The organism is Pseudomonas trutticola BRTCR10 (assembly GCF_056155105.1).
Window position 1 is genome coordinate 4,359,264 of the sequence record NZ_CM149552.1, and the last position, 56,532, is coordinate 4,415,795.

The 56,532-nt window shown below is 56.9% G+C and carries 56 protein-coding genes and 2 pseudogenes (2 of these 58 running past the window's edge); 24 read left to right on the forward strand and 34 right to left on the reverse strand.

All coding sequences use genetic code 11. The annotated features are described in order from the left end of the window. Positions 1–1,579, forward strand: partial view of a DHA2 family efflux MFS transporter permease subunit gene (locus ACVVH8_RS19735; RefSeq protein ID WP_475225800.1) — the 3' portion only. 14 nt of this gene lie to the left of the window's left edge; 1,579 of the gene's 1,593 nt are visible here — the last part of the coding sequence; its start codon lies off the left edge, out of view; the stop codon is at positions 1,577–1,579. 70 nt (positions 1,580–1,649) lie between these two features. Here the strand turns inward: ACVVH8_RS19735 and ACVVH8_RS19740 are convergent, their stop codons facing one another. After that, positions 1,650–2,090 (reverse strand): carboxymuconolactone decarboxylase family protein, encoded by a 441-nt coding sequence (locus ACVVH8_RS19740; RefSeq protein ID WP_103306317.1) that lies wholly within the window; start codon positions 2,088–2,090, stop codon positions 1,650–1,652. A gap of 178 nt (positions 2,091–2,268) precedes the next feature. Here ACVVH8_RS19740 and ACVVH8_RS19745 point away from each other — a divergent pair, with 178 nt between their 5' ends. After that, the gene (locus ACVVH8_RS19745) at positions 2,269–2,559 is read left to right on the forward strand and encodes a hypothetical protein (RefSeq protein WP_103306318.1); all 291 of its coding nucleotides are present in this window, start codon (positions 2,269–2,271) and stop codon (positions 2,557–2,559) included. Between the two features lie 184 nt (positions 2,560–2,743). Here the strand turns inward: ACVVH8_RS19745 and ACVVH8_RS19750 are convergent, their stop codons facing one another. Next, entirely contained in the window at positions 2,744–4,312 is a 1,569-nt protein-coding gene (locus ACVVH8_RS19750) for a sensor domain-containing diguanylate cyclase (RefSeq protein WP_475225802.1), read from the reverse strand. Positions 4,313–4,365: 53 nt separating this feature from the next. Between ACVVH8_RS19750 and ACVVH8_RS19755 the strand changes: the two genes are divergently transcribed. After that, the gene (locus ACVVH8_RS19755; RefSeq protein ID WP_475225804.1) at positions 4,366–4,884 is read left to right on the forward strand and encodes a hypothetical protein; all 519 of its coding nucleotides are present in this window, start codon (positions 4,366–4,368) and stop codon (positions 4,882–4,884) included. A gap of 96 nt (positions 4,885–4,980) precedes the next feature. Here ACVVH8_RS19755 and ACVVH8_RS19760 read toward each other — a convergent pair whose 3' ends face one another. Next, the gene (locus ACVVH8_RS19760) at positions 4,981–5,646 is read right to left on the reverse strand and encodes a ribonuclease T2 (protein WP_103306320.1); all 666 of its coding nucleotides are present in this window, start codon (positions 5,644–5,646) and stop codon (positions 4,981–4,983) included. Between the two features lie 165 nt (positions 5,647–5,811). Between ACVVH8_RS19760 and ACVVH8_RS19765 the strand changes: the two genes are divergently transcribed. Together ACVVH8_RS19765 and ACVVH8_RS19770 are read left to right on the forward strand one after the other, a co-directional pair. Then, positions 5,812–6,294, forward strand: coding sequence for a hypothetical protein (locus ACVVH8_RS19765; RefSeq protein ID WP_315448613.1), 483 nt, complete (start codon positions 5,812–5,814; stop codon positions 6,292–6,294). 76 nt (positions 6,295–6,370) lie between these two features. Next, on the forward strand, positions 6,371–7,156 hold the full coding sequence (locus ACVVH8_RS19770; protein WP_475225806.1) for a transporter substrate-binding domain-containing protein: 786 nt from the start codon (positions 6,371–6,373) through the stop codon (positions 7,154–7,156). Between the two features lie 203 nt (positions 7,157–7,359). Here ACVVH8_RS19770 and ACVVH8_RS19775 read toward each other — a convergent pair whose 3' ends face one another. Continuing rightward, on the reverse strand, positions 7,360–7,575 hold the full coding sequence (locus ACVVH8_RS19775; RefSeq protein WP_103306323.1) for a hypothetical protein: 216 nt from the start codon (positions 7,573–7,575) through the stop codon (positions 7,360–7,362). A 136-nt stretch (positions 7,576–7,711) separates the two neighbouring features. On the opposite strand from ACVVH8_RS19775, the gene pseH reads away from it, so the two are divergent. Both pseH and ACVVH8_RS19785 read left to right on the forward strand, forming a co-directional pair. Then, complete coding sequence (pseH, locus tag ACVVH8_RS19780) at positions 7,712–8,263, forward strand: UDP-4-amino-4,6-dideoxy-N-acetyl-beta-L-altrosamine N-acetyltransferase (protein WP_103306324.1); 552 nt, start codon at positions 7,712–7,714, stop codon at positions 8,261–8,263. A 3-nt stretch (positions 8,264–8,266) separates the two neighbouring features. Continuing rightward, positions 8,267–8,650, forward strand: coding sequence for a DUF7079 family protein (locus ACVVH8_RS19785; RefSeq protein ID WP_475225809.1), 384 nt, complete (start codon positions 8,267–8,269; stop codon positions 8,648–8,650). Positions 8,651–8,659: 9 nt separating this feature from the next. On the opposite strand, the pseudogene ACVVH8_RS19790 reads toward ACVVH8_RS19785, so the two are convergent. The 4 genes and pseudogenes from ACVVH8_RS19790 to ACVVH8_RS19805 all read right to left on the reverse strand — a co-directional run. Then, positions 8,660–8,917, reverse strand: a pseudogene (locus ACVVH8_RS19790) (EAL domain-containing protein); the annotation flags it as partial. 103 nt (positions 8,918–9,020) lie between these two features. Beyond that, positions 9,021–9,893 carry a methyl-accepting chemotaxis protein gene (locus ACVVH8_RS19795; RefSeq protein WP_371919336.1) on the reverse strand — a complete coding sequence of 291 codons (873 nt, stop codon included), beginning with the start codon at positions 9,891–9,893 and terminating at the stop codon, positions 9,021–9,023. Further along, a pseudogene (locus ACVVH8_RS19800) lies at positions 9,879–11,048 on the reverse strand (methyl-accepting chemotaxis protein); the annotation flags it as partial. The pseudogene ACVVH8_RS19800 and the gene ACVVH8_RS19795, both read right to left, overlap by 15 nt. Before the next feature lie 318 nt (positions 11,049–11,366). Beyond that, the gene (locus ACVVH8_RS19805) at positions 11,367–11,867 is read right to left on the reverse strand and encodes an Lrp/AsnC family transcriptional regulator (protein ID WP_213026099.1); all 501 of its coding nucleotides are present in this window, start codon (positions 11,865–11,867) and stop codon (positions 11,367–11,369) included. A 119-nt stretch (positions 11,868–11,986) separates the two neighbouring features. Here ACVVH8_RS19805 and ACVVH8_RS19810 point away from each other — a divergent pair, with 119 nt between their 5' ends. The 3 genes from ACVVH8_RS19810 (at position 11,987) to ACVVH8_RS19820 (ending at position 15,678) form a co-directional block, all read left to right on the forward strand. Then, positions 11,987–13,021 (forward strand): histone deacetylase family protein, encoded by a 1,035-nt coding sequence (locus ACVVH8_RS19810; protein ID WP_475225811.1) that lies wholly within the window; start codon positions 11,987–11,989, stop codon positions 13,019–13,021. A 50-nt stretch (positions 13,022–13,071) separates the two neighbouring features. Next, positions 13,072–14,124, forward strand: coding sequence for an ornithine cyclodeaminase (locus tag ACVVH8_RS19815; protein ID WP_475225813.1), 1,053 nt, complete (start codon positions 13,072–13,074; stop codon positions 14,122–14,124). Positions 14,125–14,262: 138 nt separating this feature from the next. Beyond that, the gene (locus tag ACVVH8_RS19820) at positions 14,263–15,678 is read left to right on the forward strand and encodes an amino acid permease (protein WP_475225815.1); all 1,416 of its coding nucleotides are present in this window, start codon (positions 14,263–14,265) and stop codon (positions 15,676–15,678) included. Between the two features lie 44 nt (positions 15,679–15,722). On the opposite strand, the gene lepB is transcribed toward ACVVH8_RS19820, so the two are convergent. From lepB to ACVVH8_RS19845, 5 genes are all read right to left on the reverse strand, one after another. After that, a complete protein-coding gene (gene lepB, locus ACVVH8_RS19825) occupies positions 15,723–16,520 on the reverse strand; it encodes a signal peptidase I (RefSeq protein WP_475225818.1) in 798 nt (265 codons plus the stop codon). An 81-nt stretch (positions 16,521–16,601) separates the two neighbouring features. After that, entirely contained in the window at positions 16,602–17,009 is a 408-nt protein-coding gene (locus ACVVH8_RS19830) for a hypothetical protein (protein ID WP_475225820.1), read from the reverse strand. 147 nt (positions 17,010–17,156) lie between these two features. Further along, on the reverse strand, positions 17,157–17,519 hold the full coding sequence (locus tag ACVVH8_RS19835) for a DUF6124 family protein (protein WP_475225822.1): 363 nt from the start codon (positions 17,517–17,519) through the stop codon (positions 17,157–17,159). Between the two features lie 617 nt (positions 17,520–18,136). Next, positions 18,137–18,925, reverse strand: coding sequence for an FRG domain-containing protein (locus tag ACVVH8_RS19840; RefSeq protein ID WP_475225824.1), 789 nt, complete (start codon positions 18,923–18,925; stop codon positions 18,137–18,139). A 388-nt stretch (positions 18,926–19,313) separates the two neighbouring features. Next, the gene (locus ACVVH8_RS19845) at positions 19,314–20,321 is read right to left on the reverse strand and encodes a hypothetical protein (protein ID WP_475225827.1); all 1,008 of its coding nucleotides are present in this window, start codon (positions 20,319–20,321) and stop codon (positions 19,314–19,316) included. A 315-nt stretch (positions 20,322–20,636) separates the two neighbouring features. On the opposite strand from ACVVH8_RS19845, the gene dusA reads away from it, so the two are divergent. Together dusA and ACVVH8_RS19855 are read left to right on the forward strand one after the other, a co-directional pair. Beyond that, entirely contained in the window at positions 20,637–21,623 is a 987-nt protein-coding gene (gene dusA, locus ACVVH8_RS19850; RefSeq protein WP_475225829.1) for a tRNA dihydrouridine(20/20a) synthase DusA, read from the forward strand. Positions 21,624–21,896: 273 nt separating this feature from the next. Further along, positions 21,897–22,079 (forward strand): DUF2388 domain-containing protein, encoded by a 183-nt coding sequence (locus tag ACVVH8_RS19855; protein WP_256583557.1) that lies wholly within the window; start codon positions 21,897–21,899, stop codon positions 22,077–22,079. Here the strand turns inward: ACVVH8_RS19855 and ACVVH8_RS19860 are convergent, their stop codons facing one another. Then, positions 22,080–22,913, reverse strand: coding sequence for an undecaprenyl-diphosphate phosphatase (locus ACVVH8_RS19860; protein WP_213026109.1), 834 nt, complete (start codon positions 22,911–22,913; stop codon positions 22,080–22,082). A gap of 500 nt (positions 22,914–23,413) precedes the next feature. Between ACVVH8_RS19860 and ACVVH8_RS19865 the strand changes: the two genes are divergently transcribed. The 3 genes from ACVVH8_RS19865 (at position 23,414) to ACVVH8_RS19875 (ending at position 26,870) form a co-directional block, all read left to right on the forward strand. Continuing rightward, positions 23,414–24,154: a winged helix-turn-helix domain-containing protein gene (locus tag ACVVH8_RS19865; RefSeq protein ID WP_475225832.1), complete on the forward strand. Its 741-nt coding sequence runs from the start codon at positions 23,414–23,416 to the stop codon at positions 24,152–24,154. A gap of 270 nt (positions 24,155–24,424) precedes the next feature. Further along, entirely contained in the window at positions 24,425–25,084 is a 660-nt protein-coding gene (locus ACVVH8_RS19870) for a winged helix-turn-helix domain-containing protein (protein WP_103305106.1), read from the forward strand. Between the two features lie 391 nt (positions 25,085–25,475). After that, a complete protein-coding gene (locus tag ACVVH8_RS19875; RefSeq protein WP_475225834.1) occupies positions 25,476–26,870 on the forward strand; it encodes an undecaprenyl-phosphate glucose phosphotransferase in 1,395 nt (464 codons plus the stop codon). A 691-nt stretch (positions 26,871–27,561) separates the two neighbouring features. On the opposite strand, the gene ACVVH8_RS19880 is transcribed toward ACVVH8_RS19875, so the two are convergent. The 6 genes from ACVVH8_RS19880 to galE all read right to left on the reverse strand — a co-directional run bounded on the left by ACVVH8_RS19880 (position 27,562) and on the right by galE (position 33,760). Further along, a complete protein-coding gene (locus tag ACVVH8_RS19880; RefSeq protein ID WP_475225837.1) occupies positions 27,562–29,640 on the reverse strand; it encodes a YjbH domain-containing protein in 2,079 nt (692 codons plus the stop codon). After that, complete coding sequence (locus ACVVH8_RS19885; protein ID WP_475225839.1) at positions 29,637–30,398, reverse strand: capsule biosynthesis GfcC family protein; 762 nt, start codon at positions 30,396–30,398, stop codon at positions 29,637–29,639. Before ACVVH8_RS19885 ends, ACVVH8_RS19880 begins: the two co-directional genes overlap by 4 nt. Further along, entirely contained in the window at positions 30,395–31,060 is a 666-nt protein-coding gene (locus ACVVH8_RS19890) for a YjbF family lipoprotein (protein WP_475225842.1), read from the reverse strand. Before ACVVH8_RS19890 ends, ACVVH8_RS19885 begins: the two co-directional genes overlap by 4 nt. 11 nt (positions 31,061–31,071) lie before the next feature. Beyond that, on the reverse strand, positions 31,072–32,187 hold the full coding sequence (locus ACVVH8_RS19895) for a polysaccharide biosynthesis/export family protein (RefSeq protein ID WP_213026113.1): 1,116 nt from the start codon (positions 32,185–32,187) through the stop codon (positions 31,072–31,074). A gap of 88 nt (positions 32,188–32,275) precedes the next feature. Then, positions 32,276–32,512, reverse strand: coding sequence for a hypothetical protein (locus ACVVH8_RS19900; protein ID WP_007910552.1), 237 nt, complete (start codon positions 32,510–32,512; stop codon positions 32,276–32,278). A 231-nt stretch (positions 32,513–32,743) separates the two neighbouring features. After that, positions 32,744–33,760 (reverse strand): UDP-glucose 4-epimerase GalE, encoded by a 1,017-nt coding sequence (gene galE / locus ACVVH8_RS19905; protein WP_475225845.1) that lies wholly within the window; start codon positions 33,758–33,760, stop codon positions 32,744–32,746. Between the two features lie 390 nt (positions 33,761–34,150). Here galE and galU point away from each other — a divergent pair, with 390 nt between their 5' ends. Beyond that, the gene (gene galU / locus ACVVH8_RS19910) at positions 34,151–34,984 is read left to right on the forward strand and encodes a UTP--glucose-1-phosphate uridylyltransferase GalU (RefSeq protein WP_007910549.1); all 834 of its coding nucleotides are present in this window, start codon (positions 34,151–34,153) and stop codon (positions 34,982–34,984) included. Between the two features lie 29 nt (positions 34,985–35,013). Further along, on the forward strand, positions 35,014–35,418 hold the full coding sequence (locus tag ACVVH8_RS19915) for a phosphohexomutase domain-containing protein (RefSeq protein WP_103305099.1): 405 nt from the start codon (positions 35,014–35,016) through the stop codon (positions 35,416–35,418). A 41-nt stretch (positions 35,419–35,459) separates the two neighbouring features. Here the strand turns inward: ACVVH8_RS19915 and ACVVH8_RS19920 are convergent, their stop codons facing one another. The 8 genes from ACVVH8_RS19920 to ACVVH8_RS19955 form a co-directional block, all read right to left on the reverse strand. Beyond that, positions 35,460–36,590, reverse strand: coding sequence for an SGNH/GDSL hydrolase family protein (locus ACVVH8_RS19920; protein ID WP_475225848.1), 1,131 nt, complete (start codon positions 36,588–36,590; stop codon positions 35,460–35,462). Between the two features lie 185 nt (positions 36,591–36,775). Beyond that, entirely contained in the window at positions 36,776–37,825 is a 1,050-nt protein-coding gene (locus tag ACVVH8_RS19925; RefSeq protein WP_475225851.1) for an acyltransferase family protein, read from the reverse strand. A 12-nt stretch (positions 37,826–37,837) separates the two neighbouring features. After that, entirely contained in the window at positions 37,838–38,941 is a 1,104-nt protein-coding gene (locus ACVVH8_RS19930; protein WP_103305096.1) for a hypothetical protein, read from the reverse strand. Further along, positions 38,932–40,164 (reverse strand): MATE family efflux transporter, encoded by a 1,233-nt coding sequence (locus ACVVH8_RS19935; RefSeq protein WP_475225853.1) that lies wholly within the window; start codon positions 40,162–40,164, stop codon positions 38,932–38,934. Before ACVVH8_RS19935 ends, ACVVH8_RS19930 begins: the two co-directional genes overlap by 10 nt. Beyond that, the gene (locus tag ACVVH8_RS19940) at positions 40,161–41,273 is read right to left on the reverse strand and encodes a polysaccharide pyruvyl transferase family protein (protein ID WP_213026118.1); all 1,113 of its coding nucleotides are present in this window, start codon (positions 41,271–41,273) and stop codon (positions 40,161–40,163) included. The genes ACVVH8_RS19935 and ACVVH8_RS19940 overlap by 4 nt, the downstream gene beginning before the upstream one ends. Positions 41,274–41,287: 14 nt before the next feature. Next, positions 41,288–42,370, reverse strand: a complete 1,083-nt coding sequence (locus ACVVH8_RS19945) for a glycosyltransferase (RefSeq protein WP_475225856.1) — start codon at positions 42,368–42,370, stop codon at positions 41,288–41,290. 38 nt (positions 42,371–42,408) lie between these two features. Then, a complete protein-coding gene (locus ACVVH8_RS19950; RefSeq protein ID WP_475225858.1) occupies positions 42,409–44,637 on the reverse strand; it encodes a polysaccharide biosynthesis tyrosine autokinase in 2,229 nt (742 codons plus the stop codon). Between the two features lie 39 nt (positions 44,638–44,676). After that, positions 44,677–45,117 carry a low molecular weight protein-tyrosine-phosphatase gene (locus tag ACVVH8_RS19955; protein WP_475225861.1) on the reverse strand — a complete coding sequence of 147 codons (441 nt, stop codon included), beginning with the start codon at positions 45,115–45,117 and terminating at the stop codon, positions 44,677–44,679. A gap of 291 nt (positions 45,118–45,408) precedes the next feature. On the opposite strand from ACVVH8_RS19955, the gene ACVVH8_RS19960 reads away from it, so the two are divergent. Together ACVVH8_RS19960 and tal are read left to right on the forward strand one after the other, a co-directional pair. Beyond that, the gene (locus ACVVH8_RS19960; RefSeq protein WP_475225865.1) at positions 45,409–46,362 is read left to right on the forward strand and encodes a cellulase family glycosylhydrolase; all 954 of its coding nucleotides are present in this window, start codon (positions 45,409–45,411) and stop codon (positions 46,360–46,362) included. A gap of 203 nt (positions 46,363–46,565) precedes the next feature. Continuing rightward, positions 46,566–47,492, forward strand: a complete 927-nt coding sequence (gene tal, locus ACVVH8_RS19965; protein ID WP_475225867.1) for a transaldolase — start codon at positions 46,566–46,568, stop codon at positions 47,490–47,492. 212 nt (positions 47,493–47,704) lie between these two features. Here tal and rssC read toward each other — a convergent pair whose 3' ends face one another. Beyond that, positions 47,705–48,187 (reverse strand): anti-sigma factor antagonist RssC, encoded by a 483-nt coding sequence (rssC, locus tag ACVVH8_RS19970; protein WP_042560140.1) that lies wholly within the window; start codon positions 48,185–48,187, stop codon positions 47,705–47,707. Beyond that, positions 48,187–49,368, reverse strand: coding sequence for a two-component system response regulator RssB (rssB, locus tag ACVVH8_RS19975; RefSeq protein WP_047302218.1), 1,182 nt, complete (start codon positions 49,366–49,368; stop codon positions 48,187–48,189). Before rssB ends, rssC begins: the two co-directional genes overlap by 1 nt. 275 nt (positions 49,369–49,643) lie before the next feature. Between rssB and ACVVH8_RS19980 the strand changes: the two genes are divergently transcribed. After that, the gene (locus ACVVH8_RS19980; RefSeq protein ID WP_213026124.1) at positions 49,644–49,943 is read left to right on the forward strand and encodes a PilZ domain-containing protein; all 300 of its coding nucleotides are present in this window, start codon (positions 49,644–49,646) and stop codon (positions 49,941–49,943) included. A gap of 54 nt (positions 49,944–49,997) precedes the next feature. On the opposite strand, the gene ACVVH8_RS19985 is transcribed toward ACVVH8_RS19980, so the two are convergent. Next, on the reverse strand, positions 49,998–50,687 hold the full coding sequence (locus ACVVH8_RS19985) for an MlaA family lipoprotein (protein ID WP_103305087.1): 690 nt from the start codon (positions 50,685–50,687) through the stop codon (positions 49,998–50,000). Between the two features lie 195 nt (positions 50,688–50,882). Here ACVVH8_RS19985 and ACVVH8_RS19990 point away from each other — a divergent pair, with 195 nt between their 5' ends. Together ACVVH8_RS19990 and ACVVH8_RS19995 are read left to right on the forward strand one after the other, a co-directional pair. Next, positions 50,883–51,503, forward strand: coding sequence for an HAD family phosphatase (locus ACVVH8_RS19990; protein WP_475225869.1), 621 nt, complete (start codon positions 50,883–50,885; stop codon positions 51,501–51,503). A 108-nt stretch (positions 51,504–51,611) separates the two neighbouring features. Further along, on the forward strand, positions 51,612–51,875 hold the full coding sequence (locus ACVVH8_RS19995; protein WP_103305085.1) for a DUF4404 family protein: 264 nt from the start codon (positions 51,612–51,614) through the stop codon (positions 51,873–51,875). A gap of 172 nt (positions 51,876–52,047) precedes the next feature. On the opposite strand, the gene queF is transcribed toward ACVVH8_RS19995, so the two are convergent. Further along, entirely contained in the window at positions 52,048–52,878 is an 831-nt protein-coding gene (gene queF, locus ACVVH8_RS20000; RefSeq protein WP_213026125.1) for an NADPH-dependent 7-cyano-7-deazaguanine reductase QueF, read from the reverse strand. Positions 52,879–52,939: 61 nt separating this feature from the next. Beyond that, entirely contained in the window at positions 52,940–53,473 is a 534-nt protein-coding gene (gene copI / locus ACVVH8_RS20005; RefSeq protein WP_475225872.1) for a copper-resistant cuproprotein CopI, read from the reverse strand. A 163-nt stretch (positions 53,474–53,636) separates the two neighbouring features. On the opposite strand from copI, the gene ACVVH8_RS20010 reads away from it, so the two are divergent. Both ACVVH8_RS20010 and ACVVH8_RS20015 read left to right on the forward strand, forming a co-directional pair. Further along, on the forward strand, positions 53,637–54,317 hold the full coding sequence (locus ACVVH8_RS20010) for a heavy metal response regulator transcription factor (protein ID WP_475225875.1): 681 nt from the start codon (positions 53,637–53,639) through the stop codon (positions 54,315–54,317). Further along, positions 54,317–55,666, forward strand: a complete 1,350-nt coding sequence (locus tag ACVVH8_RS20015) for a heavy metal sensor histidine kinase (protein WP_475225878.1) — start codon at positions 54,317–54,319, stop codon at positions 55,664–55,666. The genes ACVVH8_RS20010 and ACVVH8_RS20015 overlap by 1 nt, the downstream gene beginning before the upstream one ends. 123 nt (positions 55,667–55,789) lie before the next feature. Here the strand turns inward: ACVVH8_RS20015 and ACVVH8_RS20020 are convergent, their stop codons facing one another. Beyond that, on the reverse strand, positions 55,790–56,532 hold the 3' portion of the coding sequence (locus ACVVH8_RS20020; RefSeq protein ID WP_475225880.1) for a lipoprotein-releasing ABC transporter permease subunit. Its footprint extends 502 nt past the window's final position; the window shows 743 of its 1,245 coding nt (coding positions 503–1,245); its start codon lies off the right edge, out of view; it ends in the stop codon at positions 55,790–55,792.

Below are 56,532 nucleotides of genomic sequence, written 5' to 3' on the forward strand. Positions count from 1 at the left end.
CGCCGCTCCCGCGCAGCCGTTCAACGCGGCGGACATGACCACCGTGACCAAGGTGTTCGCCTTCGCGACGATGTGCATCGGCATGTTCATTGCGCTGCTGGATATCCAGATTGTCTCGGCGTCGTTGCGTGATATCGGCGGCGGCCTCTCCGCCGGCACCGACGAAACCGCGTGGGTGCAGACCAGTTACCTGATCGCCGAAATCATCGTGATTCCGCTGTCGGGCTGGTTGTCACGGGTGTTCTCCACGCGCTGGTTGTTCTGCGCTTCAGCGGTGGGTTTCACCCTCGCCAGCCTGCTCTGCGGCGTGGCCTGGAACATCCAGAGCATGATCGCCTTCCGCGCACTGCAAGGTTTTCTCGGCGGTTCGATGATTCCGCTGGTGTTCACCACGGCATTCTTTTTCTTCACCGGCAAACAACGGGTGATTGCCGCCGCGACCATCGGCGCGGTGGCGTCGTTGGCACCGACACTGGGCCCGGTGATCGGCGGCTGGATCACCGATATTTCCTCGTGGCACTGGCTGTTCTACATCAACATGGTGCCAGGGATTTTCGTCGCCGTGGCGGTGCCGATGCTGGTGAAAATCGATCAGCCGGAACTGTCGCTGCTCAAGGGCGCGGATTACCTGAGCATGGTGTTTCTCGCACTGTTTCTCGGCTGCCTGGAATACACCCTCGAAGAAGGCCCGCGCTGGAACTGGTTCAGTGACCAGACCATCCTGACCACGGCGTGGATCAGCGGCCTGGCGGGATTGGCTTTTATCGGCCGCACCTTGCACGTGGCCAATCCGATCGTCGATCTACGCGCATTGAAGGACCGCAATTTCGCCCTCGGCTGCTTCTTTTCGTTCGTCACCGGGATTGGCCTGTTCGCGACGATTTATCTGACGCCGCTGTTTCTCGGGCGGGTGCGCGGCTACAGCGCGCTGGACATTGGTCTCGCGGTTTTCTCCACCGGGGTGTTCCAGATCATGGCGATTCCGCTGTATGCCTTTCTGGCCAATCGCATGGATTTGCGCTGGATCATGATGATCGGCCTGGGTCTGTTCGCGGTGTCGATGTGGGAGTTCAGCCCGATCACCCATGACTGGGGCGCGGGGCAATTGATGCTGCCGCAAGCCTTGCGCGGGATTGCCCAGCAATTGGCGGTGCCGCCGGCCGTGACGTTGACGTTGGGTGGGTTGGCGCCAGCCCGTCTGAAGCATGCGTCGGGCTTGTTCAACCTGATGCGCAACCTCGGTGGTGCGATCGGGATTGCGGCGTGCGCAACCATTCTCAATGATCGCACCAACCTGCATTTCACTCGGTTGGCCGAACACCTGAACAGCAGCAATGAGGCGCTGAATCAGTGGCTGACGCAGGTCGGCGGCAACCTCGCGGCGCTGGGCCAGAGCGGTGATATTGGCGTCACCGCCAGCCTGCGCCAGTTATGGCTGCTGACCTACCGCGAGGCGCAAACGCAAACCTACGGCGACACCTTTCTGATGATTATGGTGTGCTTCGTCATCGCCACGGCGATGGTGCCCTTGATGCGCAAGGTACAACCACCGGCCGCGCCGAGTGCCGACGCACATTAACTTGAATCGCGAAGCTGCTTGACCCTGTGGGAGCGGGCTTGCTCCCACAGTTTTGTTTTGCGGTTTGGCGTCAGATCTGTGGGGTTTTGCGGAAGCCTACCGCCAGACGGTTCCAGCTGTTGATGGTGCTGATCGCGACGGTCAGGTCGACCATTTCTTTCGGCGTGAACTGCGCGGCGACGACGTCGTAGTCTTCATCCGGGGCGTGGGTCAGGCTCAGTTGGGTCAGCGATTCGGTCCAGAGCAGCGCGGCGCGTTCACGCTCGCTGAAGAACGGCGCTTCACGCCAGGCAGTCACCGCGAACAGACGACGTGGGGTTTCACCGCCCTTGATCGCGTCAGCCGTGTGCATGTCGATGCAGAAGGCGCAGCCATTGATTTGCGAGGCACGCAGTTTGACCAGTTCGATCAGAGTCTTTTCCAGCGGCAGCTTGGAGACGGCGGTTTCCAGGGCAATCATCGCTTTCATGGCGTCCGGGGAAGCGGTGTAGAAATCGGTGCGAGCTTTCATGGCGGGTTTCCGGGGCAAGTGAATGTGTGACTACGTTAGTCCCGGCGAGTGGTTCGGCAAATAGCCAATATTCCAGAAGATCAGGAGGCCACTCGATTGACCGCTCGTCACCCTGTCGGCACCAAGTCCTCGGCGCGTCAGACCAATATCAGGTAAATCCCCTTTTTGGAGACGCACCATGATCACGCGCAAACTTACTTCGTTATTGCTCGCCGGCCTGCTGGCCACGGCCTCCGCCGCTACCTTCGCGGCCAACGACGGCGCTGATGCCACCGGCACCAAATCCGGCGCCACCAGCGGCTCGACCATGCCACCGGACAACACCCCGGGCGCGCCTTCTGGCGGTAACAGTGGAAGCGGCGGCACCGGCACCAATGGCGGCGCCAGCGGTTCGGGCTCGGGTGCAGGTGGTGGCACCGGTTCGGCGGGTGGCGGCACGGGCGGCGCAGGCGGTGGCACGGGCGGCTGAACGAACAAGAGCCATCCGTGGTGAAATCTCCCACAAGTTTCTGAGTTACCAATCCGGACTCAATGAAAACCCCTGTGGGAGCTGGCTTGCCAGCGATGGCGTCGGCTCAGCCAGCCTCTTCTTATTGTGACCCACCGCTATCGCTGGCAAGCCAGCTCCCACAGTGTTTGTGCTGGTTTGTCATTCAGCGGTCAGAGCGCATCAATTCCCCGATGCCGCCATCCAGCGACAGCACCGCAGCCCGATTGCGCCCGGCATTTTTCGCCTGGTACAACGCCGCATCCGCCCGTTGGATAAACACCTCCGGGTTGTCATTGCCATTGGGGATAAACGCATAGCAGCCCAGGCTTACGGTGAGATAACCGGTGGGTGAGCCGCTGTGGGTAATGCGTTTGTCGATCACACTGCGGCGAATCTGCCCGGCAATCGCCAGCGCGCCGTTGATGTCGGTATCGGGCAACAACACCGCAAACTCCTCGCCGCCATAGCGCACTGCCAGATCCGACTTGCGTTGACAGCAATTCCTCAGAACTTGCGCAACCTGAGTCAGGCACTGATCGCCGGCCACATGCCCATAGGCGTCGTTGTAACGCTTGAAAAAATCGATATCGAGCATGATCAGGCTGACCGGGCTGACCTGCCGTGCGCCCCGGGCAAACTCGATCTCCAGCGAGCGTTCGAACAGGCGCCGATTGGCCAGCCCGGTGAGGCTGTCGTGGGTCGCGATCTGTTCCAGCGCCCGTTGCGCCTTGCGTAAATTCTTTTCGATCCGTTCGCCATCGCGCACCTGATGGATGAACACCCAGCCGAACAGCCCGACGCCAAGAATCACCAGCGCCACCAGCACGCAGGACTGGAACGCACGCTCGTACCAACCCTTGAGAATCGTGTCCCGCGAAGTCGCGGCAGACACCACCAGCGGGTACGACGCCAGTTGCCGATAGCCATACAAACGAGTGATGCCATCGACCACCGAATTGATCATCGCCGTACCGGCCGCGGCGTTGGGCAACAGCTTTTTATAGATCTCGCCCTGGCTCAGTGACGTGCCAATCAATGACTCATCAAACGGCCGCCGCGCGAGCAATGTACCGTCAGTCAAACCAAGGAACATGATGCCGTTGTCGTCAAGGCTGAAGCTTTCGAAGAACTGGTCGAAGTACGCCATCTTGATCCCGGCCATCAGCACGCCCTGGAAATTGCCGGCGCGGTCATTGACGCGTTTGGAGATCGGGATGATCCACTCACCGTTCTCGCGGCTGCGAATCGCCGGGCCGATGTGCGCCACCGTCGAGGCATTCTGCTGGTGAAACTTGAAGTACTCGCGATCAGCCACGCCATTGCCACGGGGCAGATCGGCAAATGAGGTAATCACCCACTGACCCTGACGGTCGAACAGAAACATGCCGTGCAACTGATTCAATTGCTGCACGCGACGGGCAAGGGTCTTCTGCAGACGCGGGCGCTGCGCCGCGCCGTAACCGTCGTCCTGAATCCAGTCGACCAGGCTGGTCATCACCAGATCCGCCGCCAGGAACGTGTCCTCGGCCTGCTGCGCCATCGCCCGGGTCAGATTGCTCGAAGCCATTTGCGCCACCGCCAGATCCTGGCGCCGCGACTGCTCCAGTTGCAGATACAGCAAACCGAACAGGCACAGACACACCGCAACGATAAACAGCGCCGCCGCTTTGCGTAGCGGCAGACGTTTAAGCGTGCCGGGAGCCTGATGTGGATCGTGAATGGGGATAGGCAAAACCGTGTCCTGGGCAGGTACGACAAGGGCGTGAGCCCGAAACCCTTATTTTTGTGAGCGTAGTTCACGCGGATGTACACGGCAAACAAGTGGCATCGGCACACGCCCAATTCCATACCTATCGGCGCGGTGAGCATTTGGATGATTGTTTTGAACAACTTTTTTTTGAACGTATGCCGTCAGGCTCGCGAAAACCCGGAGCAAACACTGATAGAGTTTTGGCTTCTTGCCGCGATAACCACTTCAAGGCGCCCCTTGTTCAGCACACTACGGCCGCCCTGCTTATGAGGTCTCTGATATTTTTTGCAGCGCTCGCACTGGCTGCGGCACTGTTCGTAGGTTATTACGAAAAGATGGAAGATGCCGATCCCGAAAAGGTCTTCTTTCTCAAGAAACACCCGACACTGAAAATGCACTTTGTGAACATTTTTGCGTATGAAAGGGACGACAAGCATTTGTCCGAGCTTGACGACGAAGAGAAGCGCCAGGTTATTGATTACTGCAAATATCGGTTAGGCATTGCCACTGACCTGAAAGATCAGCAAGCGCTGGACGCCTGTAAACAGCGTTAAGAGCGGCAAAATACTCCGGTATACCAAAACCCTGTGGCGAGGGAGCTTGCTCCCTCGCCACAGGTTTAGTGCTTGTCTTCTCGACTTTGAGTCAAATCAACGCGACGGCGGCACTCGAATATCCCCCGCCCGGCACTGAGTCTTCACACCCTTGCCGCACGCGCCAAACTGCAAATCCTTGCCCATGCACACGCGCACTTCCGACAACTCCGGACCACTGCAAATGACTGCAATGCCGTCCGCCGGTATCCCCGGATTGGCTTTGCGGAACAGATCGGAAATTTCCTGCGCCTCGAAGTAATACGAAGTGCTGAACGGTTGCAGCTCTTGAGGAATTTTCACCGCGCCCACGGCTTTATCCGCCGCATCCAGATAGCCCATCGCACCGAGGCCGCTGCAAGTGCCGTGCTTCGACCATTCGTGATCGAGCAGCTTCTTGGTCGGGAACAGCGTCAGGCCTTTGCTGCTTTCTGCCGCTGACAGCGTGGTCAGCGGCGGGCAGGATTCCGGCCAGCCACCCTTGGCGTATTGCGGCCACAAACCGTGCAGGACAAAGCCGTAACCCTTGCCGGAACATTGCACATCGTCCTTGTGGGTGAGGCAAAAGGTCGGCGACCAGGACAACGTCAGCAGGTAGTAATCGAACACCCCCGCCACCGATTCCGCCTGCGCTTTGCTCGACTGCGATTGCCGCGCCGAACTCAGGCCGATACTACCGGCCGTCAGCGCAATCACCGCCAAAATTGTAAACAGCTTTTTCATGTACCCGCTCCTTGGGACGCCTGCGTCCGTGGTTTTCGTTGCTGACCAGACGTGGTCAGCGGTGATTTGGACACGCTTGTGTTGCAGGCGCATGACGCAAGGCAACGCCCTACCCCGTTGAAACGTCTACGATTAACAGGCAGACATCAAACACAGGGATCTGAAATGAGTAAAGCAGACGAACTCGCCGCGAAGCTCAAGCAAACCCGGCACACCCACGCGGACGACATCACCTGCGCGGAACTGGAGATCGATTGCTGGCCGGCGCAGGTCTACGACCTGTACCACCGCATCGAAGCATGGCTGCAACCGGTGACCGAAGTCGGCCTGAAGATTCGACGCAATCCTACGCACATATGCGAAACCTCCCCGGATGGCGAATCCCACGACTACGCCATCGACCAACTGGTCATAGATGCGAACAACCAAAGCCTGACATTTGATCCCATCGCCCGCTTTACCGAAGATGGCGCCGGACGCGTGCAAATCACCCTGCCAGACAGAAACACTTACCTGCTGCGCACCGTCGATGAACACGGCGAAAGCCATTGGTGGCTGCAGACCGTTGAAACCGGGCAGGAACTGGATGCGATTGCGCTGACGGAAAACAATCTGCTGCAGGTGGTGCAGGAAGGTTTGGGCTTGTAGGCGCACTTCGCCGATAGGGATCAGCGCCGAGAACGTGGTTAACTTCTCGCTCCGATCCCTTTGAAGCCCGACGGACATGACAAAAACCACACTCTTGCTCGGTACTCTGCTGGCCCTGCCCCTGACCTTCAGCGTTCAGGCAGCAGAACAGACCTCACACCTCGACAGCATCCAGCAACAAGGCCAATTGCGCGTCTGCACCACTGGCGACTACAAGCCCTACACCTTCAAACGCGACGACGGTGATTTCGAAGGTATCGACATCGCCATGGCCCGCTCGCTGGCCGACAGCCTCGGCGTCAAAGTCGAATGGGTGCAGACCACTTGGAAAACCCTGATGCCGGACATGCAGGCCGGCAAGTGCGACATCGGCATGGGCGGGATTTCGGTGACGCTGGAGCGGCAGAAAAAGGCCTACTTCAGCAACACCCTCGACACCGACGGCAAAATCCCGCTGGTACGCTGCGCCGATCAGTCCAAGTACCAGACGATTGAACAAATCAACCAGCCCAACGTGCGCCTGGTCGAACCGGCCGGCGGCACCAACGAAGCCTTCGTCCACGCCTTCCTGCCCAAAGCGCAACTGGCCCTGCACGACAACGTGACGATCTTCCAGCAACTGCTCGACAACAAGGCTGACGTGATGATCACCGACGCCTCGGAAGCGCTGTATCAGCAGAAGCTCAAACCCGGTTTGTGCGCAGTGAATCCGCACCAATACATGCAGTACGGCGAAAAGGCCTATCTGCTGCCACGCGATGACATCAGCTGGAAACTCTACGTCGATCAGTGGCTGCACCTGAGCAAGGTCACCGGGAAATATCAGAAAACCCTGAGCGAATGGATTGCGCTGCCTCAGTGAGCTTTTTCAGCGATTCACTGGCCTCGCTGCCCGGCGATAGAGAAAATGGCAGGTTTCTTCAAACACTGTCTGTAAGAACACTGAACCTGTGGCGAGGGGATTTATCCCCGATGGGTCGCGAAGCGCCCCCCCCTTTTTTTCAGTGAAGCCACCGAAACTGTGGCGAGGGAGCTTGCTCCCTCGCCACAATTCATCCGTCTACTTCAATCGTCATGCAGCATCCCGGAGCTGTACTGATTGAGACTGCTGCCAATACTGTTCCCGCCGAACTTCAGCGTCGTCGCATTACTACGCCCGTCCAGCGACTGACAATCCGCCGAAAAACAACTGGTCGTCGTCAACCCGCCCGCCCCCGAACAAGCACTCAACACCGACACCGCAGCAGCAATCAACAGCACTTTGACGATATTCAGGCGCATGGCACGATTCCCCTCGGGATAAAAAGCGACGATCTTGTGCCAACATCCTAGGCCTGCCCCACACACCGCAACATGAAACTTTCCTGATCGACAGCGCCGGTTCAGAATCGCCAGACCGCCAGACAAGGACATCCCCATGCAATTCCTCCCCCTCACCGACGCCAGCCCCGCCATCCAGGCCCATGTGCGCACACTTCGCAACCAGGAAGACGTGCGCAAGTTCATGTACACCTCCCATGAAATCACCGAACAGGAACATGCGAACTGGCTGACTTCTTTACAGGGCAATCCACGGCAGCAAGTGTTTGTGGTGATCAAGGATGAACAAGCGGTTGGGGTTGTTTCGTTGAACGCGATCAACGAACTGCATAAAACGGCGGACTGGGCATTTTATCTGGACGTTGGGTTGCAGGGTAAGGGGCTGGGCAGTTTGGTCGAGTTCTGGATGCTCGATTACGCGTTTGATGTGGCGGGGTTGGAGAAGCTGAATTGCGAAGTGCTGGCAGTGAATTCGGCGGTGGTCAAGATGCATCAGAAATTCGGGTTTGAAGTGGAAGGTGTTCGGCGGCAGAACGTGGTCAAGGAAGGCGTTCGGATTGACGTAGTTTTGTTGGGGATTACCAAAGCTGAATGGCAGAACAAGCGCCCGGCTCTGGCACCTGTTATCGAACGTCTAAATAACGTTTAGCGCATGGACCGCCCGATTTTGCGACGCGAACTGAGCCCAGCCGAGCTCTACAAAATCCGCGACGCCCTGTCGTGGATCTTTGTCGACACCGCCGTGGATTACCCCTACATCGCCAGACAAGTCGAAGGCTACGACCCGGAACAGATCAAAGACATCCTCTATTCAGAAGTCGCCGTCATCTGCGCCTGGAACCTCGCCGGCCCACTGCCGCCGATCTGGACAGGATTCAAAGCCGATGAGTTGAATCAGGACATCGAGGACATGCTGCTGGCGAAGAAAAACAGCTGGATGCGACGGCAGCTCCATCGACTGCACACCGCTTGGTTGCGGTTTAACTATGGGGACGCGTGGAAAGAGCTTTCGGCCCACCTTAAACAATTGAGCTGAGCCGCCCTAACTCGCAGCCGATGAAATAGCCCGCACACGACACAGTTGATCGAATCGATAACGGTTTTGATCGTCGATCCGCTCCAGAACAGACAATGCGCCTTCGCCATTCACGCCGCGAACCAGCGCTTCATGGGCAAAGGTCGTTTGATCGCGCAAGTCCACAATAGGCTGAAAGGCGAAGGCGAAATCCATATCCGGCATGCCTTTGTTTTTACAGCCCTGACACGCCTCGGGAGCGGAGAATGATTTTGCAAAATAGGTCATGACACCCCCGATAACGGGATATCAACCTTCCTTGGTTATCAATAAAGAAACTGCTGTTACGGCTAAAGCCCAACGGCGCGGGCGCCGCGGGCTCATCCGCTAATCAGGTGCGGAAATGCGCGGTCATGCGTTGCAAGTCCTGCCCCAGCGACGCCAACTCAATCGTCGCTGCCGCACTTTCTTCGCTGGCGACAGCCGACTGGTCGGCCACATCACGCACACTGACGATGCTGCGATTGATTTCGTCGGCCACGGCGCTTTGCTGCTCGGCTGCGGCCGAGATCTGCAGGCTCATTTCCTGGATCGTACCGATGGACTGGTTGATCTCGGTAATTGCCAATTCGGCTTTCTGCGCCAACACCACCGTATCGAGGGTGCGCTCGCGGCTGGAGGTCATCAGCGTAGAGGCTGCTTGCGTGCGTTGTTGCAAGGTGACGATCAGCGCTTCGATTTCCTTGGTCGAGTCTTGCGTGCGCTGAGCCAGCGAACGCACTTCGTCTGCCACCACGGCAAAACCACGCCCCTGCTCACCCGCCCGCGCCGCTTCGATAGCGGCGTTCAACGCGAGCAAATTGGTCTGCTCCGCGACGGCTTTGATCACATCGATCACTTTGCCGATCTGCTCACTGTCCTGCGACAGCACGTTCATCGCGCCGCCTAACTCTTCAATGGCCACAGCGAGCTCACTGATCTGCACCGTCGCCTGTTTCACCACCGTACTGCCGTGGCGCGCCTGTTGATCAGCCAAGGTCGCGGCAGCGGACGCGTCAGTCGTGTTACGCGCAACTTCCTGCACGGTCGAAGCCATTTCATGCATCGCCGTGGCAACTTGATCCACTTCGCTTTTTTGCTGACGTACACCCGCGCTGGTCTGTTCGCTCATAGCTGAGAGCTTTTCCGCAGAGGTGGAAATATGCGTGACGCCATGGCCGATACCTTGCACCAGCGTATTGAGGTTCTGCGCCATGTCCTGCATCGCGTTTTGCAGATCGCCCAACTCATCCTTGCGCGCAGACTTGGCCTGTACCGTCAGATCGCCTTTGGCAATACGTCGAGCCAGTTCAACTGTCAGCGCCAGCGGCGCAGTGATCTGCCGCGAAATGACCACCGAAGCAATCAGCCCGATCACCAGCGCCAACACGGTCAATACGGCGATCTGAACAAAGGCTGAGTGCTGATCTTCAAGCGCCAGACGCTGCTGGGTGTCCATCAGGCCATTCATGATCTTGTCCATGGCCTTGCTTTCCTGGTCGACCTGCTCGCGCATGTTCTGCTTCTGCTCAAACAGCGCGGCCACTTCCACCAATACTTCGCGATAACGCCGCATGCCGGCGTGCGCTTCTTCCAGTTGGCTCGACAGGCCCGTCGGCAGGCTGGTACGCGCCTTGGTGATATCACTCAAGAAGGTATCGATGGTCTCCATCAGCAGGTTTTTGTTCACGTCGTTGGGCACCGCAATGTAACGACGCAGCATCAGGCGAAACAGGGTCATGCCATTGCGCAAGTCGGCCACCGTGCGCAGCTCCCGAACGCGCTCGCCATCGGCAGACGCCAGTGCACTGGTGGTGGTGCCTTCAAGCATGCCGGCAAAGGTCTGTGCGTACTTGTCCGACAGCGCACCCAGCGGTTTCAGGGCATCCGTGGTCGACTGATCGGCAGCGATCAGCCGCTTGACCTTCTGGTCGTAGGCAACAATCGTGGTTTGCAAAGCCTTCAAGGCTTGCTGGTTCTCAGCGCGGGTCAAGGTGTCCAGCGCCTTGCTCACAAGGCCCTGCAAGACGTTCAACTGAGCGTTATAGGATTCAGCGAATGCGGCGTCAGCGGCGGCTTCGTACTGTTTCTCGGACAAACGCATATCTTGCGTAGCGTCATTCAACTTGCCGATAAGGCGCGTCGTACTCAAGCGATCAACCAGCACGCTGTTGCTGTTATAGCCAATAAAGGCAACCGCCAAAACAGCCAGCAAAAGAATGCCGAAACCGGTTCCCAGCTTGCGGGAAACTTTGATGTCACCCAGGAAATTCGATGCTACTGCCATATTCAGCCTCAAACGCCCTGACGTGAAACGCCAGGCACAAAAAATTGATCTCCGGTAACCACAGTCACCGTCCAGACATTCGGGGGTCGTCATCCAAGGCGTAATACGGGACGCTCCAGCTGTCCCGGAAATGCAAAAAGCGATGCTGTTGATGCGTCGAAGAAAAATCCGACGCGAGCATCGGCAGACAAATCCATCACGTCGCAAACGGCGTCTGCACGCGGGATTTATCGATTCAGCAAAGGTGTCTGGAGGGATGCTATAAATTTTACGAAAACTTGTACAACTTTATATTTTTGTATAAGCGTTGAACTTTTTGAGCAGCGTGATGACGCATTGCCATCACGATTTATGGCACATCGCTACTGGCGCGAAACGCAGCTGAAAATGCGGATTCAAAAGCCTGGCGACTCAATCCTTTGCCGGCTTGGGAATCGCGATACGACTACCGGTCTTGACCTCGCGCAATGCCAGGCTGGACTGAATGGAAGCAATCCCCACCTGACGCCGGAGCACCTGCTCGATAAAGTCGCTGTAACTATCAAGATCCTCCGCCAATACCTGCAACACATAATCGGCATCGCCAGTGATCTTGTGACAGGCCACCACCTCCGGCAATTGCGCAATCACCGCCTCGAAGGCGTCAGGCGCGTGATCGGCGTGGGTGGAAAAACGAATGTGCACGAACGCCATGATATCCAGCCCGAGCATTCGCCGATCCAGATTGGCCTGATAGCCCTTGATGACCCCGGCCTCCTCCATGCGCTTGCGCCGCCGCCAGCACGGCGTAAGGCTCAGCGAAAGCCGCTCACTGAGTTCAGCGTTGGAAATACTGGCGTCCTCCTGCAATAACTCAAGAATCGCCAGGTCGGTCTCGTCGAGGCTGATGCGCTTGGATATTTTTTTCTGCATGACGCCATTCCTGAGTAAAAACGCCCGAATAATCGACTGAATAACGAACACAAAGCAAAGAAAGCGCAGCCCGGCCGGAACAGAATATTTGCACTGGCTCACATTAACGGATGCGCAGAATGTTTACAGTTTTCAGTGATTCCCACCGTTTGCACCACGGCACCGAATTGAAAGACGGCGTGCTCAAGCCCTCGTTCGAACAACCGAGTCGCGCCGACACCGTGCACAACCGCGTCAAACAGGTCGGCCTTGGCCAGATCGTCGAACCGCGCGCGTTTGATCGCTCGTGCTACGTCAACGCGCACAGCGAGCGCTACGTCAGTTTTCTGGAAACTGCCTGGAGCGAATGGTGCGCAACCGGTCGCACTCACGACGCCTTGCCACTGGTCTGGCCGGTGCGCGATCTGGCCAACGAGGACGTGCCAACATTCATCGACGGCAAGCTCGGTTTCTATGCCATGGACGCCGGTTCGCCGATCACCGCGACGACCTGGCAAGCGGTGAAAACCAGCGCCGATATCGCCCTCACTGGCCTGGCCCTGCTTGATGAAGGCCACGACAGCGCCTTCGCCCTGTGCCGCCCGCCCGGTCATCACGCCGCGCGCGAATACATGGGCGGTTATTGCTACCTCAACAACGCCGCCATTGCCGCGCAACAAGCCATCACCCAAGGCGCCAAACGTGTCGCGGTGCTGGACGTCGACTTCCATCACGGCAACGGCACGCAAAACATCTTTTACCAGCGCAGCGACGTCATGTTCGTGTCGCTGCACGGCGAACCGGCGGTGTCCTACCCGTATTTCTCCGGGTACAGCCACGAAGTCGGCGCGGGTGTCGGCGAGGGTTACAACCTCAACTATCCCCTGCCGAAAAACACCACTTGGGAGAGTTACCGCAACGCCCTGCTCCACGCCTGCAAAAAACTCCAGCAGTTCGCGCCTGAAGTGCTGGTGATTTCCCTCGGTGTCGACACGTTCAAGGACGACCCCATCAGCCACTTCCTGCTGGAAAGCGAGGATTTCATCGGCATCGGTGAACTGATCGCCAGCGTCGGCTGCCCGACCCTGTTCGTCATGGAGGGCGGCTACATGGTCGATGAAATCGGCATCAATGCGGTCAACGTGCTGCACGGTTTCGAGAGCAAACGCAGCTGAGCCACCCCGCGCTCTACAGCCTTTCAATGTCTGGATCGGAGAACAAAAACATGACGCTTTTTATTGATGTCGATGATGCTGCACGCCTTTTCACCCAAGTCGGTATCCGCCGCGCCCTCCGCGAAATGGCCGGCTACATCGAGGCGGATTACGCACGCTGGGCGCAGTTTGATAAATCGCCGCGCACGGCCAATCACTCGGCAGACGGCGTGATCGAATTGATGCCCACCGACGACGGCCAGCAGTACTCGTTCAAATACGTCAATGGCCACCCGAACAACGGCCAGCAGAATTTGCTCACGGTCATGGCCTTCGGGCTTCTGGCGGATGTGCAGAGCGGCTACCCCACCCTGCTCAGCGAACTGACCCTGACCACCGCCGTGCGCACCGCCGCAACCTCCGCGCTAGTCGCGAAATCGCTGGCTCGCCCCGGTGCGACCTCGATGGCCCTCATCGGCAATGGAGCGCAAAGTGAATTCCAGGCACTGGCCTTTCATGAAATGTTGGGCATCAGCGAAATCCGCATCTTCGATATTGATCGCGATGCGTCACTCAAGTTGAAGCACAACCTCGCGGCGTTCCCGGACATCGAGGTCATTCTGGCCAGCTCGGTGAAGGACGCGGTCAAGGGTGCGGACATCGTCACCACGGTCACCGCCGACAAAGCCTACGCAACCATTCTGACGCCCGAAATGATCGAGCCCGGCATGCACATCAACGCGGTCGGCGGTGACTGTCCGGGCAAAACCGAACTGCACGCCGACATCCTGCGCAACGCCCGGGTCATCATCGAGTTCGAGCCGCAAACCCGCATTGAAGGCGACATTCAGCAACTGGAAGCCAATTCCCCGGTGATCGAATTCTTCCGGATTGTGCAGGGCGAAGTGGCCGGACGCGAAAACGATACGCAGGTGACGGTGTTCGATTCGGTGGGTTTTGCCCTGGAAGATTTTTCATCACTGCGCTACCTCAACGACCTGGCTCAGGCGCAGCAAATCGGCCAACGCATCCACCTGGTGCCGACGCCGGCCAACATCAAAAACCTTTTCCAACTGCTCGATCCACAACCGGCCAAAACCTCGCGTCTGCGTACCGTCGGTTGATTGGTAATCGCCGCCTCATTTACGAGGCGGCCATTCACCCTCCAGGCACAGCTGTGATTAGCCGCTGCCTCTCTAACAAGAACCCTCGACACCTACTTTCTGCCAAAACTCAAAAACATAAAATCAAGAGGTTTTGCAATGAAATCGAACCCTTCCGGGCTGCTTGAACAGCCCGCGCTGCAGCGCACGCTGAGCAATCGTCACATCCAGTTAATGGCCATGGGCGGCGCCATCGGGACCGGCCTGTTCATGGGCTCCGGGAAGATCATCGCCCTCTCCGGGACGTCGATCATACTCATCTACATGATCATCGGACTGTTCGTGTTTTTCGTCATGCGCGCCATGGGCGAAATGCTCCTGTCCAACCTCAACTTCAAAACCTTCGCCGACTTCGCCGGTGCCTACCTCGGCCCGCGCGCGGCGTTCTTCCTCGGCTGGTCGTACTGGCTGAGCTGGAGCGTGGCGGTGATCGGCGACGCCGTCGTGGTCGGTGGATTCTTCCAGTACTGGTTCCCCGACGTACCGGCGTGGATACCCGCCGTCGGCATGCTGGCAACCCTGTTCGCGCTAAACGTGCTGACGGTCAGACTGTTCGGTGAGGTGGAATTCTGGTTCGCGATCATCAAGATCATTGCCGTCGTGACCCTGATCGGCGTCAGCACCGTGCTGATCGCCAGCTCCTTCGTCTCGCCCAGTGGCGTCACCGCGTCCCTGAGTCACCTGGTGGACAAACAGGCTGCGTTCCCTAACGGCTTGTTCGGTTTCTTCGCCGGATTTCAAATGGCGATTTTCTCCTTCGCCGGCACCGAGCTGATCGGCACCGCCGCCGCTGAAACCCGATCGCCGGAGAAAACCCTGCCCAAAGCAATCAACTCCATTCCGCTGCGGATCATCCTGTTCTACGTGCTGGCGCTGACCTGCATTATTGCCGTGACCTCGTGGCAGCAGGTTTCTCCGGTCAAGAGCCCCTTTGTCGAACTGTTCCTCGTCGCCGGGTTTCCCGCAGCGGCCGGTATCGTCAATTTCGTGGTCCTGACCTCAGCGGCCTCCTCGGCCAACAGCGGCGTGTTTTCATCGAGTCGCATGCTGTTCGGGCTGGCCAATCAGGACAACGCTCCGGGTATATTCCGCCGACTGTCGAGCAACAGCGTGCCGCTGCTGAGCCTGGCATTCACCACGCTGTTGATGCTGGTGGGTGTATTGGTGCTGTTTATCGTTCCGGAAGTCATGACCGCGTTCACCATCGTCTCCACCGTGTCGGCGATTCTGGTGATTTTCACTTGGTCGACCATTCTTGCGTCTTACATCGCCTACCGGAAAAAACGTCCGGACCTGCATGCGAAGTCGACCTACAAGATGCCCGGCGGTGTACCGATGGCTTGGTTCTCGTTGGCGTTTTTGGGGTTTGTGCTGGCGTTGCTGGCGTTGCGGCCTGACACGCGGATTGCGTTGATGGTCATGCCGGGGTGGTTTGTCTGGTTGGCGATTGCTTACCAGTTGACGCGGTTGAGGAAGCCGAAATCTGCGGTTGAGTCGGCGAGTCAGTTTGGCTGAATCTGCAGGCGAAAGCCGTCACCTGAAAGTGACGGCTTTTGTTCTCAGTGAAAGACTGTGCCAATCCTCGAACGATCGGATGAAAACCAGATTCCGGTGACTTTGCCAGTAATGTCTTCGACTGCGACCTGGCCCATGAAGCGGCTGTCGTTACTGACATCGCGGTTATCACCGAGCAGATAAACATGGTCTTTCTCGACCACAGTCTGCGGCGTTTGCAGATAACGAGGATCCTTCACGCGCTCTGGCGGCGCAAAGAACAGCCCCATGTTTTCGCCGTTGCGAATGACCTTACCGTCAACAATCGACAAGGTATCGCCACCCACAGCCGCCACACGTTTGACCGCCTCCGAACCGTTGTAGCGATAAGTCACAATGTCGCCCACCTGCGGCGCGTCGATGCGCATTTTGGTGACGATATAGTCACCGATCGAAAGGGTCGGAACCATCGAGCCGGAAGGGATGAAGTAAGTTTTGAACCCCAGTGTCGGGCCTCGCAATGGCCCGAAAAGAACCAGCGTGAGAATGACCAGCGCCACCACGTAAAGCACATGGAAACGGGTGCTGGGACTCGCCGCCGAACGGTCGCTTCTGCGTACCGATATTGCTGCTGCCGCGGCCGAGCCGAGTTTCACCACGACAATAAACGTAGCGAAGACATACAGGCCAAATGGCGTGGCAGGCACCCCGCAGACACCGAGTAGAATCACCCCCAGATAAAGCAAAGCGGCAACACGCACCGCCCACTTCACCTGACCGGCATACTCCAGACCCCAGTCTGCCACCAGGCACGACATCACGAATGCTTGCAGCGGCAGCTTCGGCTTATCAGGAGCAGACATAAATTCTCTTCACGTAAATAGCTGACAATCAAACGCCGGGCCTATTCAACCAACAGGGCACTACGGGCGATTGGAATAGCTTTATTGAGCGGAAAAATAACCCGTCGTACGCAATTGCAGGCTGTACACCCAGATACCAAACACCAGTGCATATTCTTTGAACATTGGCAGGGTAAGCAGATGCACAACCGAACCGCTGTTCATTTGCGACAGAGAAAAGGCAATCCCCAGAATCAACGCGAGAATAAAGCACAGAGAACTGATCTTCTTTCTCGCCAGCAGCAATAAGCCGCCGACAAACATCAACAACGCCACTACACAAATATTCAACAGCATCAGAAACGAAATATCCCCTTCCCGCGCTTGCTGAAACCCGTCATGAGCCACCCACAGGCCGGCCTGAATCAATACGACAAAGCAATAAAAAACGGCCATGAAGACAACGGCGGGACGCGTGTTGTACCAAGCTTGGGACGATGTAGCTTCCATGGTGCGGCGACTCCTGAGTAAAGGCGCGGCATGCTACTAAATAGCCATCACCCTGTCCATTTGCCCGCCCTCCTCCCGGCGGCTTTACTCAGCGCCAACAGCCCCTCCGTGGCAACGGCTGAGCCGTTCGCCACAAAGGGGAGTGATTTACGCTTTCACCTCAACGTTATCCAACGCCTGATTCACCGCCAACTCACCCAGCATCACCACCTGCGCAATGCCCAGCGCGGTTTTGCGATGCGAAGGGTCGAGCACTGCGGCGAAGTTGTTGAGCATTTCCGAGGCAGAACTGAGTGTTTCACTGGCGTTGGCTAGCAGGGATTCCGAGTCGTACTTCGGGTTGGCGAGGTACATGCGCTCAGGCTCGTTGACGCTGGACATGATGTGGCTGGCGGGCAGCAGATAATGATCAAGCGCGCGCTCGGCGGCTTCGTGGAGTTTTTTGGAATTGGGGGATTGGTACGGGGATGCCGGATCGGTTTCCGGCGGATTCGGTGTTGGTTTGAACATGGTGTAACTCCTGACGGATTAACGAATAGGAGCCATCACTCTCGCTACCAAACGAAGGGTGGAGGCCATACGCAGGTTGGTAGACCGGTCGTCAGGAACCCCGGCGCATCCGAAGACGCCCCGCGCATGACCACCATAAAACGAAGACGAAAAACGTCGTCGCAAGACAGTAGTCTTGTGCTTCTGACGGAGACGGGCTACCAAACCCGATCACTGGTTTTCAGTGACGTAGGGACGATAGAACCTGCGGGCTAGACGCACAAGCCGGGGGATTCTGTCTTAGGTGTAGGGGGAGGCGCAAGGTGGTGTAGGGCATGGATGACAATGTGTGGCGGTATTTAAACAAATGTCAATTTTGCTGTTGAGGTTCGCTCGACCAAGTTAAAAACCGCACTAATAATTAGTTAAACAAAATAGCCTTCACGTTCGAAAAAGGGAAAGTGTTCACGACGGGTATCACCAGTAGTCCAACTGCTGAGGTGCAAACACGCAAAGGCCGAGGTTTTCGATTGAAGCCTGCATCATTCCAATAACTACCCCCTACTCTCAAAAAAAAATCTCAGCCTACTCCACTAGATACACCAACATAACCAGCACCGTACAAAAACCCCCAACATTCAATATTTTTCGATATTCAAATGCAGATTACAAAACTCTGACGCACCAGGCAAATCCGGAAAAAGGGTCGAATGACTTATATTCATTCGATTAAGGTAGCGCAAGCACTCTTTTGCATCCTTATTCGGAATCACGACTTTCATAACCCTAATATCTCGCTCGACGCCTTCTGAATTCTTCTCAACCCACGTTTCAAGATCAACATTATTCGGCCCCCTAGTGAATAGCCCTCGCTGACTAACAAGTCTTTTATTTTCATCGCTCAGCGGTTTCACGATCTTCACAGTTTGCTTTCGCCCATTAACCAAGGGAATACTGCTATCACTGCTTATTTTTTCATTTATTTTTTTTATCGAGCCTTGCGAAATCGCATGAATGCTAAAGCAGTCTGAACCCAAGGCACTCGCATTACTTGCTGCAAAAAAAAGGGCAACAAAAGGTGACTCAGTCCAGTCAAGCAGAGGTGTGGCAAGTCCATGATGCTGACCTAACGCCCACCAATCGTTGTCATCCTCCAGCTTAATTGGAGAAGCCCCCCTGCGTCCTCTTGTCTCAAATTTAAAGCGTTCCAAGTGGGAGCCGCGCTTATAGGAAGTCGGTTCCTTTATTAACCTATCGAGAGTTGGCTCAAGTTTCCAAGAACTATCTCCATGCCCACGATAAACATATGTTGTAAAATTAAGCATCTCCTGACTTACAAAATCAGAAAAATACTTCCACGAACTCAATGTATATTCCGCAACACCATTCTTATACCTCCTCAAAGTCCATCTTGCAGTTCTGGCCATTTTCGCCCCCCATATCATTTAATACCAGCTAACAAAACGGCAAAAAACTACCACGGTCTTTATTACTCAAACTCATAAAATACTCCCTACCTATTTCTCTTCGATTCTCCCCCCCGAAGTCGAGAACGAAACAAGCCAAATCATGTACACGGCCTTCACCGCAGGACCTAACTATACCGTTCCCATGTAAACATAAATGTATTTGAGGAGTTATATTTCTTTTTTAACCACCTCATCCCGAATAGCCTCATCTCTTTCAAATGTAACCGTGGCCTTCTTAATATTCTACTTCCTTCGCCATAGACTAGCTCTTTCACTTATTACTTCTCAGAAAATTAGATCGGATTTATTTTTATACCCTAGATCCAAAAAAACTGTCTCCTCACCCCTAAATTTTTTCGAGGTAGTCCGTAGTAAACACAGATACATGTTTTACCTCTAAAGTATTCAATGCATTTTTTTGACGATTTGTTAGAACGACACCGGCCTCCAAAATCAAAACAAAATGAATAATCGCAGACCTTCTAGTAATTTGTTTATATTGAGACCCGATCTTCTTTAGTTGCAAACCTATCAATTCGACCCATGAGATAAAATTTCTACCGGAACTCAAATACTTAACCTCAACAACCAAGTCAGTTTCGCCATCAAAATTTGCAATAAGACCATCAACCTCTATCACACTTTTGTCACCACGAAACCGAACACCACGCTCTATAGCTTTTCCATACAGAAGTTCTAAGCTATCAAATGCTTTGGCCTCATATTCGTAAATTCGCCGAATATCGCTGGAAGTTTTTACATTCCCACCTACGCGAGGAAGAGGTGGATTCTTAGGGAGGGGGGCAATGGGAACTTCTTGATTCAGATCAGGTTGCATACTCCCAGCGTCATACTCAGCGTTCGGAGGAGATGAGGGAGCTTTTTCAACATCGCTATCATTTTCTAAGGAAACAGTCTGCACAGAAATCTGACTAGGTGCATCATTAGATTCCTCTGTAGCTCTGGAGTTATCTAACTCGCTTTCCGCAGTTGCACTCAAGCCACTTTCAACCACAACTGCAGACTGTGCGGCCTCGTTTGCCAGGATATCTAACTTCCTTTCTTTAGATAAAGCCTCTTTTTTATAATCAAAATATTCTTTATTACCTCTAATAATTGCAGCCAAGTTCTGCAGAAACTCGAGTTCCGTAACCGCAGTCGCAACTATAAATATTGCTACAAAATATGTAGTCACGTCATTAGAAAATAGAGCAAGCGCAGCCACAAAAAAAATAGCTAGAAGACGCAGCGTGTGGGCCCTCAAATTTTCACACAAAGAAAGAGTGGCTGAAACCAAGGCAAAACCGACGAGCCCTCCACCTAACAACTGAGTAAAATTTGCTGCAGCATCCATTTTGATCCAGCTCGATATTGATTGGGACAGTCGTCCATGGAAGATGTGACGCTACTAAAATGCCACCACCATGTCTATGGTTTATCTCAACCGAGTCAAGACAGAAACCAACCGACATCTGACATACAATTGCGATTAATTCTTAGCAAACTAACTCTTCCGCACGAGAAATCAGGCACAGCTCAAAATACTCAGTCCATTCGTTCAAGCCCTCATCAGCGAACGGCACAGGCAGGTAAGGCACTTGGAATTCTGTCCCAACCTATTCCTGATAAACTCTCCCCACCTTCACCCCTTTGATCCAGATCCCCCCAAATGCCTCTACAACCCGCCCCACTCTTCCGCCGCTTCTCCGTCGCCCCGATGATGGATTGGACTGACCGCCATTGCCGTTTCTTCCTACGCCTCCTGTCGAAGACCGCCCTGCTCTACACCGAAATGGTCACCACTGGCGCCCTGCTCAACGGCGATCACGAACGTTTCCTCCGTCACAACGAAGCCGAGCACCCTCTCGCGCTGCAGTTAGGCGGTAGCGTTCCGCTGGATCTGGCCGCCTGCGCCCGCATGGCCCAGGAACACGGTTACGACGAGGTGAACCTAAACGTCGGCTGCCCAAGCGATCGTGTGCAAAACAACATGATCGGCGCGTGCCTGATGGGGCACCCGCAACTGGTGGCGGATTGTGTGAAGGCGATGCGTGACGCGGTGTCGATTCCGGTGACGGTAAAGCACCGCATCGGCATCAACGGTCGGGACAGTTACGAGGAGTTGTGTGATTTCGTCGGCACAGTGCGCGATGCCGGGTGTACGAGCTTCACCGTGCATGCGCGAATTGCGATTCTGGAGGGGTTGTCGCCGAAGGAGAATCGCGACATTCCGCCGTTGCGTTATGACGTGGCGGCGCAGCTGAAGGCGGATTTTCCGGAGTTGGAGATTGTGCTGAACGGCGGGATCAAGACGATGGAGGCTTGCCATGAGCATTTGCAGACGTTCGACGGTGTGATGTTGGGGCGTGAGGCTTATCACAATCCGTATTTGCTGGCGGAGGTGGATCAGCAGTTGTTCGGCAGTTCGGCGCCGGTGATCAGCCGGGCTGAGGCGTTGGCGCAGTTGCGGCCTTACATTGCCGAGCATTTGCTGGCGGGCGGGGCGATGCATCACATCACGCGCCATGTGTTGGGCTTGGGCACCGGGTTTCCGGGGGCGCGCAAGTTTCGGCAATTGTTGTCGGTGGATATTCACAAGGCCAAGGATCCGTTGGCGTTGCTGGATCAGGCGGCGGAGTTGTTGGCGGGTCGTTGATCGACGCGTTGTATGTGCGGGCAACGAATGAGCGTTGCCCGGAGTGTTGTTGTACCGACAGGATGTCTTTTGTTTATGCCCGCGTTTAGCTGTGTTTTATTCAAGCGATTCACCCTCCTCGCTTTACTCCTTACCGTCCCTGCCACCGCCTGCGCCAGTTGCGATTTTTTGAAAGGGTGCGGTGATGGGGAAGATGGCCCTTTTGAATCAACCCAGATGTCCGGCTTTCTGGTTTTCACGACGACGATGATCACGGTCGATGGGATGTCGGACATGTCCGGACTGAAAAAACGTGTGTATTCGGTAGAGGAAATCGAAGCGGCGCGGTATTTCCTCGCCAGCGACGGCATGCTGCAGGCCGCGTATTTCACCTCGGCCTTACAGCAATTTCGTCAGGATTTGCCCGACTCGGAATTGAATGACCTCGCCGTCGCGGCACTGATCAGCACTCAGTGATCAGCTTGCCGCTGCGGCGGTCCAGTTCACCCAGCCGAAAGCCCACGTCGCCAGTATCAGCAAGCCAAACGCGATCCGGTACCAGGCGAACGCGGCGTAGCTGTGGTTGGCGATGAACTTGAGCAAACCGCGCACGGCGATCATGGCAAAGATGAATGCGGTGACAAAACCCAAGGCGAAGACCGGCAGGTCGCTTTGCTGGAACAGGTCTCGGTACTTGTAGCCGGAGTAGACCGCCGCACCAACCATCGTCGGCATGGCCAGGAAGAACGAGAACTCGGTGGCGGCTTTGCGCGAGAGGCCGAACAGCAGGCCGCCGATGATGGTCGAGCCGGAGCGCGAGGTTCCGGGAATCATCGCCAGGCATTGTACGAAACCGACCTTCAACGCGTCAGACCAGCGCATGTCGTCGACATGCTCGACGCTGATCACATGGTTACGCTGTTCGGCCCACAACATGATGATGCCGCCGACGACGAGTGCGACGGCTACAGTGATCGGGTTGAACAGGTAGTGATGAATCGCGTCAGCGAATAACACGCCCAATACCACTGCTGGGAGAAAAGCGATCAACAAGTTGAGGGTGAAACGCTGAGCATTGCGCTGAGTCGGCAGGCCTTTGACGATTTCGCAGATCTTTGGCCGGAACTCCCAGACGACGGCAAGAATGGCACCCAGTTGAATAATGATGTTGAACGCCATGGCGCGTTCGCCGCCGAACTCCAGGAGGTCGGCGACGATGATCTGGTGACCGGTACTGGAGATCGGCAAGAATTCGGTGAGGCCTTCAACCGCGCCTAAAATCAACACCTGGAAAAGGGTCCAGAAATCCATTAATCCTCCGTCAGAGCGCTCTTGGCGGGCGACTGGTTTATAACACTCAGGGATTGAGTATCTGAAAAAATACAAAGGCTTCGAGCTTTTGTTCTTATTGGCCGAGGAGATTACGTCTTATCAAAAGACACACTCAAGCCATGTTAATAAACGTCCGCCTACGAACTAATGTGAAAAAATTTAGGCACTTAGTAGTAAAAAGTTCATCTAGACAATAAAGTGTGATCTGGCTCACACTATGCGGGATGGCCAGACAGTGGCCAATGGACACAAATAAAGCTGTCGCATTGAGTTCAAAATAGTGGCACAATTTCATATTGCCACCATCTAACGACTAGTTCACACTCCCGAAAAAATCAACTAAAAGCTTGAATTGCTTAATTATTGTTAGAAAACTCGGGAGCCACGTCTAAAATCCGCTTGAATGTTACCAATTGTCAGTCACAGATGAGAACCGGTGCTTTAACATCCAGATGTCAGCACCTAATTCGAGTCAATGCATGATGCTCTCAGGGAACTTGGCGACTAGTAGTCCGCGCCCGACAAACGACGAACCAGGTGTTCTCACTCTGGGCCGTACCCGTGGCGTGGCTGAACATTTCAGGTCGCTACTCGCCAAGCACGTGCGAACCGATATGGCACTTGAAGTCGATTCGTTCACTAGTTCATATAAGCAGAATGAACGCGCTGGTTCGTATCGCGCCATCTTCATTGTCATCGACAGCCCACAGGCCCTCGAAGATAATCTCGCGCTGGTGGAGAACCTGCGCACCGACAACTTGAAACCGATTATCTGCACGGTCATTACTGGCCGGGGCGCCTTCAACAAGATCAAATACTATCTTGCCGGGGCGGACTTCTGTATCAAGTTCAATACCTTATCCGACGACAGTGCCGAGTTGCTGGGCGAGTTCTTCAGCAGTGAAGAATGGCAGCGCGATATCAGTCTGACGCTTGATCCCACGCGCATTTGCCTGTTGGGCACTAGCCAGAAACTCGACATCTCGTTTGCTGAAATGAAGATTCTCGAGGCGTTTGCGCAAACCAGTAATCACATTCTCAGCCATGATGAAATCGCCTCCATCATGGGGCTCAATACCAATTTCTACGACCCGAGGGCGCTGGAGAAATCGATCAGCCGCTTGCGTGGAAAAATCAAGGACATGTATGGTACAAACGCGATTCAGAGTATCCGCGGCTATGGCTATCGCCTGATGCGGGGCCTGATATCGACTGCCTGATCAAGGGCAGCCACCCTTTTGCATACGAACGAAGGATCGTCTGATGCAACCATATAGCTCTCGTTGTATTTCATATCTACCTATAACAAAGCACTTGAATGAGCGCGACACCATAACAATAAACTCAACAACATAGCAGCAGATCGAGTGGAACTTATCGAGGGCCATTTTCGGGCCCAGACCCTGCCTGTCGATTACTTCCAAGGAAGTCATTGCTCGCCTGCCGAATGACCTTTTAGCCAATTTTGGTACGCAGTTAAGGAGAGAGACATGGAAACTAGTACAACCCTCCCCAGAAAATATTTTGTCGTCGTGACTCACAGTACAACGTCGCAGCGTGAACTTGAGAGCATTCTGTCCAGCGAGCGTTTCAATTCGTTTGGCACGTCTCAGGCGCAAATGTTTATTGAAGGTGCTACTTCACCCTCTTCCACTCCGATGCTGATGGAGTTCACTTACCCAAGCGGCACCCGAAAGAACGTCGCCCGCACCATTGAACACGACACCCAGCGAATACTGGCCACGCTCGAGTCTGAATGGCGCGCCGCACAATCGACGAATCCATTTCAAAGCGTTCCGGCAATGACTGGGGAAACCAGCAACTTGCCTCAAGCTATAACAGGCGATACACCTGGCACCGAAACCTGGCACCTGGATAATGATCAAGGCGCACTGGTCAAGGAAGATGTGCAGATCAGTCTTACCGGACTGGAAACCGCATTGGTCAGGAAAATGCTCCATCATGAAGAGCGCGTTGTCAGTCGAGATGACTTGATCCTCAGCATTGGCCGAGAGCCCGAACAGTATCGCGGTCTGGAAATGTGCCTGAGTCGCCTGCAAGACAAATTCAAAAGCGCCAGTAATGGTGAGCGGCTATTTCGTGCCGTAAGAAACCGCGGTTATTGCCTCATTCAGGACATCGTCGCGTAAACACTGCGACCACCGCGAACAAAACAAACAGATAACAGTGCGATTACAAAAACAACAAGAGCACTCTGTTTGAACTCACCTCCCTTGATAGATTGACACTCCCTGCCTCCACCCTTTCAACAGTAACAAATACAACATCACTTATTCACCTCCTTCTCTACGACCTTTTCTAACAGACTTATATTTAATTATTAAAAAGTTGGCAATGTGCCATCTTGTTAAAACTCGTCAGACACCATTCTCCGACAATAACTTAGTCTATTGACTGACGACAGTTCGGCATATCGACGTTGTTACCTCAGAACACTCGTTAAAACAAAAACAATAAATCTGACTAACAACTCGGCTTTCAACTGTTGAAACCTGAATGGACGTCTTTTGGGGATATCGTATGGATCTTTCTCTCAGTATCAATCGAAGCACGGGCCTCAAGGGACTGACCTTTTGGGGCCAATGGGCGCTGGCGCAGGGGTTTATTGTTGCTCTGCTGTTTGTACTGGCCGAACAGCACACCGGAACCGTCGCGTTCTATTACCGAATGTGCGCAACGCTAGCGGTACTGGCCTCAGTACCGGCCTATACGTTCAGTGGCGTTTATCGCAAACGCGACAACTACCTGACCGGACTGGGTCGGCTGTTCATGGGTTGGTCGATGACCATGGCGGCGCTGGCGTTCATCGCATTTGTCTGCAAGGCCGATGAGCTGTTTTCCCGGCAGGTGATCTTGAGCTGGGCGGTTTATGGCTTCCTTGGTCAGGCGTTGCTGTACGCGCCGCTGCATGCGTTCTCGAAGTTCTATCAGCGTTCACGCAAAAGCGAGCACAAGACCCTGATTGTGGGGACAGGTGAACTGGCATTGGGCCTGGCGAAAAAGCTCAGCCAGATCGAAAACCTGCCGCTGGTGGGATTGGTCAGCAACGGTAGCCTGCCCACTCTGGATTCTGATGCTCCACGCGTTGTCGGCGCTCAGGAACAGTTGCTGGAGCTGATCAAGGCCCACGACATCCGCCGCTTGTACATCACCCTGCCGCTGTCGGAAGCGGCGAAAATCGAAGCCATGTATGTCGACTTGCTGGGTGCCAACGTGGATGTTGTCTGGGTGCCGGACCTGAACAGTCTGACCCTGCTCAATCACTCGGTGAAAGTCGTGGACGGTCTGCCGGCGATCTACTTGAACGAGAGCCCGCTGACCAGCCGACCGACCGCAGCACTAAGCAAAAGCCTGGCGGAAAAAAGCGTGGCGCTGCTGGCCATCCTTCTGCTGAGCCCGGTGCTGCTGATCATTGCTCTGGCGGTAAAACTGAACTCGCCTGGCCCGGTGTTCTTCAAGCAGGATCGCCATGGCTGGAACGGCAAGGTGATCAAGGTCTGGAAGTTCCGCTCGATGCGTGTCCACGATGACCGCGATGTCAAACAGGCCAGCCGCAACGACTCGCGCATCACCGCCGTCGGACGCTTTATCCGCCGCACATCGCTGGACGAGTTGCCGCAACTGTTCAACGTGCTGCAGGGGCATATGGCACTGGTTGGCCCGCGTCCACACGCCGTCGCGCACAACCATTTCTACTCGGGGAAAATCCTCGCCTACATGGCGCGTCACCGGATTAAACCGGGCATTACCGGACTGGCGCAAATCAGCGGCTGCCGGGGTGAAACGGATACCCTCGACAAGATGCAAAAGCGTGTAGAGATCGACCTGCAGTACATCAACAACTGGTCGTTGTGGCTCGACCTGAAGATCCTGGTGAAGACACCGCTTACGCTGTTGTCGAAGGATATCTACTGAGATTCAGCGCTGCGCAAGGCAAGACCGCAAGGGGACGAAAGTCCCCTTTTTTGTGCCCCTGATTTGGGGTTCGCGGTACGCCATGTAGGAGTGAGCCTGCTCGCGATGGCGGTGTGTCAGGCATGCAGATGGCGACTGGTCGGGCGCTATCGCGAGCAGGCTCACTCCTACGGGGATCGTGTCTTGGCCATGATTTTGGATTCGATACAACACCACTGTGGGAGCGTGGCTTGCCCGCGATGGCGTCAGGTCAGTCAACATTAATGCCGAATGGACCGCCGTCATCGCTGGCAAGCCAGCTCCCACAGGGGATTGATGGTGGCCCAGGATTTGGCGACAGCACAGCTCACAAAAGGAGCTGCAGATAAGCCGGGATTTCGGACTCCACACACCCCCACTGTGGGAGCAGGCTTGCCCGCGATTGCGTCCGCCCATTCAACATTGATGCCGAATGGACCGCCGTCATCGCTGGCAAGCCAGCTCCCACAGGGGATTGATGGTGGCCCAGGATTTGGCGAAAGCACAGCTCACAAAAGGAGCTGCAGATAAGCCGGAATTTTGGACCAGTCACAAACCCCCTGTGGGGGCCGACTTGCCCGCGATTGCGTCCGCCCAGTCAACATTGATGCCGAATGGACCGTCGTCATCGCTGGCAAGCCAGCTCCCACAGGGATTGGATTTGGTACAGGGATTACTCGGTGATCTTCTCGAAGTTGCGATAGAACATGTCGTCATCCCGGCTATCGGTCATCGAATGCAGTTGATAACCCCGATTAAGCCTTGCGCCACCGTCACGGGTCAGCGGTGCCCACACGAGGTTGGCGCGGCGCATGGTCGACATGCTCATCATTTCGTCGAACGGGATGGACAGGTAGATCCCCTTGTCGAAGCTACCCTCCCCGTACTCGGCACTGCCGGCCGTGGTGATGGTCGCCCAGGCTCCGAAGCGCACGCCGTTGGAGAACTCGCGAGAGATGTCCAGCGTACCGCCCCAGTCACCGGCCAGATACCTGCCGACACTGACAGCGGCGAGTGTGTCATACGGCAAATCGGTGTAACCGGTGATATGCCCGGTCACCACCGAGTAATCGCGCAAACCAAACCCCTGATCGAATTCCCGCTGACGCACGTAGTTCAGATCCGCACCCACCGACCAGCGCTCGCCCGTCGGGCGGAACAGCACCTCGCCCCCGACCCCGGCAAACATCGATTCCAGATAACCGCCATAAACCATGCCATACAGATCTTTATCCAACTGCTCGGTGTGGCTGAGCTGGAACATCGGCATGGTCACTTCGGATTCGGTCAGGTACTGACGCAAATCCGTACGCACACGCGGCAAACCGCTGGGTGCGTCATAGGTGAATTTGTCGAAGTTGTTCTTCAGGTTGGCGCTGAGCATGCCACTCCACCAGGTGCTGCGATTGAAGCGGTATTCGGCATCCGCATCGGCACTGAATTGATAGAGCAAACCTTCCGGGCCGCCGACGTTCTGCTTGAAGCCCAGACCGACGCCATAACTGAAATGCTGCGGCGCTTCGGTGTAGAGGGTTTTCTCGTTGTGCGGCATCGCCGGATTGACTTCGGTGGTGCGGTGCAGCGATTGTAGCGGCTCCTCGTTGTTGATCACTTCGCGGAAGGTCTGGCGCGGCACGCTGGTTTCTTCCAGCGGCAAGTCGTAACGCTTGTTGACCACGGTGAACCAGTTGATGTCGTCGTTGACGCTGTTATCGAGAATCCGGCTCGCCCGCCCGACAGCCTTGGACGAATGAAAGTAACGCTGTTGCTCGCCATACACGATCAATTCGGAATCGCGCTGGCTGATGCGCTCGACCTTGTAGCCGGCATTCTGCTGCAAACGTTGCGAGACGTTGGCCCAGTCAACCTGCTCCATCGCGGTGGTCGGCATCTTCGCTGGCAAAGGCTCAGGCGTTGGATCGTAAGTCTTCGCCGGCGCCTTGCGGCTGACGAAGTTGGTGTGGAAGGTGATGCCGAACATCGCCGTATTACCACGCTCCCACGCCGCGCTGACGTCGACCGAATCCGCCACCTTGAACACCGCGCCGAAGTTGATCGGCGAGTCCTGCTTGATGATGTTGTCCTTCGGTTCGTGCTTGTAATCGTTGCCTTCGTATTCGAGTTTCAGGCTCAGGCGATCCCAGGGAGTCTGATAACTCACGCCACCAAACAACGAAGGCCTGCCGCGAAAGTACGAACCTGAGTTGACGTCACCGGTGCCTTCGAGCGCGGGCCGGGTATCGAAGCGATCACTGACATAGCCCAGCGGGTTATCCATGTCGCCTCGGTTGCCCAGATAACCCCAGGCAATGCCGGCGCTGAAATCGAAATTGTCGTAGCGCTTGTTGGCGACAAAAAACTCACTGGAGAACAAACCCGTACCACCGACGTCTCGGAAACCCAGTGCGACATCGGGCAACCAATGGCTCTCCTGCCACAGCCGGACTTTGACGTCGACCGCCTTATCCTTATAGCTCTGGCTGCCGCTGAGGGCCTCGGAGCCGTACGGCCGGTTGGTGATCGCGGTGTAACGGAAGGAACCTTCGAGCCAGTCCAGTGGCTGCAACGAAACGCTGTAGCGACTGTAGGGCTCGGTGCGGTTGGCGTTGACGCTCAACTCGCCGGCCGGGGCCATGCGCGCGGTCGGCGTCTGCAACAGACCGGTGCCACCAAAGTCATTCTGAGTAATGCGCGGCTCGGCATGCGCCAGACCACAAGGCAATAACAACACAGCTGCAAAACGTAACTTCAACGAACCACCTCGGCCAGCTGCGTGGCAATCAATTCGGCCAACTGCTGATTCAACTCAGGGACAGGCGGATCCAGATCATCATTTTTCACCGGCACCAGAATCTTGCTGCCTGCCACCGGAAACTGCCCGCTCTCGCGATTCCAGTGGGCAATGCCGACGCGTCGCGAGACACCGTTGGGCTGGATCAGCCACAGGTAATCGGCCTCGGCATCGTCCAGCGGCGGGCAGCTTTCCAGATATTCACGGGCTTCCAGCAAGGGCTGATAAGGCAAATGGCAGGTTTCGGCGACAGCGCCGAGCACCTCAACTTCGTCGACGCGTTTCGGGTAGATCAGGCGATCGCCATCGTCCAGCCGAATGTTGCGGGCGAAGCCGACTTCGATCGCCACCGGATCGAGATCGGCGATCTGCCGTCCGGTCACCGGCATCTGCCGCACCTGCTCGGCCAAGCGCTGCGCCAGCGCCACCCGACTCGGTCTATCGAAGAGCGCCGCCATGCGTTGCAACACGTCCAGATCAAACAACACGCCGGCCTTGAGCCGCGTCTGCTCTTCCAGCAATGACTGACGCAACAAGACACCCGCCAGCCAATAACCTTCGGCATTCGGGACAGCTTCGTTGATCACATCGAGCAGGCGCCCGCCCGCGGGCAGCTTGACCGGCCCGGGGTTGGCGACATCACCGCTGACGGTGACGGCGGCCTGGCTGATGCCGCTGATCAACAACAGGCACGCCGACAGCATTCTGAACCGCTTCACGGCAGGTGCCTGCGATCAGGGGTCAGTTGCACAATCTTCACGCGCAATTGCGCGGTCAGTTGCTGCTCACTCTTGACGATGAATCCGTCACGCGGATCGACCCAATAACGATTGGTCGCACTCAGACCGATGGCCGGGGCGTCAATCTGCTCATCGACACGCAGCACGGTGTATTCCTTATCGAGAATGTCCAGGGTTTCCGTGGCGCGACGGATGAAGCGGCTGTTGACGATCACCCCGACTTCCTGACCCTTGTAGAGATCGATCCAGCGCCGACTGGTAAAGCCATCGGCAACTTGATGCAGACCTGATTTGAACGGCGAGTCATCCGCCAGTCGCGTGCCGTCGAGATCGCCCTCAAGGCCCAGGCCAATGCTGCGCACGGCGAGACCATTGCGCAGGAGCAAAACCTGTTTGCCGGAGGCGACCCAGAACTGCAGGTCCTCACGCTCGCGCACCAGCGCCAGCACCCCGGAGCCCGATGGCGTGGTCAGCTTGAGTTGCGGGTAATTGACCTCGGCCACCTGGGCCGGCGTCACGTGCACTTCATCCGGGCCGATCACTGCCGATTTGAGGTTGTTCAGCGACGCGCTCATCAGCGGGTTACAGCCACACAACAACAGGGCCGCCATCAGGCAGACGCCAACTTTCAACGTGTTCACAGTCGGCGACCTTATTTGCTGTTGTTACTGAATTCGCTCCAGTTCTTCGCTGCGGAAGCCCCGGTTCCGACAATCGATGCCGACGGCACCAATTGGCTGATGAAGCGGTTCCAGCGCGTCACGTTGGCAGGCCCGACATACACGACGTCCTGTGGGCGTACTTCAAAGTGCGTGGCGAGGGCCATGGCGGTCGGCGATTCGGCGTTCAACTGGTAGATCTTCGCCGGCTCGACATCGAGGTTTTCCACACCGCGAATGACGTACACCGCGTTGCCGTTGGAGGTGGTCTGGCTCAAGCCGCCGACCGAACCAAGCACATCGGAAAGGTTCATGGTCGCGGTCTTGAAGCTCAATGCGCGCGGCTGATTGACCTCGCCCATCACATAGATGCGCTTGTTGTCGTTGTACGGCAGATACAACTGGTCGCCGCCCTTGAGGTAGACACCCTGCAACTCGGAATCCTGCTGGTTGAGCGAGTCGAGATTGAGCGGATAGACCCGCCCGTTGCGCGTCAGTGTCAGGCCCGACAGGTCAGCATTGTTGGTGTCGATACCGGCCGTGCCGAGGGCCTCGACCACGCTCAGCGGATTGGTCGAAATAGCTTGCGGGCCGGCCTTGCCGACCGCGCCGGTGACCACGACTTTCTGACTGGCGAAACGCAGCACGGCGACGTCTACCTGCGGCTCGGCGATAAACGCCGACAGGCGCTGTTCGATGTCCGCGCGCAGTTGCTGGATGGTCCGGCCGGCGGCCTGGACTTCCTTGATGAACGGGTAATACAGCGTGCCATCGGAACGCACCAGACGGCCGTTGGCATCGATCTGTTGTTGCGCGCCGGACGGGGCCGTCAGTTCGGGGTGATCCCAGACCGTGATGTACAACACATCGTTATTGCCGATGCGATATTCGGCCGGGGTCGCCAACAGCTCCTTCGGCACCGACGTGCGCTTTTGCGTGGCGCGAGTGGTGGAAATCAGCTTGGGGGTGATCGGGATCAGCTCGACCCGGCTGCTTTCACTGGCCCCTTGGCGGGTGATGTCACTGGTGCTCAGGTATTGGCCCGGGGAAAACATGCAACCTTGTAAAGCGAGACTTGCCAACATTAAAAGAGAAAAACTACGAGTCATAATGGCACTACGCTATTCAAGGGCGAATCTAAAAAGAAGTCACCCGACTTGCGTCGGGCGACCCTTACTGCACTAACAAAAACGTCTGTTAGTTATGCGTGCCGGTTGTACCGGTGGTACCCGTCGTACCGGTGGTACCGCCGTTGGCACTGCCACCGCTGTTGGACGCCGCTACAGCACTGGCAACCATTGCAGTACTGGCTGCAGGCGCTTGAGAAGCCGCTACATTGCCACCTACATTGGTTACCGCTGTCAGCGGCGCTTCAGCTGCGGCAGCCCAGTTGCTCAACATCGTCAACAGGGCAACTGCCATCACTTTTTTCATATCAACTCCTTTCTAACATTCATCCTGTTAAAAACCGGCGTGTGTTAGAGGTGGTAGAGTTCAAGTCCGCGAAAAATGCGAACAAGATCCGTTGTTCTTTCACAGTCTTACCCAACTGATAAAAGTCGAACGGCAGGTTTATATCTACGGACTTGCAAAAGGCATTTCCAGCGTATTTTCCAGACGATATCTAACACCTGACCGAAACTAACATTCGGTATCAAAACGACATTATCCGAGATAGCCGTTTGGATGACTCGATTGCCAGCGCCAAGTGTCGGTGACCATGTCCTGCAAGTTTCGCGTGGCTTTCCAGCCCAACTCTTTCGCAGCTTTGGAAGCGTCGGCCCAACTCTCGGCGATATCCCCCGAACGACGTGGCATCACCCGATAAGGCACCGGTTGTCCGCTGGCCTGTTCGAAAGCGCGCAGCACTTGCAACACGCTGTAGCCATCGCCGGTGCCAAGGTTCCAGGTATGAATGCCGCTGCGCCCGCTGATCGACTGCAAGGCCTTCAAGTGCCCCTCCGCCAGGTCGACGACGTGGATGTAGTCGCGCACACCGGTGCCATCGACTGTCGGGTAATCGTCGCCGAAGATCGACAGCTCCGGCAGGCTACCGACCGCGACCTGACTGATGTAAGGCAGCAGGTTGTTGGGGATGCCGTTGGGATCCTCGCCCATCTGGCCGCTGTGATGCGCGCCGATCGGGTTGAAGTAACGCAGCAAAGCGATGCTCCAGCGCGGTTCGGACTGACACAGATCGCGCAGCACGTTCTCGACGATCAGCTTGGATTGACCGTAGGGGTTGGTCGGGTTGCCGGTCGGGAAGTCTTCACGGATCGGCATCTGCTCAGGCTCACCGTAAACGGTGGCCGATGAGCTGAACACCAGCCGGAACACCCCCGCCGCTGCCATCGCCTGACACAGCGTGATGCTGCCGCTGACATTGGTTTCGTAATACGCCAAAGGCTGGCGCACGCTCTCGCCGACGGCCTTGAGCCCGGCAAAATGCAGCACGGCTTCGATGGCGTGCTCCTGGAAAATCCGATCCAGCAGCGCGCGGTCGCAGACGTCGCCGCGAATCATCAACGCGCTCTTGCCGCAGATGGCTTCTACCGCATGCAATGCCGCATCGCTGCTGTTGCAAAGATTATCCAGCACGACAACTTCATAACCCGCTTCAAGCAAAGCAAGTGTGGTGTGCGAGCCGATATAGCCGGCGCCACCGGTTACCAGAATCTTCATAGCGCGGTCCGTTAGTGGATAAGTAGCCGGTAGGTTGTCAAGCCTGTTGTTGTGCAGATGTGTCGCAATCCACACAAATAAGGCGACAACAACAAAAAACAAATTCAGTTCAATGACTGGCAATAAATATTTTTGCAAGTCACACTGTATCGCCCGCTACTTATTAGCACTGCAAGTGCAAACACCACTATCAACAGATACCGACTAAAAATAACTAATAACGCTCTAACCGACATCTAATAACATTGTCGCGTTTTACCGCCGTCGCCAATTGCCATTAATAACCTGACTCGGGTATTAAAGTAAGTCTTCAATACTCATTGAAACTTGCAGCCATTTGTTATGGCCCGCAACCGTTGCCTGTGTTCCATGACTGTCCAGGATACTTTTATGATTCGTAAATGTTTGTTCCCCGCTGCCGGCTATGGCACGCGTTTCTTGCCGGCCACCAAAGCCATGCCTAAAGAGATGCTGCCGATCGTCAACAAGCCGTTGATCGAATACGCCGTTGAAGAAGCGCGGGACGCCGGCCTGCAACACATGGCCATCGTCACCGGTCGCGGCAAGCGTGCGCTGGAAGACCATTTCGACATCAGCTATGAACTGGAACACCAGATTCGCGGCACCGAGAAAGAGAAGTTCCTCGCCGGCACCCGCGAGCTGATCGATACCTGCACCTTCTCCTACACCCGTCAGGTGGAAATGAAAGGCCTTGGCCACGCGATCCTCAGCGGTCGCCCCTTGATCGGCGACGAACCCTTCGCCGTGGTGCTGGCCGATGACCTGTGCCTGAACCTGGAAGGTGACGGCGTGCTCACGCAGATGATCGAGCTCTACAAGAAATTCCGCTGCTCGATCGTCGCCATCCAGGAAGTCCCGGCTGACCAGACGCACAAGTACGGCGTGATCGCCGGCGAACTGATGTCCGACGGCATCTACCGCGTCAACAACATGGTGGAAAAACCCGCCCCGCAGGATGCGCCGTCGAACCTGGCGATCATCGGTCGCTACATCTTGACCCCGGACATTTTCGACCTGATCGCCGACACCCAACCGGGCAAGGGCGGTGAAATCCAGATCACCGACGCGCTGATGAAACAGGCGCAGAACGGTTGCGTGCTGGCCTACAAGTTCAAGGGCCTGCGCTTCGACTGCGGCGACGCCGAGGGTTATCTGCAAGCGACCAATTTCTGCTACGAAAACGTCTACCTCAAGGGCCGCTGAGACGGCTCCCTTCTCCCAGCGAGGCCACCATGAACATTGCACAACATTCCGTAGAGATTGAACGCGAGGTGGATAACCTCGGGGTGATGAGTTGGTTGTCCCGCCATCAGCCGTTGCCCAGCGCCAACGAGTCCTGGCTGGGCACGATTTTGCTGGTGGAGCGGATTGGCATGTTTCCTTCGTCTGGCGACATTCGCCGGACGATGGCCGATCCCTATCCCCTGCTCGCCCATCTGAAAAAACTGTATGGCGAGCAGGCGCTGGAAATGGATGACAGTGATGGGCTGAAGGTGATTTTCGGTGACTGGCGCTTTCGCGTGCGCATCTGCTGCAACGACCCGGCGATCATCATCAACGTCGAAACCCGTTGTGATACGCGATTGATGCCGCAGAAGGTTACGGAATTGCTCGATCAAATCGACGCCTTCGAATAATGCCCCTCACCTGATCGTTCCCACGCTCTGCGTGGGAACGATCACTGCCGGGATGCGGAGCAGTTATCGTCCGCGCCCACTATCCAGCGGTAAAAATAATCAGCAATCAACTTTCCCCCCGTAGCCGGGAGCGGATGGATCTTGTCCGGGCCGATCATCGCGCCAGCATAGCGTTTGACGTCGGAGCCAAAGGCGCATTGCAGATTGGCGTAACCCAGATGCTGCTCGTGGGCCCAAGGCTGCAATACCTGCGCATACGCCGACATCGGATAGGCGCTGGAGCGCGTGGTGTCCTGACGCATGATCAGGTTGATGCTCGCCGCTGGCTGGATCTCGCGGATCATTCCCACCAGACCCTGGACGTTGTGCAGATATGCTTCGGGTTTCACCCCAAAACCCTGATCGTTGCCACCGAGCATGATCAGGTAAACGTCGGCGGGGATCTTTGAGACGGCGGCTTTCCACTGCGTCTGCCACTGCAGATCCTTGTGGTAGAAGTCAGCGGATGCCGCGCCAGACGCCGCGAGTTTGGACACCCGAATGCCGTGCTGATCATTGCTCATCCACAGGCCGAACAACGTCGGCGAGCCTTTCACCACTTCCAGTTTGAATGACCAATCCGCCGCTGGCGGTGTGCTCGGCAATGGCACTTCCTGAACGCCTGAGCCTGCAAGCGTCAATGGTTTCCAGTCTTCCGACGGCGCCCAGCGATAGCGCACCTCACTGGGTTCGCCATTGCCCCGATAAAGCAACTTCGCCTGGGTGACCGCCGTGTTGATCCGAGGTGTCGGGTTGGCATCGATCTGTAGCCAGGCGCCGGGCTGCCCTGTCACCGTGCGGCTGTCAGGACTGGCCTGGCCGAGGCCGGACACATCCCAGCCGCCACCAAAGTACTTCTCGTTGCTGCGGGTGTATTTGAAATGCGTGCCACCCAACGCCGCGCCATGGTTGAAGCCAACGTAACCGGGCCCGGCGAAACCGACCTCCCCGGCCACGCGTTGCACCAGTTTGTTCAGATAGAAATCCTGCCCGGCGCTGTAGCTATCGCCGATTACCGAGACCGCCAACACCTTGCCGGCCTGGCCTTCGCGCCACTGAGCAAAGCGCTCACGCGCATCGCCCACCTCAACCACCGACGCTGCGACGGGTTGCGCGTCATCTACTGCCAACATGCAAAATTTCCTTAAATCCGTAGTGGAGGCTCGCTCCCACAGGGTTTGCGGTCATCCATTAAATCTGTGCATACCAATAAACCTGTGGGAGCTGGCTTGCCAGCGATGGCGGTGGATCAGGTAATGATCTGTACCTGACTCGACCCCATCGCTGGCAAGCCAGCTCCCACAGGTGATCGTGTGACTTACAGGGATGATTGGGTTGGCACCACCGGAGTGATGGGCGCCAACGGTTTCTTCTTCGCTGCGCGCTCACCGAGGAACAACACAGAGGTGAAATTGAACCGACTGAAAATCATCGACAACACCACCGGCCCGAGCAAGCCGCACGCCACGCCACCGAATACCAGCAGGCTTTCATCCTTCACACCCAACCGCCCCAGCACAAACCGCGACGTGGCCGCGAACAACACATGAAACAGGAAAATCGCGTAGGAGTAACCACCCAGCCAGGTCAGCCACTTCGAGCGCATATCACTCGACAGCAACGCGATGCAGGACACGCAACCGACGGTCAGACCGATCAGACTACGGCGATCAACAATCAACTCACGATCAATCGCCGCCACGTACAACAGCGTCAGCGAAATCACCACGAACACCAATGGGCCGATCACCTTGAACGTCTGCTTCAACCGGTCGACATTTTCCTGCCCGATCATCCCCGCGACAAAAAACGGTAGCAGGTAAATCGCGCCATTGATGCCAAACGCATCGAGCTTGAACGGCGGCAGCAGAAACAACACCGCTGCAAACGCGAACAGACCGAACAACCGCGCCGGAGAACGCAGCAAGCCCCGCCACTCCAGCAAGCCGACGAACATGAAAATGATGAACACCGCCTGCAAGAACCAGAAGTGATTGATCGGCACCCAGAACGACAGCAACGCGTCGATCACCCCGACATCCTTGTTCACCCCCGGCCCCACCGCTTGCAGCACCGAGAACGGCACGCCGACGCAAAACAGCGGCACGATCAACCGCCGTACCTTGCCGCTGAAGAATGCGGAAAAGTCATTGCCGCGGATTTTGTAGATCGAATAGATGTACCCGGAAATAAAGGTGAACAGCGGCATGCGCACGTACACCATCGAATCGGCAATCACCCGGAACGGCGAGCCGATATCGATCTTCAGACCACCGCCCAACGGCCCGATGACGTGATAGAGCACCAGCAGCAGGCACGCCAGGCCGCGCAGGGTTTCGATCTCCAGGGACTTTTTCTTGCTCGACATAAAGCACCTGCCTCAATTCAGAATTCTTGATTCAACCTGCACCGGTTTGTTCGCCCGCAGCATCAAACCCAAACCGACAAACAGCACCGGCACGACCATGGAAAAGTGTCGGGCGAAGGAGCCGAAGTCCGGCTCGAACAAGCCTTGCACCAGCAAAAACGCCAGCGGAATCGCGATCAGTTCCTTGGGTTTGGTCTGGATCGGCGCGCCCTTGTAGTCGGTCGAGGTGATGACTTTGAACAGCAGCAACGCGGTCATGATCATCAACGCGACGAAGATCACCTGACCCGGCCCGGAGAGCAGAATCAGTTCCACGGGGAACGACAGCCGAAAGAAGATGATCATCGAGTCCAGCGCCTGCGAGACGAAGTCACTGCCGCTGAGCCACGACACGATCAGCGATTTGGAACCCTCCTCGCCCGCCGTACGCAACTCGTTGTTGCTGGCGCGAATCGACGACACCGGAAAACCCAGCGCCACCTGGATCGACATCGCCACCGCCAGGTAGAACAGGAACAGCATCAAAAAAAACGTCGTGCGCGACACGTACTTCTTCATCACGCAGACGCCAACCCACGACAGCGAAAACAGAATCCAGTAGGGCCGGATCAGCACGCCGTAGATCACCGCCGAGAGGAAGAAGCCGCCGCGATATTTGCGTGTCAACGAGCTGAGCAAAATGCTCAGCACCGCCACCGACACAATGATTTCCTTGGTCAGGTTTTCCAGGAAGAACGAGCGCACGATGCCCCACAGACACAAGGTGCCGAAGATCGCCAGCGGCATACGCCGAAAGACCACCACCGGAATCGCCGTGAGGAAAAAGTTGCAGAACATCCCGTAGGCCCAGGCGTTGGTCAGGTTGATCCCGGTGGGTCGCAGCAGGAACGCCGAACACTCGTAAGAAGAACGATCCGGCGAGAACGGGTTCCAGAAATTGCAGTTGTCGGCACGCGCATAGGACGACCACAACGTCATCGCATCCGGGCCCGGATCGCGGGGGATCAGCAGCGGCATCGCCACCGACAGAAACAGCCCGGTGAAGAGGATCAGGAACGAGACGTACGAATCGAGTTTCTTGCCGCGAAACTCGATGCACGGCAGCTTCAGGCCCATGACACAGCAGCCTTTTTCGCAGCGGTCACGCGGGTCAACAGGGCAATCACACCTAGCTGCACGATGATCGCGAAGACGTTGCCCCAAGCCGCGCCATAGATCGAATAGTGCTTGATCAGTACGTAGCTGACCGGCACTGAAACCAGCAGGCAGATCGCCGCGCTGGCGAGAGATACCCGACTGTTTTTCGAGGCAATCAAACCACCCCAGACGATGTCGCCAATCGCACGCAGGGCGAAGGAGAAAATCAGCACGCCGAGGATCGCGTTGTCCGGGCGCGGCACGCTGGTGGCGACGTAATCGAGCACCACGTTGAAGAACAGATAAATCGCCACCGCCACTGCAGCCGAGACCACCAGCGAGCGCATGACCCATTTGTTCACGAACAGTTGCCTGACCGTGAACGCCTGTTGATCAGCCTGGAAACGCTTGGCGAGTACTGGAATGCCCACCACCGCCACCACCGCGTACGACAGCGCCTGCAACGTGTTGGCCGCCGACCACGCGTACACGTATTGACCGAGCCTGGCGTAGGGTTCGAGGTCGGCGATCAGAAAGCGTTCGGCGTACTGACTCAGCGCGATCAACCCGGTGCCGAAGTAGAACGGCAACCCGGCTTTCCACACGGTGGCCGTGGCCAGTGACCCGTCTTCCCGGCCGTGATGAACGTTCACCACGATCCAGTAACCGGCGATGATCACCAGCACGTTGGCGACCACCCACAACCACAACACACTGGCGATTTCCGACACCCAACCGAGCATCATCCCGCCGACGGCCAACAACGCCCACAGGCCGGTCTTGATGAAGAACAACAGGGCGCCCGCCGTGGCTTTCTGCGCGGAGAACACGAACGAGTTGATCTCGAACGACAGGTGCTCGCTGAGCAAAACCAGCGTCACGCAGAGGATCAGCGCGGTTGTCGCATCGACCTGCTGGAACAGCGAATAAATCAGCACCGTCGCCACCGACAACAGCAATCCGACAGCGAGGTACAACAGCAACACCTTGTCGACCACCCGGCGCGAACTGCCACCGACGCTGATCAGCCGATTGATCTCCGAACTGAAACCGACACTGTAAAACTTCGAGGCGATCAACGACGCCGCGACCACCACGCCATAGAAACCCAAGGCCTCATAACCGAGGTAATGAGTGATCGCCAACACCAGCAAAAACTTCGCGCCCAAGGCTCCGCCGCGAAGCAATAGCCGAAATATCATCGAACGATCCCTTTGATGATCTCGTCCATGGCCACGGTTTTCGCCTCGATCTCGCGGCAGGTGTCGGTCAGGCGTTTGCCGAAGTTCGACAGTGCATTCGGCGCGTAGACCGTGTCGATGATGGTGTCGACATTGATGTCGCCGCCATTGATCACCCAGTCCTCGACACCCATGTCCTGATAGGCGCCAAAACCTTTGCGCTCGTAGCTGATGTGATACGCCGGCACGCCGGAGAGCAGCGACTCGATGGCGCCGTGCAGACGCACGGAAATCACCAGGTCCGGTTGGTATTTGGCGATGGTCGCCTTCAACGACAGCAAGTCTTCAGTAATGCCCAGTTCGCGATAGAACGCGCCGTCATCGTTACCGCGCACCGCGCTTTGCACCGCGCAGACCACTTTGCTTTTGTTCTTCAAACGCTGCAGCAGCAACTTCAGATTGGCGACGTAGGCGAGCTTCTTTTCCTTGCTCCACTCCGGCGGCTTGCGCAGCACCACGCAGACCGTGGCCGGCGATGCCGCGCAACGGGTGAACTTGGGTTGCTGAAGAATCTTGCCGGCCAGCGACTGCACTGCGAGATCCGGCGCGCGATAGACGTTTTCGCAAGCATCGAAGATCGCCGAGGAGCGGTTGTCGCGCACGAACACCGCGTCGGCGCTGGCGTAGTGCTCGACGATCTTGCTGCTCTCGCCATGGAACGGGCCGATGCTTTGCGGCAGGTACACCGACGGCACTTTGCTGAGGATCGCGGTTTCCAGTTGCTTGGCGTGGCCCAGCTTGAGTTTGATGTGTTCGAAGGCACTCTTCGAACGCATGTAGCCGCCGCCGACGCCGACGATCAAGTCGGTTTTCTTCAACAGATCGGCGAGCCCGGCGTAGGACTGATTGAGAAACACCGCTTGCTTGACCCGGCCCAAACCCTTGGCGGCCATCACCGGCGCGTCAAAACGCGGGTGCGGCAGATAGTTGAAGGACTCGGGATCGGAAGCCACGACGCTGATCGACGTGTCTTCACCAAAGTTGCGCTGCACCAGCGCAATTGCCAGATCGACCAGCAGACCGTCACCGGAGTTGGACGCACTGTAGCCATGCAAAATCGTTACGTTCATAAGCTGAGTTCTACTTAATAAGTGGGAGCGCAATACAGGTCGTAGGTCTGGCGGATCATCAAGGCAGCGCTGAAGCGCTCGCGGACGATGCTGCGACCTTCGTTGCCGAGGTCGAGCAAACGCGGCTTCTGAATGATCGTCAGCACATCGGCCAGGGCCTGATGATCGCCGGAGGGGAAGACGTAGCCGGACACTTCATGGGTGACCAGCTCCGGCAGCGAGGTGCAGTTACTGGCGATCACCGGCAAGCCCATCGCCATGCCTTCCAGCGGCACCATCGCAAAGCCTTCCCAGCGACTCGGCACAATCAGCGCATCGGCTTTTTGATACAGCGCGTGCACTTCGGTCGGCGTCACCCATGGCAAATATTCGACGCCAGCCATTGGCGGGCACTCGACCGCATCCTCGTTGACCGCACTGCCGACCACCGTCAGCTTGAGGTCGTTGCGCTGCACTTTGGCGTAGGCCTTGAGCAGCACATCGAAGCCTTTCTGGTAGTCGAGACGGCCGACAAACAGCAGATGAATCGGCTCGGGGGTGTTGGTTTTCGGCGCGTCTTCCTTGCGATGAATGCCGTTGTAGATCAGCTTCATGCGCTTGCGCTCGATGCCAAACTTCGCGGCTTTGTCGAGCTCGTACTGGCTGACGCAAATGATCACGTCGGTGACTTTCTGCAAGACCCGCTCGATCCACGCATAAGCTTTCTGCTTGGTCGGCGAGCTTTCCATCAGGAACGAAAAGGCATGCGGGCAGTAGACGATTTTCGGCTTGCGCCACGGTCGCAACAGCACGCACACGCAACGGCCGATCACCCCGGAAAAGGTGCTGTGCAAATGCACCACATCAGGCTTTTCCTTGAGCATCACCTGGATCAGACGCCAGGCGAAACGCAGCAGCGACGGCACATTGCGCCCGGTTCGAGCGAAGGTGCGGATCTGCTGCGCCGGAATGCCGTGCAGCTCTTTTTCCTGATCCTGCGGGACCAGATAGACCAGCTCATAGCTGGCAGCGTCGTCTTCGGGTGACGTCGAAATCGTGCGGATCACCGTCGCGACGCCACCTTTGATCGTTTCAGCCACGTGCAGTATTTTTTTCACAACTCACCCACTTCAAACATGTAAGAACGATCGCTGACTCAGGACTTGTCGGAGGCGTATTCGTAGTTGTAATAGCCGTAGCCGCCATTGCCGTAATAACTGGCTGCGCGCTTCTCGACGCCGTTGAACACCGCGCCTTTCAACTCGATGCCGTTCTGCGCGAAGCGGCGAATGGTCAGTTCGATCTCTTTGGCCGGGTTCACCCCGAAGCGCGTGACGATCAGGCTGATGCCGGCTTCACGGCCGACAATCGCTGCATCGGTCACTGCCAGCAGAGGCGGCGTATCGATGATCACCACGTCGTACAGCTCGCTGAGTTCTGCCAGCAGCTCGCGGAAGTTGGCATGCATCAGCAGCTCGGAAGGATTGGGCGGCACCTGACCACGACTGATGAAGTGCAGGTCGGCGCCTTCGACTTTATTGATCGCCTGCTCAATGGTGCAGCGCTTGACCAACAGGTCTGACAGACCATTGGCGATCGGTACATTCAGAGTTTTGTGCAAATGCCCTTTGCGCATATCGGCATCGATCAGCACCACGCGCTGACCACTTTGCGCCATGACCGCAGCCAGGTTGGAAGACACAAACGTCTTGCCGACCTGCGGGCTCGGCCCGGAAATCATGATGCGGTTGTTGGTCGAGTCCAGGGCGGCGAAGTGCAGGCAAGTGCGCAGGCTGCGGATCGATTCGATGGACAGATCCGTCGGGTTGCGCAATGCCAACAGGTACGCCGGTTTGTCGACGCCATCGCGGGCGCGACCTTTTTTGCCGTCCTCTTCCTGTTGCAGTGCGCTGTAAGGAATCGAGGCGTACACCGGCAAACCGAGTTGCTCGATGGCTTCCGGACCCTCCAGACCGCGACTCAGGGATTTACGCAATAACACCAGAGCCACACCGAGGAACCCGCCGAGAAAGGTCGCAATCAGCACAATCAGGGCTTTTTTCGGTTTGACCGGACTGGTCAGGTCGACATCCGCCGTGTCGACCAGGCGCACGTTGCCGACGGCACCGGCGCGGATGATGTCTAGCTCCTGGGATTTGTTCAGCAGTTGCGTGTAAATCTGCGAGGCGACTTCGACATCGCGGGTCAGGTTGAGCAGCTCTTGCTGCGTGGCCGGCAGGTCCTGGACTTTGCCTTCCAGCGACTTCTGTTGCTGGGTCAATTCGCCGATCTGGCTCATCAATGCGCGATAGGCCGGGTGTTGTCGGGTGAATTTGCGGTCCATCTCCGCTTGTTGCATTTTCAGTTCGGAAATCCGCGTTTCGAGCGCTACGGACTGACCGAGCACCGACTGGGTTTCCAGGGAGATGTTCACGGTCTTGCCGTGAGTCTGGTAGGCATTGAGCGCATCGCTGGCCTTGGCCAGATCACGTTTGACCTGCGGTAACTGGCTTTGCAGGAAGGCCAGACTCTGCGCGGCTTCCGCCGAGGTGCGGCGCACGTTTTGTTCCACGTACAGCGCAGCAATCTTGTTGAGAATCTTCACCGCCTCGGCAGCGTCGGAACTGGCCAGTGCCAGGCGAATAATCCCCGACTCCTTGCCTTGCTCGGAAATATCCAGCGCATCCTGGTAGCCCTGGATGGTCACGATCCGTGGATTGCGCACCACTTCAAAGCGAGTGCCCGGGTTGGCCGACAGCTGCGTGATCAGCCCTTCTACGCCGTCTTGCGCGAAGGCTTCACCGGTGACGCCGTCAACCAGCACGTTGTCGTTTTCATCGAACAACTGGAAGTGATGCTGCTCGCCAGCGATCAGCGAGAGTTTCTTGCCGAGCAGTTCTTTCGGCAGGTCGAGCCGGGTGATCTCCAGCCTCTCGCCGCCCCACGCGTAGCTGTTCAGGCCGAAACGTGGCGGCGCCACGCTGAACTCGGTTTCGCCACGATAACGACGGGCGAGAAAACCGCCGATCAGCGGGAAGGTGTTTGGGGTGACGTCGATGTCCAGACGCAAGTCATCGACGGTTTTGCCGATCACCGCGCGGGATTTGATGATGCCGATTTCGGTCACCGACGGCGATTGCCCCCCGAGCATGCTGTTGAGATCGGAAAAACCGAGCATGTCGTTCTTTTTCGGTTCGACCTGAACCAGCGCGTTCGCCAGGTACACCGGCGTGGCCAAAACGGCATAGGCAACGCCGGCAGCCATGAAGGCACCGGTAAACGCACCGATCAACCATTTCTGGTCGATCAAACTGCCGAATATGCCGAGCAGATCAATACTGTCTTGATCGTTATCACGGTTGGCGATTACTGACGGTAACTGCATAAGTCTGTTCTTACCATTCACTGATCTGAAGAATATTCATCAACGTGCGAGACGTTGTGCCCATGAGCTGACAGCATCTTCAATCAATGCATGGGCATGAATAAAAGCGGCCTTGCCTTGACGATAGGGATCTTGTATTTCTCGCTCGCTCCGCCATTTGCCGAGCAAAAACACTTTGCCCCGCGCGTGAGAGGCAATCTTCAATACTTGATTAACGTGCTGTTTTTCCATGACCAGAATCAGATCTGATTCATTGACGATATCCGGCGTCAGTTGCCGCGCCTTGAAACCTTCGGGGTTATGCCCGTGGTCTTGCAGAACCTGCCGGGCCGACGCCTCCACGCCTTCACCGACGCGCGCCGAGAGGCCTGCGGAGGTCACCGAGATGTCTGCCGGCGCCAGCGCTTTGCGCAACAGAAGTTCTGCTGTCGGACTTCGGCATATATTGCCAACGCAGACGACAAGGATGTTTTTGAACAAGGTTTTCTTTCCTGTGTAATATCAAACTGCCAACATCCAGAGCGGTTTTTTAATGAACCCGCAAGATCTTCCTGCACTCGGAAATAGATTGACCCTGTTAGTAGCAGCGTATTAAGTACCACACCCCCAAAAGCACCCCAATCGGAATTAACGGACTAAAAATAACTGTGATTTTCAGCCAATCACTTCCTGACAAAAAATAACATTCATGCACTTAGTGCCATTGTTAGTTTCGTAATTCATGTAACGAGATAACTATTCGCCGTTGTCATTCCCATCGGGAGAACAGACATGAAACCAGCCCATCTCAAACGGCTCGCCCCTGCGTTGCTGGCACTCAGTGCCCTCACTCAAGTTCACGCCAGTGAGCTCTTCCCCAACCTCCCCGCCAAGACCATCGGTGTCCAGGTGAAGATCCAGAACTTCACCGCCGAGGACGCCGCGCACATCAAAGACGCCGGATTCAGTTTTGTGCGCTTCGGTGTGTGGAGCGACAGCCTGACTGCCAAGGCTTATCAAAAACAGGTCAGCGATGCCTTCGCCGCGGCTAAATCTGCGGGCCTGCCGGTGTTGCTGACCGTGCGTGCCATCAAGCCTTTGCCCGCCACCTCAGCCACCGATCTGGCAACCGCCGGCGAATCGTTTGCCAATGCGCTGTCGGGTCTGGAAAACTCCTACAGCACACAACTGGTGGCGATTGAGATCTGGAATGAGCCAGATCTTGAGACCTATTGGCCGACGCGTCATTTCGACACGACGTTCGTGCCGTTCATGAGCGCTGTGTGCAAGTCGCTGCAGGGCTCAGCGCAATCGACGCCGCTGGTCGGCTACGGTTTCGCCCGGCCACCGACTGCCGGCTCTGCTTCAACCGTGGCACTCAACCGCATCGTCAGCGAATACCCCAAATGCCTGAGCGCGATTTCCTACCACCCTTACGGCATGACAGCCACGCAGATCAGCAACGCGCAGGCGTTTATTCAGCAAAACTTCCATCTGCCGGGGGTCATCAGTGAATGGGGCATATCGGCGCTCAGCTCCAATGGCGGCAACGACGGCCAGGCCAGCAAAGTCGGCGCCTTCATCGCCGATGTGAAAAAGCTCGGTATCCCGCTGACATCCCTCTATGAATGGCGAAACAGCGACTCGGGGAGTAACGAGCGCGAAAAGAACTTCGGCCTGCTGACCTCTGACGGCCAACCGAAGCCCGCGAAAATAGCCGCCGCAACTCAATTGAATGCCCAGTAGTCCGCGTGCGACTGACCTGTACGCAGGTCAGTTGCTTTGAACCTGTGAGCCGTTTTGGCATCGTATTCATCGATACCGCGCCCCCACCATTCAAACAATCGTTTTCAGGTTGTTGCCGCGAGGGCTATCGATACACGTACGCGCCCTTGAGTGGCTGTCAGCGCTCGGGTAATGTCGTCAAACCCACAGGACAGAGCACACACATGACTTCCAAGCTGGAACAACTCAAACAAATGACCACCGTGGTTGCCGACACTGGCGACTTCGAAGCGATCGCCCGGGTGAAACCGGTCGACGCCACCACCAACCCTTCCCTGCTACTTAAAGCCGCGGCCATTTCTGGTTACTCCGAGCTGCTGAACGCCTGCGTCAGCGACTGCAAGGGCGACGTCGGCCTGGCCAGCGACCGTTTCGGCGTCGCCGTGGGTCAGGAAATTCTCAAAGTGATCCCGGGCCGCATCTCCACCGAAGTGGATGCGCGCCTGTCGTTCGACAAAGACGCCGTGCTCAAGCGTGCGCATCGCCTGATCGAACTGTATGACAAGGCCGGCATTGGCCGCGACCGCGTACTGATCAAGATCGCTTCGACATGGGAAGGCATTCGCGCTGCCGAAGTGCTGGAGAAGGAAGGCATCCAGACCAACCTGACCCTGCTGTTCTCCTTCGCGCAAGCGGCAGCCTGCGCCGATGCCGGCGTATTCCTGATCTCGCCGTTCGTGGGCCGTATCTACGACTGGTACAAGAAGGCCAACGGCAACGACTACACCGGCGCCGATGATCCGGGCGTGCAGTCGGTAACGCGCATCTACAACTACTACAAGGCCAATGACTACAAGACCGTGGTCATGGGCGCGAGCTTCCGTAACCTGAACCAGATCGAGCAACTGGCCGGCTGCGATCGCCTGACCATCAGCCCGGACCTGATCGACAAGCTGGCAGCGGACACTGGCAAGCTGGAGCGCAAACTCGCCCCGGGTCATGCCGGTGAAGCGCGCCTGAGCTTGAACGAAGCGCAGTTCCGCTGGTTGTCCAACGAAGACGCGATGGCCACCGAGAAACTGGCCGAAGGCATTCGTCAGTTTGCCCGTGACCAGGAGAAGCTTGAGGCGCTGTTGCAGGCCAAGCTGTGATCTGAGTCGCAGGAATGCAAAAAGGGCGAACCCGGTTGGGTTCGCCCTTTTTTATGCAGTGCCGGAAGATGCATTGTCTGAACTGACGCCTTCGCGGGCAAGCCCGCTCCCACAGGGTCATGTGTGGAACAGAGACTCCGGGGTCACTCAATCACTGTGGGAGCTGGCTTGCCAGCGATAAGGCCGGCTCAAACACCTTTTCTCTCAACAGATCAGTGTCTTTCGAGGGCATTCACCAGATCATGGAAGGCTTCACGGTTGGAATCATTCAGCCCCATGAGGATCTTGTGCGCTTCCAGCACTTTGATCCGCACCACTTCTTCCGACTGATCCTGATCAGGCAGGTCGTCCAGGCATTCCGGGCACGGCACGGGATGGTTGACGATGTTGAACACCTGCTCGAAGCCCATCGATTGCAGGAGACGGGTGATGTCATCGTGGGTGGTAACGACGGTCGGCAGCAGGCCGACCTTCTGCCGCGACAGGATCGACAGCTTGGCCAACAGGCCCAGCGTGGTGCTGTCGATGCTGCGGGTTTCGGTCAAATCGATCACGATCGCGTTGAAATTCAGCGCGGTGAAGATTTTCTCAATAGTCGCATCCAACGCCGAACACAGGGTCAGGCGAACTTCACCGACGAACTTCAGGACGAAGGTGCCATCCTGCTCGGCGAACTGGATTCTACCGGTACTCATTAAAGATTCCTGCTCAACACCAACAGGGCGATATCATCCGGCATCTCCCCTAGCGTGGCCAATCCAAACACTTGCCGCAGACCATCCAGGCTGCCGCCCGCTGACTTCACCCGCTGGGGCAAAGCCGCTTCTTTTTCTTTGAGCGTAGGTTCTGGCAATAGATCCAGAATGCCATCAGACATCAGCGTCAGGCTGAACGTCGGCGGCAGCTCAAGCACGTGATCTTCGTAAGTGGCTTCATTGAAAAGCCCCACCGGCAGACCACGTCCTTCCAGATAACGAACACTGTCAGGTGTGTACAACACGGGCAAAGGCAGATGGCCGCCGATGCTATAGGTCAACAAACCGGTCTCCTCGTCGATGACTCCACCGACCATTGTGACGTGTTTGCCCAGCTTACAACTGATCAGCCCCCGGTTGATATGACCAAGGACTTCCGAAGGCTTGAATTCCGGCAAGGTGCCGTTGCGCTTGGACTCGAACAGCAAGCGCGTGGTCATGAACTTCAGCAGCACGGTGACAAAGGCTGATGAGGCACCATGACCGGATACATCCGCCAGGTAGAACGCAACCCGGCGCTCGTCGACACGGAAATAGTCGACAAAATCACCCGACAGGTACAACGACGGGATGATCTGGTGGGCAAACTTGAACTCGTCGATGCTCCACGGGCTTTCCGGCAGCATGTTCATCTGCACCTGGCGACCGGCGTTCTGGTCTTCCTGGAGCAGGTTCAGGCTGGCTTCGAGCTCGCGGTTGGCCTTTTCCAGCTTCTCGCGATAGCGCTGGTTTTCCAGCAGCAGGCGCGCACGATCCAGGGCCCGGCGCACGGAGTGCTCGAGCACAGCCAGATCTTCGAGAGGCTTGATCAGGTAATCCGCCGCGCCCAGGCGCAGGGCCTCGACCGCGTCGTTCATCACGCCGGCACCCGAAACCACGATCACCGGAGTTTGCGGCGACAGCTCGGTGACCTGACGGATGAGTTCGAGACCGCCCATCTGCGGCATGCGCAGATCGCAGATGACCAAGTCGGGCTTGTCTTGCTCGAATACCTGAAGACCCTGTTGGCCGTTGCTGGCCTGCAGGACGCTGAAACCACTGTCTTCCAAATAGGCCGCGAGGCTCGCGCGCACTACTTCGTCATCATCGATTATCAGCAGCGTGGCACTGGTTTTTGGCATGTGGGCAAACGGCGCCAGAATTAGGTTGGCGTAGTTGGCGGGGCGACAGGCCCTGCACTGACTACTGGATTCGCTTTCTAGCCTCTCTGCTGCACCGCTTTCGAGCGTTAGCTCCGTACACGGTTGCACCAGAGGTGCCCTTCTAAGGCGCAGACGGTACTCCCATCCGCGGGGCGTTTCAAGCATGCGCCGATGGTCGCTTGACGACTTTACTTGTCAAATCACCGAGAGTTATAAGAACAGCTCAAACCGTAACCCAATGGAAGGACGAAACCATGAGTCAAACCGGTCGGGACTACAGCGAAAAGCGCGATTTCATCCGCATGCGGGTCGATGCCGATGTCGTGTTGATTCATGCAGGTGATGAGGTTTCAGCGGTGTGCATCGACCTCTCGAGCAGTGGCATGCAGGTCGAGGCGCCGCGTCAGTTCGCGGTTGGCGACCGCTTGAGCGTACGCATCGACTCCGAGCATGCGGCACTCAGCGGCCTTGAGGCCGAGACCGAAGTCGTCTGGGTCAAGGCGCAGGATGACAAGACTCAGCGCCTCGGCCTGACCATTCTGCAGATGACATAAGCGCACACAAAAAAGGCGACCCGGAGGTCGCCTTCTTCATTCTATCGGTCGAAATCAAAAATCGTCTTCGACCTGACCATCCTTCACCTTGAACTCACGGTTCTGCAAGTAGGCGTTGCGGATGAAGGTGTATTTGTCGCCGCTGATCAACTTCTCGCTCGACAGCAGGCTGGCGCGGGTGTCGACGATGTTCAGGCCGAACACCGAGTTACGCACCGGCACGTCGTTGATGTAGCGGTAAGGACCGGTGTAGCTGTCGACGTATTTCGACGGCGCATCACGCAGGGTGCTTGGGCCCATCAGCGGCAGCATCACGTATGGACCACTGCCGACGCCCCAGTAGCCGAGGGTCTGGCCGAAGTCTTCATCGCTGCGATTGAGGCCCATTTTGGTGCCGACATCGAAGAAGCCGAGCAGACCGAACGTGGTGTTGAAGATCAAGCGTGCGGTGTCGACGCCAGCCGCAGCCGGTTTGGCCTGCAGGATGTTGTTCGCCAGGTTGGTGACATCACCGACGTTGCGGAACATGTTGTGGATGCCATCTTCGAGAAATTGCGGCGTCACAAACTCGTAGCCTTGCGCCAGCGGCTTCAGCGCGTAGGTGTCGACGAAGTCGTTGAACTCGAAGATCGGACGGTTGACGCTCTCCCAAGGGTCTTCTTCCGTTGCCGCTTGAGTGGCGAACGGCGCCAGCAACAAGCCGGCATATACACAAAGCTGAGCGAGCGAAGGGCTCCAGCGCATAGAAAAACTCCTTGGATTTGTACTGGCGCGAGCAGCTTCGCCCGGGCGTAAGGCCGCTAGTATAAGCGCAAAAGGTCTTTTGGGCAGTCTGGGAATGAAGCTACTTGTAGGACGTTTCCAGCGCCCTGTTCACAAGCCTGTCATCCAACTGTCACCGGCGCGCCCTAGCCTTATGGTTATTTCAGGGACGCTGCCATGTCACATGCCGAAACCTTGCCCCTCGCTGCACCCGGCCTGACCGCCGTATTGTTCGGTCTCAGCGGATGCCTGGTGGATTTCGGTGCTCGCGCCCGGCAACAGACCATTTCCCTGCCCGAACAGGCCGAAGCCACACCGGGCGCACTTGAGAGCCTGCACAACTTGCAGCGCCAGCAGATTCCCTGCGCCTGGATCGATGAGTTGCCCCCTGCCCTTGCACTGCCGCTGTCGGCGACTTTGCCGGCGTGGATCAAGCCTGCGCAACATTCGGCAACAATCAATCCGTGGCCCGCTCCCAACGCGTGCTGGCAGGCACTGATGGACCTGAACGTCGGCAGCCTGGACGGTTGCGTCCTGGTCAGCGGCGAACCACGTCTGCTGCAATCGGGGCTGAATGCCGGGTTATGGACCATTGGCCTTGCGTCCTGCGGTTCGCTCTGCGGCCTGGCACCGGGCGAGTGGCAGGCCTTGAGCCAGAAGGAACGCGAACAACTGCGCGGCAAGGCGACGATGCAGTTGTTCGGGCTCGGCGTGCACTCGGTGATCGATCATCTGGGCGAGCTGGAAACCTGTCTGGCGGACATCAGCCTGCGCCGTCTCAAAGGCGAAAAGCCCTGATCGGGATCATGCAGGTTGTACGAGAGTGGATTAATCTAAAGGTCAGCCATAGACCTTTGGCGCGCGGCTGCGGTCAATGCCAGTGCCTCTCGATAAAAGGAAAACACCATGCCCGCCCAAGAACTGCAAAAACAGCTCGACACCCTGCGCGAGCAGCTGGAGCAGAATCCGCCGCTGTCGGAAGTCGAACGTGAAGATTTGCATGCGCTGATGGCGCAGATTGAATCTGAAATCAAACTGGAGTCGGCTACTCAGGACGCCAGCATCGCCGATGGCGTGAATCTGGCAGTTGATCGCTTCGAACTCGAACACCCGGCCATTGCCGGCACCTTGCGCAACATCGTCAATGCGCTGGGCAGCATGGGGATCTGATTCCCTCGCATGCAAAAAAGCCCTGCCATTTCTGGCAGGGCTTTTTCATTTCTACTGTGGCAATGCAATACCCTGTAGGAGTGAGCCTGCTCGCGATAGCTGACTGACATTCAACGTTGATGTCGACTGCTGCACCGCTATCGCGAGCAGGCTCACTCCTACATTGATTAATTTATTGACGCACCAAGCGATGGTTCGGCAGTTGTACACTTTCGGTGCTGCGATACGGGTTGATATCCAGCCCACCGCGACGCACATAACGCGCAAACACCGTCAATTTCTCCGGCTTCAGCAACCGCTGCAGATCAAGAAAGATCCGCTCCACGCACTGCTCATGGAAGTCCGAGTGCTGGCGGAAGCTGACGATATATTCCAGCAGACTGGCGTGATCCAGCGCCGAGCCGCGATATTCCACCACCACACTGCCCCAGTCCGGCTGACTGGTCACCGGGCAATTGGACTTGAGCAAATGGCTGTGCACGCTCTCCTCGACGATGCGCGAATCATCGCAGCGCAGCAATTCCGGACGCGGGTGCTCGTAGTTGCTGACGCTGATATCCAGATCGTCGATGCACACGCCGGGCAGTGCCACGACGCCTTCCGCCTCAACGTCTTTCAGGCTGCGAACCCGCACACCGACCGGCTTGCCGGCAGCGGTAGACAGGTCTTTGACCAGCGTCGCTTCCAACGTCGCGATATCGGCAAACGCGGTCTGGTTCAGCGAGTTCAGGTACAGCTTGAACGACTTCGATTCGATGATGTTCGGCGAATCCGCCGGTATGCTGAACTCACCGATCGCTACCACCGGCTTGCCCGACGGCAGCAGCCACGACAATTCGAAGCAGTTCCAGAAATCCACGCCTTTATACGGCAGGGTTTCGGCGGTCAGGCCCAATTCGGCCCATTTCGCGGTACGCGGAATCGGGAACAGCAGGGACGGCGTGTAGGTGGCGATGTATTCGCTGGACTTGCCCAGCGGCGAATGTTCGGCTGCGGGATGCATGGCGGAAACCTGACTGAAGAATCAGCGGATTCTACCAGCCTTTGCTCGCGCCTTTGAGTGCTTACTGACTGACAGTCAGTTTGCCGACCATGCCGGCCTGATAATGCCCGGGAATATTGCAGGCGAACTCCAGGCTGGTGGCCTTGCTGAAGGTCCAGGTCAGCTCGGCGGTTTCGCCCGGCTCCACCAGCACACTGTTGGGATCGTCATGCTTCATGCCATGGCCCATCGCAGCGTGATCCATGCCCGCCATGTCGTGGGACATTTCTTTCATGCCAGTAGGCGTGAGCATGCCGCTTTGCTGCATCTGCAACATTTCCTGCTGGTGTGCGGCGTGCATTGCCGCGTCACCGAGGTTGAATTCGTGCAGCAACTGGCCTTTATTCACCAGTACAAAGCGAATCGTCTCACCCGCTTTGACTTGAATCGCCTTCGGATCAAACGACATGTCGTTCAGCACCACCTCGACGCTGCGTGTAGCCTTCGCGGCCGGCGCCGGCTGGCCGAAATCGTAGCTGTGCGCAGGTCCGGCCCAGACCGGTGAACTCAGCGCCAGCAAACAGGCCGCCACGGCCAAAGAGTTGCGCAAAAACATCGTCGTACTCCAACAAGATAAGGTTCAGCCTGTGGGAAACTTTAGCCGGCCTGCGCTGGCATCTGCCTGACAGGCAGATTACAACTTTGTCAGGTTGGCGGTTATCGCCTGCTCTCACGGTATAAAGCTTTCGTTATTACAACCGAACCCACCCGAGTTACCCATGAAACTGTTGATCGTCGAAGACCAAGCGAAAACCGGCCAATACCTGCGCCAAGGCCTGACCGAAGCCGGCTTCAACACCGAGCTGGTGGCCGACGGCAACAGCGGGCAGCAACTGGCCTTGAGCGGCGACTACGCGCTGTTGATCCTCGACGTGATGCTGCCCGGGCGCAGTGGCTGGCAGATCCTGCACGCGGTGCGCAGTGCCGGTCTCGACACGCCGGTACTATTTCTGACGGCCAAAGACGCGATAGAGGACAGGGTTCACGGCCTCGAACTCGGCGCCGACGACTATCTGGTCAAACCCTTCGCCTTCTCTGAGTTACTGGCCCGGGTGCGCAGTCTGCTGCGTCGCGGCAGCGCCACACCGCAGGAAACCAGCCTGCAACTGGCCGACCTGCGCCTGGACCTGATCCGCCGCCGGGTAGAGCGCAGCGGTCAACGCATCGACCTGACCGCCAAGGAATTCGCCTTGCTGGAAATGCTCCTGCGCCGTCAGGGCGAAGTGCTGCCAAAGTCGTTGATCGCCTCGCAGGTGTGGGACATGAATTTCGACAGCGACACCAACGTGATTGAAGTGGCGATCCGTCGTTTGCGCTTGAAGGTCGATGACGAATTCCCCAACAAACTGATCCACACCGTACGCGGCATGGGTTACGTGCTTGAAGAGCGTCCAGTCTGATGCGCCGCTTGTCTTTGAGTTCGCGTCTGGCCCTGCTGTTTGCCGCTTGCACCGCAGTGGTTTCACTGTTGGCCGGGGTGTTGTTCAGCCGCGCCAGCGAGGCGCACTTCATTGAGCTCGACCAGCAATTGCTCGACGGCAAACTGATCGGCCTGCGCCGCGCCTTGCAGGATGTTCAGGCCAATGAAAGTGAGGCGCGGCTGGCGGATGAACTGAGTCGCCAGGCCGATCTGTCACTGCGCATCACTGGCGGTGACGGCCAACGTTGGTACGACAGCTCGATCCATGTACCGCGCGATCTGCCGCAAACAAGCGATTTGTCGACCATCAGTGACGCGGGCACCGATTATCGTGTGCTCAACGCCCCGCTCTACCCGGACAAAAGCGACTCGCCACAATTGACCCTGTTGCTGGACATCACCCATCACCAGCATTTCCTGCAACGCATGCAGCATTTGATCTGGCTGACCGTTGGCCTTTCCGCACTGGCTACCGCGTTACTCGGTGCCTGGGCCTCCCGCAGTGGCTTGCGTCCACTGCGGCGCATGAGTGCTGTGGCCCGTGGGATTTCTGCCCAATCGCTCAATGCCCGACTGCCGGAAGCGCAAATGCCGCCAGAGCTAACGGAATTGGCCCACAGCTTTAACGCCATGCTCGGACGACTCGACGACTCGTTTCAACGGCTGTCTGCGTTTTCTGCCGACATCGCCCATGAACTGCGCACACCGCTGTCGAACCTGCTGACCCACACCCAGGTCACCCTCACCCGCCCGCGACCGCTGGAAGACTACCGCGAAGCACTGCACAGCAACCTCGAAGAACTGCAATGGATGGCGCAACTGGTCAACGACATGCTGTATCTGGCCAAGGCTGACCACGGATTGTTGATGCCCAAGCGTGAGGCGCTGGAACTGGCGGATGAAACGGATGTGCTTTTGGAGTTTTTTGCGCCGCTGGCGGAGGACGTCGGGGTCAAGCTGACGCGCGAGGGCCATGCGCGGATCGAAGGTGATCGCAGTATGTTGCGTCGGGCGTTGTCGAATTTGCTGGATAACGCGCTGCGCTTTACTCCGGTTGAGGGCTACGTAAGTTTGCGGATCGTTGATCAACCGAGCGCTGTGCGCATTTCAGTCGAGAACAGTGGCGAGGGGATTTCTGCGGAGTTGTTGCCACGGCTGTTCGACCGGTTTTATCGGGCCGATCCGGCGCGGCAGGAAGGCAGCAGTGAGCATGCGGGGTTGGGGTTGGCGATTACTCAATCGATAGTCCGCGCCCATAGTGGGCAGATTCATTGCGAATCAGAAACTGGATGGACACGGTTTGTGATTGAGTTGCCGAAGAAGGATTGAGGCTCGCCGTTCCGGCCCCATCGCGGGCAAGCCCGCTCCCACAGGTTCCGAGTCGTTTTAAAAATTCGTGCCCGACTCAAAACCCTGTGGGAGCGGACTTGCCCGCGATAGCAAATTCAAAGCTTACGAGTATCTCAGCGCATGAGCCGGCTCGATCTTCGCCGCCCGCCACGCCGGATACACCGTCGCCAGGAAGCTCAAGATGAACCCGGCAGAGCAGATCAACAGCACGTCCCCGCCCTGCAATTCGGAAGGCAAGTTGCTGACGAAATACACATCGGAACTGAAAATGTGCTGCCCGCTCACCCGCTCGACCCAGCCGACCAGTTCGCTGACGTTCAGCGCCGCGATCACACCCAGCACGCCACCAATCAAGGTGCCGACAATGCCGATCACCGTGCCCTGCACCATGAAGATCGCCATGATCTGCCGGGGCGTGGCACCAATGGTGCGCAGGATCGCAATGTCCGCGCCTTTGTCGTTCACCACCATGATCAGCGTCGCGATGATGTTGAATGCCGCCACCGCGACGATCATCAGCAATAGCAGGCCGATCATGGTTTTTTCCATTTTCATCGCACTGAACAGGCTGCCCTGGGTGTGGGTCCAGTCGTCAGCCTTGAAATCGGCACCTAGGGCGGCGGCGATGTCCGAGGAGACTTTCGGCGCGGCGTACAGGTCTTTCACCGCCAGACGCACGCTTTGCACCTGATTCGGCTCCCAGTGCTGCATGGTCGCCGCATCGGCCACATGAATCAGACCCATCGAGCCGTCCAGTTCCGCGCCAACCTTGAACACACCCACCACGTTCAACCGCTGCATACGCGGGGTGATACCACCCGGTGCGGTGCTGACTTCCGGCACTA

Bases quoted from the DNA above. Each gene is read 5' to 3' on its own strand.
- ACVVH8_RS19835 (WP_475225822.1), bottom strand. From the start codon at position 17,519: ATGTTCAAACCAACACCGAATCCGCCGGAAACCGATCCGGCATCCCCG.
- ACVVH8_RS19845 (WP_475225827.1), bottom strand. From the start codon at position 20,321: ATGGATGCTGCAGCAAATTTTACTCAGTTGTTAGGTGGAGGGCTCGTC.
- ACVVH8_RS19865 (WP_475225832.1), top strand. From the start codon at position 23,414: ATGATGCTCTCAGGGAACTTGGCGACTAGTAGTCCGCGCCCGACAAAC.
- ACVVH8_RS19785 (WP_475225809.1), top strand. From the start codon at position 8,267: ATGGACCGCCCGATTTTGCGACGCGAACTGAGCCCAGCCGAGCTCTAC.
- ACVVH8_RS19765 (WP_315448613.1), top strand. From the start codon at position 5,812: ATGAGTAAAGCAGACGAACTCGCCGCGAAGCTCAAGCAAACCCGGCAC.
- ACVVH8_RS19940 (WP_213026118.1), bottom strand. From the start codon at position 41,273: ATGAACGTAACGATTTTGCATGGCTACAGTGCGTCCAACTCCGGTGAC.
- tal (WP_475225867.1), top strand. From the start codon at position 46,566: ATGACTTCCAAGCTGGAACAACTCAAACAAATGACCACCGTGGTTGCC.
- dusA (WP_475225829.1), top strand. From the start codon at position 20,637: ATGCCTCTACAACCCGCCCCACTCTTCCGCCGCTTCTCCGTCGCCCCG.
- ACVVH8_RS19795 (WP_371919336.1), bottom strand. From the start codon at position 9,893: ATGCAGGACATGGCGCAGAACCTCAATACGCTGGTGCAAGGTATCGGC.
- ACVVH8_RS20015 (WP_475225878.1), top strand. From the start codon at position 54,317: ATGCGCCGCTTGTCTTTGAGTTCGCGTCTGGCCCTGCTGTTTGCCGCT.
- ACVVH8_RS19895 (WP_213026113.1), bottom strand. From the start codon at position 32,187: ATGACTCGTAGTTTTTCTCTTTTAATGTTGGCAAGTCTCGCTTTACAA.
- pseH (WP_103306324.1), top strand. From the start codon at position 7,712: ATGCAATTCCTCCCCCTCACCGACGCCAGCCCCGCCATCCAGGCCCAT.
- ACVVH8_RS19995 (WP_103305085.1), top strand. From the start codon at position 51,612: ATGCCCGCCCAAGAACTGCAAAAACAGCTCGACACCCTGCGCGAGCAG.
- ACVVH8_RS19950 (WP_475225858.1), bottom strand. From the start codon at position 44,637: ATGCAGTTACCGTCAGTAATCGCCAACCGTGATAACGATCAAGACAGT.
- ACVVH8_RS19810 (WP_475225811.1), top strand. From the start codon at position 11,987: ATGTTTACAGTTTTCAGTGATTCCCACCGTTTGCACCACGGCACCGAA.
- ACVVH8_RS19875 (WP_475225834.1), top strand. From the start codon at position 25,476: ATGGATCTTTCTCTCAGTATCAATCGAAGCACGGGCCTCAAGGGACTG.
- ACVVH8_RS19925 (WP_475225851.1), bottom strand. From the start codon at position 37,825: ATGTCGAGCAAGAAAAAGTCCCTGGAGATCGAAACCCTGCGCGGCCTG.
- ACVVH8_RS19985 (WP_103305087.1), bottom strand. From the start codon at position 50,687: ATGCGCTGGAGCCCTTCGCTCGCTCAGCTTTGTGTATATGCCGGCTTG.
- queF (WP_213026125.1), bottom strand. From the start codon at position 52,878: ATGCATCCCGCAGCCGAACATTCGCCGCTGGGCAAGTCCAGCGAATAC.
- rssC (WP_042560140.1), bottom strand. From the start codon at position 48,187: ATGAGTACCGGTAGAATCCAGTTCGCCGAGCAGGATGGCACCTTCGTC.
- ACVVH8_RS19760 (WP_103306320.1), bottom strand. From the start codon at position 5,646: ATGAAAAAGCTGTTTACAATTTTGGCGGTGATTGCGCTGACGGCCGGT.
- ACVVH8_RS19745 (WP_103306318.1), top strand. From the start codon at position 2,269: ATGATCACGCGCAAACTTACTTCGTTATTGCTCGCCGGCCTGCTGGCC.
- ACVVH8_RS19855 (WP_256583557.1), top strand. From the start codon at position 21,897: ATGTCCGGACTGAAAAAACGTGTGTATTCGGTAGAGGAAATCGAAGCG.
- ACVVH8_RS19815 (WP_475225813.1), top strand. From the start codon at position 13,072: ATGACGCTTTTTATTGATGTCGATGATGCTGCACGCCTTTTCACCCAA.
- ACVVH8_RS19740 (WP_103306317.1), bottom strand. From the start codon at position 2,090: ATGAAAGCTCGCACCGATTTCTACACCGCTTCCCCGGACGCCATGAAA.
- galU (WP_007910549.1), top strand. From the start codon at position 34,151: ATGATTCGTAAATGTTTGTTCCCCGCTGCCGGCTATGGCACGCGTTTC.
- ACVVH8_RS19830 (WP_475225820.1), bottom strand. From the start codon at position 17,009: ATGGAAGCTACATCGTCCCAAGCTTGGTACAACACGCGTCCCGCCGTT.
- ACVVH8_RS19840 (WP_475225824.1), bottom strand. From the start codon at position 18,925: ATGGCCAGAACTGCAAGATGGACTTTGAGGAGGTATAAGAATGGTGTT.
- ACVVH8_RS19805 (WP_213026099.1), bottom strand. From the start codon at position 11,867: ATGCAGAAAAAAATATCCAAGCGCATCAGCCTCGACGAGACCGACCTG.
- ACVVH8_RS19820 (WP_475225815.1), top strand. From the start codon at position 14,263: ATGAAATCGAACCCTTCCGGGCTGCTTGAACAGCCCGCGCTGCAGCGC.
- ACVVH8_RS19915 (WP_103305099.1), top strand. From the start codon at position 35,014: ATGAACATTGCACAACATTCCGTAGAGATTGAACGCGAGGTGGATAAC.
- ACVVH8_RS19870 (WP_103305106.1), top strand. From the start codon at position 24,425: ATGGAAACTAGTACAACCCTCCCCAGAAAATATTTTGTCGTCGTGACT.
- ACVVH8_RS19930 (WP_103305096.1), bottom strand. From the start codon at position 38,941: ATGGGCCTGAAGCTGCCGTGCATCGAGTTTCGCGGCAAGAAACTCGAT.
- copI (WP_475225872.1), bottom strand. From the start codon at position 53,473: ATGTTTTTGCGCAACTCTTTGGCCGTGGCGGCCTGTTTGCTGGCGCTG.
- galE (WP_475225845.1), bottom strand. From the start codon at position 33,760: ATGAAGATTCTGGTAACCGGTGGCGCCGGCTATATCGGCTCGCACACC.
- ACVVH8_RS19935 (WP_475225853.1), bottom strand. From the start codon at position 40,164: ATGATATTTCGGCTATTGCTTCGCGGCGGAGCCTTGGGCGCGAAGTTT.
- ACVVH8_RS19920 (WP_475225848.1), bottom strand. From the start codon at position 36,590: ATGTTGGCAGTAGATGACGCGCAACCCGTCGCAGCGTCGGTGGTTGAG.
- ACVVH8_RS19990 (WP_475225869.1), top strand. From the start codon at position 50,883: ATGTCACATGCCGAAACCTTGCCCCTCGCTGCACCCGGCCTGACCGCC.
- ACVVH8_RS19900 (WP_007910552.1), bottom strand. From the start codon at position 32,512: ATGAAAAAAGTGATGGCAGTTGCCCTGTTGACGATGTTGAGCAACTGG.
- ACVVH8_RS19980 (WP_213026124.1), top strand. From the start codon at position 49,644: ATGAGTCAAACCGGTCGGGACTACAGCGAAAAGCGCGATTTCATCCGC.
- lepB (WP_475225818.1), bottom strand. From the start codon at position 16,520: ATGTCTGCTCCTGATAAGCCGAAGCTGCCGCTGCAAGCATTCGTGATG.
- ACVVH8_RS19775 (WP_103306323.1), bottom strand. From the start codon at position 7,575: ATGCGCCTGAATATCGTCAAAGTGCTGTTGATTGCTGCTGCGGTGTCG.
- ACVVH8_RS20010 (WP_475225875.1), top strand. From the start codon at position 53,637: ATGAAACTGTTGATCGTCGAAGACCAAGCGAAAACCGGCCAATACCTG.
- ACVVH8_RS19960 (WP_475225865.1), top strand. From the start codon at position 45,409: ATGAAACCAGCCCATCTCAAACGGCTCGCCCCTGCGTTGCTGGCACTC.
- ACVVH8_RS19860 (WP_213026109.1), bottom strand. From the start codon at position 22,913: ATGGATTTCTGGACCCTTTTCCAGGTGTTGATTTTAGGCGCGGTTGAA.
- rssB (WP_047302218.1), bottom strand. From the start codon at position 49,368: ATGCCAAAAACCAGTGCCACGCTGCTGATAATCGATGATGACGAAGTA.
- ACVVH8_RS19770 (WP_475225806.1), top strand. From the start codon at position 6,371: ATGACAAAAACCACACTCTTGCTCGGTACTCTGCTGGCCCTGCCCCTG.